Annotated in this window: 59 protein-coding genes and 1 tRNA gene (1 of these 60 only partly in view); 39 read left to right on the top strand and 21 right to left on the bottom strand. The window is 70.5% G+C overall.

Going from position 1 to position 48367, the window contains the following annotated elements:
- Positions 1 to 256: 256 nt before the first annotated feature.
- The 9 genes from AB0H84_RS07540 to AB0H84_RS07500 all read left to right on the top strand — a co-directional run bounded on the left by AB0H84_RS07540 (position 257) and on the right by AB0H84_RS07500 (position 5962).
- On the top strand, positions 257 to 460 hold the full coding sequence (locus tag AB0H84_RS07540; RefSeq protein ID WP_357599601.1) for a hypothetical protein: 204 nt from the start codon (positions 257 to 259) through the stop codon (positions 458 to 460).
- Positions 461 to 498: 38 nt separating this feature from the next.
- On the top strand, positions 499 to 678 hold the full coding sequence (locus AB0H84_RS07535; RefSeq protein ID WP_357599598.1) for a hypothetical protein: 180 nt from the start codon (positions 499 to 501) through the stop codon (positions 676 to 678).
- On the top strand, positions 675 to 800 hold the full coding sequence (locus AB0H84_RS07530; protein WP_357599596.1) for a hypothetical protein: 126 nt from the start codon (positions 675 to 677) through the stop codon (positions 798 to 800). Before AB0H84_RS07535 ends, AB0H84_RS07530 begins: the two co-directional genes overlap by 4 nt.
- A 97-nt stretch (positions 801 to 897) precedes the next feature.
- The gene (locus AB0H84_RS07525) at positions 898 to 1074 is read left to right on the top strand and encodes a hypothetical protein (protein ID WP_357599593.1); all 177 of its coding nucleotides are present in this window, start codon (positions 898 to 900) and stop codon (positions 1072 to 1074) included.
- 81 nt (positions 1075 to 1155) lie between these two features.
- Complete coding sequence (locus AB0H84_RS07520; RefSeq protein ID WP_357599590.1) at positions 1156 to 1485, top strand: WhiB family transcriptional regulator; 330 nt, start codon at positions 1156 to 1158, stop codon at positions 1483 to 1485.
- 117 nt (positions 1486 to 1602) lie between these two features.
- Positions 1603 to 1992 carry an RRQRL motif-containing zinc-binding protein gene (locus AB0H84_RS07515; RefSeq protein WP_357599587.1) on the top strand — a complete coding sequence of 130 codons (390 nt, stop codon included), beginning with the start codon at positions 1603 to 1605 and terminating at the stop codon, positions 1990 to 1992.
- A gap of 66 nt (positions 1993 to 2058) precedes the next feature.
- Entirely contained in the window at positions 2059 to 3072 is a 1014-nt protein-coding gene (locus AB0H84_RS07510) for a hypothetical protein (protein ID WP_357599584.1), read from the top strand.
- Between the two features lie 114 nt (positions 3073 to 3186).
- Entirely contained in the window at positions 3187 to 5463 is a 2277-nt protein-coding gene (locus AB0H84_RS07505; protein ID WP_357599581.1) for a hypothetical protein, read from the top strand.
- 187 nt (positions 5464 to 5650) lie between these two features.
- Entirely contained in the window at positions 5651 to 5962 is a 312-nt protein-coding gene (locus AB0H84_RS07500) for a hypothetical protein (RefSeq protein WP_357599578.1), read from the top strand.
- Between the two features lie 18 nt (positions 5963 to 5980).
- Here the strand turns inward: AB0H84_RS07500 and AB0H84_RS07495 are convergent, their stop codons facing one another.
- Positions 5981 to 6247 carry a hypothetical protein gene (locus AB0H84_RS07495; RefSeq protein ID WP_357599575.1) on the bottom strand — a complete coding sequence of 89 codons (267 nt, stop codon included), beginning with the start codon at positions 6245 to 6247 and terminating at the stop codon, positions 5981 to 5983.
- A 109-nt stretch (positions 6248 to 6356) separates the two neighbouring features.
- Between AB0H84_RS07495 and AB0H84_RS07490 the strand changes: the two genes are divergently transcribed.
- From AB0H84_RS07490 to AB0H84_RS07470, 5 genes are all read left to right on the top strand, one after another.
- Positions 6357 to 6509: a hypothetical protein gene (locus tag AB0H84_RS07490; protein WP_357599572.1), complete on the top strand. Its 153-nt coding sequence runs from the start codon at positions 6357 to 6359 to the stop codon at positions 6507 to 6509.
- A gap of 45 nt (positions 6510 to 6554) precedes the next feature.
- Complete coding sequence (locus tag AB0H84_RS07485) at positions 6555 to 6917, top strand: MazG-like family protein (RefSeq protein WP_357599570.1); 363 nt, start codon at positions 6555 to 6557, stop codon at positions 6915 to 6917.
- A 16-nt stretch (positions 6918 to 6933) separates the two neighbouring features.
- The gene (locus AB0H84_RS07480; RefSeq protein ID WP_357599567.1) at positions 6934 to 7209 is read left to right on the top strand and encodes a hypothetical protein; all 276 of its coding nucleotides are present in this window, start codon (positions 6934 to 6936) and stop codon (positions 7207 to 7209) included.
- Positions 7210 to 7257: 48 nt separating this feature from the next.
- Positions 7258 to 7728, top strand: a complete 471-nt coding sequence (locus AB0H84_RS07475) for a single-stranded DNA-binding protein (RefSeq protein ID WP_357599564.1) — start codon at positions 7258 to 7260, stop codon at positions 7726 to 7728.
- A gap of 166 nt (positions 7729 to 7894) precedes the next feature.
- Entirely contained in the window at positions 7895 to 8458 is a 564-nt protein-coding gene (locus AB0H84_RS07470) for a hypothetical protein (protein ID WP_357599561.1), read from the top strand.
- On the opposite strand, the gene AB0H84_RS07465 is transcribed toward AB0H84_RS07470, so the two are convergent.
- The gene (locus AB0H84_RS07465; RefSeq protein WP_357599558.1) at positions 8424 to 9497 is read right to left on the bottom strand and encodes a hypothetical protein; all 1074 of its coding nucleotides are present in this window, start codon (positions 9495 to 9497) and stop codon (positions 8424 to 8426) included. The two genes, AB0H84_RS07470 and AB0H84_RS07465, sit on opposite strands and share 35 nt — an antisense overlap.
- Positions 9498 to 9922: 425 nt before the next feature.
- Here AB0H84_RS07465 and AB0H84_RS07460 point away from each other — a divergent pair, with 425 nt between their 5' ends.
- From AB0H84_RS07460 to AB0H84_RS07440, 5 genes are all read left to right on the top strand, one after another.
- Positions 9923 to 11407, top strand: a complete 1485-nt coding sequence (locus AB0H84_RS07460) for a DNA cytosine methyltransferase (RefSeq protein ID WP_357599555.1) — start codon at positions 9923 to 9925, stop codon at positions 11405 to 11407.
- A 206-nt stretch (positions 11408 to 11613) separates the two neighbouring features.
- The gene (locus AB0H84_RS07455; RefSeq protein WP_357599552.1) at positions 11614 to 12531 is read left to right on the top strand and encodes a bifunctional DNA primase/polymerase; all 918 of its coding nucleotides are present in this window, start codon (positions 11614 to 11616) and stop codon (positions 12529 to 12531) included.
- Between the two features lie 39 nt (positions 12532 to 12570).
- Positions 12571 to 13791 carry a DUF3631 domain-containing protein gene (locus AB0H84_RS07450; RefSeq protein ID WP_357599549.1) on the top strand — a complete coding sequence of 407 codons (1221 nt, stop codon included), beginning with the start codon at positions 12571 to 12573 and terminating at the stop codon, positions 13789 to 13791.
- 182 nt (positions 13792 to 13973) lie between these two features.
- The gene (locus AB0H84_RS07445) at positions 13974 to 14177 is read left to right on the top strand and encodes a helix-turn-helix domain-containing protein (RefSeq protein ID WP_357599546.1); all 204 of its coding nucleotides are present in this window, start codon (positions 13974 to 13976) and stop codon (positions 14175 to 14177) included.
- Positions 14177 to 15601 (top strand): integrase, encoded by a 1425-nt coding sequence (locus AB0H84_RS07440; RefSeq protein ID WP_357599543.1) that lies wholly within the window; start codon positions 14177 to 14179, stop codon positions 15599 to 15601. Before AB0H84_RS07445 ends, AB0H84_RS07440 begins: the two co-directional genes overlap by 1 nt.
- Before the next feature lie 146 nt (positions 15602 to 15747).
- Here AB0H84_RS07440 and AB0H84_RS07435 read toward each other — a convergent pair.
- Positions 15748 to 15821 (bottom strand) — tRNA-Ile (locus tag AB0H84_RS07435).
- Between the two features lie 204 nt (positions 15822 to 16025).
- On the opposite strand from AB0H84_RS07435, the gene AB0H84_RS07430 reads away from it, so the two are divergent.
- A complete protein-coding gene (locus AB0H84_RS07430) occupies positions 16026 to 16556 on the top strand; it encodes a histidine phosphatase family protein (RefSeq protein WP_357599540.1) in 531 nt (176 codons plus the stop codon).
- An 88-nt stretch (positions 16557 to 16644) separates the two neighbouring features.
- On the opposite strand, the gene AB0H84_RS07425 is transcribed toward AB0H84_RS07430, so the two are convergent.
- Positions 16645 to 17580 (bottom strand): LysR family transcriptional regulator, encoded by a 936-nt coding sequence (locus AB0H84_RS07425; protein WP_357599537.1) that lies wholly within the window; start codon positions 17578 to 17580, stop codon positions 16645 to 16647.
- A gap of 94 nt (positions 17581 to 17674) precedes the next feature.
- Between AB0H84_RS07425 and AB0H84_RS07420 the strand changes: the two genes are divergently transcribed.
- Positions 17675 to 17902 carry a DUF6158 family protein gene (locus AB0H84_RS07420; protein WP_357599533.1) on the top strand — a complete coding sequence of 76 codons (228 nt, stop codon included), beginning with the start codon at positions 17675 to 17677 and terminating at the stop codon, positions 17900 to 17902.
- Entirely contained in the window at positions 17899 to 18129 is a 231-nt protein-coding gene (locus tag AB0H84_RS07415) for a hypothetical protein (protein WP_357599530.1), read from the top strand. The genes AB0H84_RS07420 and AB0H84_RS07415 overlap by 4 nt, the downstream gene beginning before the upstream one ends.
- Positions 18130 to 18150: 21 nt before the next feature.
- On the opposite strand, the gene AB0H84_RS07410 is transcribed toward AB0H84_RS07415, so the two are convergent.
- Positions 18151 to 19035 (bottom strand): NADP-dependent oxidoreductase, encoded by an 885-nt coding sequence (locus tag AB0H84_RS07410; protein ID WP_357599527.1) that lies wholly within the window; start codon positions 19033 to 19035, stop codon positions 18151 to 18153.
- Positions 19036 to 19076: 41 nt separating this feature from the next.
- Between AB0H84_RS07410 and AB0H84_RS07405 the strand changes: the two genes are divergently transcribed.
- Positions 19077 to 19403 carry a helix-turn-helix domain-containing protein gene (locus AB0H84_RS07405; protein ID WP_357599524.1) on the top strand — a complete coding sequence of 109 codons (327 nt, stop codon included), beginning with the start codon at positions 19077 to 19079 and terminating at the stop codon, positions 19401 to 19403.
- Here AB0H84_RS07405 and AB0H84_RS07400 read toward each other — a convergent pair.
- Together AB0H84_RS07400 and AB0H84_RS07395 are read right to left on the bottom strand one after the other, a co-directional pair.
- On the bottom strand, positions 19390 to 19551 hold the full coding sequence (locus AB0H84_RS07400) for a hypothetical protein (protein ID WP_357599521.1): 162 nt from the start codon (positions 19549 to 19551) through the stop codon (positions 19390 to 19392). The genes AB0H84_RS07405 and AB0H84_RS07400 overlap by 14 nt on opposite strands.
- The gene (locus tag AB0H84_RS07395) at positions 19548 to 21179 is read right to left on the bottom strand and encodes a sodium:solute symporter family protein (protein ID WP_357599518.1); all 1632 of its coding nucleotides are present in this window, start codon (positions 21177 to 21179) and stop codon (positions 19548 to 19550) included. Before AB0H84_RS07395 ends, AB0H84_RS07400 begins: the two co-directional genes overlap by 4 nt.
- A gap of 125 nt (positions 21180 to 21304) precedes the next feature.
- Between AB0H84_RS07395 and AB0H84_RS07390 the strand changes: the two genes are divergently transcribed.
- Both AB0H84_RS07390 and secY read left to right on the top strand, forming a co-directional pair.
- Complete coding sequence (locus AB0H84_RS07390) at positions 21305 to 22081, top strand: putative hydro-lyase (protein WP_357599515.1); 777 nt, start codon at positions 21305 to 21307, stop codon at positions 22079 to 22081.
- A gap of 90 nt (positions 22082 to 22171) precedes the next feature.
- A complete protein-coding gene (gene secY, locus AB0H84_RS07385; RefSeq protein WP_357599512.1) occupies positions 22172 to 23467 on the top strand; it encodes a preprotein translocase subunit SecY in 1296 nt (431 codons plus the stop codon).
- A 1-nt stretch (position 23468) separates the two neighbouring features.
- On the opposite strand, the gene AB0H84_RS07380 is transcribed toward secY, so the two are convergent.
- From AB0H84_RS07380 to AB0H84_RS07365, 4 genes are all read right to left on the bottom strand, one after another.
- A complete protein-coding gene (locus AB0H84_RS07380) occupies positions 23469 to 24119 on the bottom strand; it encodes a response regulator transcription factor (protein WP_357599686.1) in 651 nt (216 codons plus the stop codon).
- A 203-nt stretch (positions 24120 to 24322) separates the two neighbouring features.
- Positions 24323 to 25579, bottom strand: coding sequence for a histidine kinase (locus AB0H84_RS07375; RefSeq protein WP_357599683.1), 1257 nt, complete (start codon positions 25577 to 25579; stop codon positions 24323 to 24325).
- Positions 25580 to 25623: 44 nt separating this feature from the next.
- Entirely contained in the window at positions 25624 to 26013 is a 390-nt protein-coding gene (locus AB0H84_RS07370; RefSeq protein ID WP_357599509.1) for a PPOX class F420-dependent oxidoreductase, read from the bottom strand.
- Between the two features lie 34 nt (positions 26014 to 26047).
- The gene (locus AB0H84_RS07365; protein WP_357599506.1) at positions 26048 to 26956 is read right to left on the bottom strand and encodes an aryldialkylphosphatase; all 909 of its coding nucleotides are present in this window, start codon (positions 26954 to 26956) and stop codon (positions 26048 to 26050) included.
- 149 nt (positions 26957 to 27105) lie between these two features.
- Between AB0H84_RS07365 and AB0H84_RS07360 the strand changes: the two genes are divergently transcribed.
- Positions 27106 to 27561, top strand: a complete 456-nt coding sequence (locus AB0H84_RS07360) for a TIGR02611 family protein (protein WP_357599503.1) — start codon at positions 27106 to 27108, stop codon at positions 27559 to 27561.
- Between the two features lie 53 nt (positions 27562 to 27614).
- Positions 27615 to 28562, top strand: a complete 948-nt coding sequence (locus AB0H84_RS07355; protein WP_357599501.1) for a hypothetical protein — start codon at positions 27615 to 27617, stop codon at positions 28560 to 28562.
- Here AB0H84_RS07355 and AB0H84_RS07350 read toward each other — a convergent pair.
- Both AB0H84_RS07350 and AB0H84_RS07345 read right to left on the bottom strand, forming a co-directional pair.
- Positions 28557 to 28877 carry a co-chaperone GroES gene (locus tag AB0H84_RS07350; RefSeq protein WP_357599498.1) on the bottom strand — a complete coding sequence of 107 codons (321 nt, stop codon included), beginning with the start codon at positions 28875 to 28877 and terminating at the stop codon, positions 28557 to 28559. The two genes, AB0H84_RS07355 and AB0H84_RS07350, sit on opposite strands and share 6 nt — an antisense overlap.
- A 48-nt stretch (positions 28878 to 28925) precedes the next feature.
- Positions 28926 to 29846 carry an endonuclease/exonuclease/phosphatase family protein gene (locus AB0H84_RS07345; RefSeq protein ID WP_357599495.1) on the bottom strand — a complete coding sequence of 307 codons (921 nt, stop codon included), beginning with the start codon at positions 29844 to 29846 and terminating at the stop codon, positions 28926 to 28928.
- Between the two features lie 62 nt (positions 29847 to 29908).
- Here AB0H84_RS07345 and AB0H84_RS07340 point away from each other — a divergent pair, with 62 nt between their 5' ends.
- Entirely contained in the window at positions 29909 to 31162 is a 1254-nt protein-coding gene (locus AB0H84_RS07340) for an ArgE/DapE family deacylase (RefSeq protein ID WP_357599491.1), read from the top strand.
- 45 nt (positions 31163 to 31207) lie between these two features.
- Positions 31208 to 31807, top strand: a complete 600-nt coding sequence (locus AB0H84_RS07335; RefSeq protein ID WP_357599488.1) for a helix-turn-helix domain-containing protein — start codon at positions 31208 to 31210, stop codon at positions 31805 to 31807.
- A 12-nt stretch (positions 31808 to 31819) separates the two neighbouring features.
- Here the strand turns inward: AB0H84_RS07335 and AB0H84_RS07330 are convergent, their stop codons facing one another.
- Genes AB0H84_RS07330 through AB0H84_RS07320 form a run of 3 tightly spaced genes read right to left on the bottom strand, consistent with a single transcriptional unit; the run spans position 31820 to position 34729 of the window.
- Positions 31820 to 32626 (bottom strand): ABC transporter ATP-binding protein, encoded by an 807-nt coding sequence (locus AB0H84_RS07330; protein ID WP_357599485.1) that lies wholly within the window; start codon positions 32624 to 32626, stop codon positions 31820 to 31822.
- A gap of 19 nt (positions 32627 to 32645) precedes the next feature.
- A complete protein-coding gene (locus AB0H84_RS07325) occupies positions 32646 to 33653 on the bottom strand; it encodes an iron chelate uptake ABC transporter family permease subunit (protein ID WP_357599483.1) in 1008 nt (335 codons plus the stop codon).
- A complete protein-coding gene (locus AB0H84_RS07320) occupies positions 33650 to 34729 on the bottom strand; it encodes an iron chelate uptake ABC transporter family permease subunit (RefSeq protein ID WP_357599480.1) in 1080 nt (359 codons plus the stop codon). The genes AB0H84_RS07325 and AB0H84_RS07320 overlap by 4 nt, the downstream gene beginning before the upstream one ends.
- An 87-nt stretch (positions 34730 to 34816) precedes the next feature.
- On the opposite strand from AB0H84_RS07320, the gene AB0H84_RS07315 reads away from it, so the two are divergent.
- Positions 34817 to 35827 carry an ABC transporter substrate-binding protein gene (locus AB0H84_RS07315; protein WP_357599477.1) on the top strand — a complete coding sequence of 337 codons (1011 nt, stop codon included), beginning with the start codon at positions 34817 to 34819 and terminating at the stop codon, positions 35825 to 35827.
- On the opposite strand, the gene AB0H84_RS07310 is transcribed toward AB0H84_RS07315, so the two are convergent.
- Together AB0H84_RS07310 and AB0H84_RS07305 are read right to left on the bottom strand one after the other, a co-directional pair.
- Positions 35811 to 38231 (bottom strand): helicase-associated domain-containing protein, encoded by a 2421-nt coding sequence (locus AB0H84_RS07310; protein ID WP_357599474.1) that lies wholly within the window; start codon positions 38229 to 38231, stop codon positions 35811 to 35813. The two genes, AB0H84_RS07315 and AB0H84_RS07310, sit on opposite strands and share 17 nt — an antisense overlap.
- Positions 38232 to 38309: 78 nt before the next feature.
- On the bottom strand, positions 38310 to 38813 hold the full coding sequence (locus AB0H84_RS07305; protein WP_357599471.1) for an ATP-binding protein: 504 nt from the start codon (positions 38811 to 38813) through the stop codon (positions 38310 to 38312).
- Positions 38814 to 39035: 222 nt separating this feature from the next.
- On the opposite strand from AB0H84_RS07305, the gene AB0H84_RS07300 reads away from it, so the two are divergent.
- The 7 genes from AB0H84_RS07300 to AB0H84_RS07270 all read left to right on the top strand — a co-directional run bounded on the left by AB0H84_RS07300 (position 39036) and on the right by AB0H84_RS07270 (position 44529).
- Positions 39036 to 39857, top strand: coding sequence for a helix-turn-helix transcriptional regulator (locus AB0H84_RS07300; RefSeq protein WP_357599680.1), 822 nt, complete (start codon positions 39036 to 39038; stop codon positions 39855 to 39857).
- The gene (locus tag AB0H84_RS07295; RefSeq protein ID WP_344985568.1) at positions 39858 to 40094 is read left to right on the top strand and encodes a DUF397 domain-containing protein; all 237 of its coding nucleotides are present in this window, start codon (positions 39858 to 39860) and stop codon (positions 40092 to 40094) included.
- An 87-nt stretch (positions 40095 to 40181) separates the two neighbouring features.
- Positions 40182 to 40439 (top strand): hypothetical protein, encoded by a 258-nt coding sequence (locus AB0H84_RS07290; protein ID WP_357599468.1) that lies wholly within the window; start codon positions 40182 to 40184, stop codon positions 40437 to 40439.
- Positions 40440 to 40482: 43 nt separating this feature from the next.
- Complete coding sequence (locus AB0H84_RS07285) at positions 40483 to 41229, top strand: hypothetical protein (protein WP_357599466.1); 747 nt, start codon at positions 40483 to 40485, stop codon at positions 41227 to 41229.
- 368 nt (positions 41230 to 41597) lie between these two features.
- Positions 41598 to 43214 carry an IS200/IS605 family accessory protein TnpB-related protein gene (locus AB0H84_RS07280; protein ID WP_357599463.1) on the top strand — a complete coding sequence of 539 codons (1617 nt, stop codon included), beginning with the start codon at positions 41598 to 41600 and terminating at the stop codon, positions 43212 to 43214.
- 128 nt (positions 43215 to 43342) lie between these two features.
- A complete protein-coding gene (locus tag AB0H84_RS07275) occupies positions 43343 to 44266 on the top strand; it encodes a maleylpyruvate isomerase family mycothiol-dependent enzyme (protein WP_357599460.1) in 924 nt (307 codons plus the stop codon).
- A complete protein-coding gene (locus AB0H84_RS07270; RefSeq protein ID WP_357599457.1) occupies positions 44266 to 44529 on the top strand; it encodes a sigma factor in 264 nt (87 codons plus the stop codon). Before AB0H84_RS07275 ends, AB0H84_RS07270 begins: the two co-directional genes overlap by 1 nt.
- A 60-nt stretch (positions 44530 to 44589) precedes the next feature.
- On the opposite strand, the gene AB0H84_RS07265 is transcribed toward AB0H84_RS07270, so the two are convergent.
- The gene (locus AB0H84_RS07265; RefSeq protein ID WP_357599454.1) at positions 44590 to 45174 is read right to left on the bottom strand and encodes an XRE family transcriptional regulator; all 585 of its coding nucleotides are present in this window, start codon (positions 45172 to 45174) and stop codon (positions 44590 to 44592) included.
- A gap of 47 nt (positions 45175 to 45221) precedes the next feature.
- Here AB0H84_RS07265 and AB0H84_RS07260 point away from each other — a divergent pair, with 47 nt between their 5' ends.
- Together AB0H84_RS07260 and AB0H84_RS07255 are read left to right on the top strand one after the other, a co-directional pair.
- The gene (locus AB0H84_RS07260) at positions 45222 to 45746 is read left to right on the top strand and encodes an N-acetyltransferase family protein (RefSeq protein ID WP_357599451.1); all 525 of its coding nucleotides are present in this window, start codon (positions 45222 to 45224) and stop codon (positions 45744 to 45746) included.
- A 162-nt stretch (positions 45747 to 45908) separates the two neighbouring features.
- Positions 45909 to 47048 carry an NAD(P)/FAD-dependent oxidoreductase gene (locus tag AB0H84_RS07255; protein ID WP_357599448.1) on the top strand — a complete coding sequence of 380 codons (1140 nt, stop codon included), beginning with the start codon at positions 45909 to 45911 and terminating at the stop codon, positions 47046 to 47048.
- 73 nt (positions 47049 to 47121) lie between these two features.
- Here the strand turns inward: AB0H84_RS07255 and AB0H84_RS07250 are convergent, their stop codons facing one another.
- Together AB0H84_RS07250 and AB0H84_RS07245 are read right to left on the bottom strand one after the other, a co-directional pair.
- Positions 47122 to 48183 carry a hypothetical protein gene (locus tag AB0H84_RS07250; RefSeq protein ID WP_357599445.1) on the bottom strand — a complete coding sequence of 354 codons (1062 nt, stop codon included), beginning with the start codon at positions 48181 to 48183 and terminating at the stop codon, positions 47122 to 47124.
- Between the two features lie 75 nt (positions 48184 to 48258).
- On the bottom strand, positions 48259 to 48367 hold the 3' portion of the coding sequence (locus AB0H84_RS07245) for an alpha/beta hydrolase (protein WP_357599442.1). It continues 572 nt past the right edge of the window; the window shows 109 of its 681 coding nt (coding positions 573-681); its start codon lies beyond the right edge, outside the window; it ends in the stop codon at positions 48259 to 48261.

Below are 48367 nucleotides of genomic sequence, written 5' to 3'. Positions count from 1 at the left end.
TGAAGCCCGGACAGCTGTTGCTCAGCCTTGCTTCGAGTGTGAACCCCCCCCCCCCCCGATGAGCAGCCGGGCTTTTGGCTCTGCTTCGGCTGCCGAGAGAGGGGCCAGGGGGACAAGAGCGAGGCCAACAGCCACGCCAGGACGTGTCACGCCCGCTGATGACCGCTGTCGTTGCGGCTCCCCGTCCAGCCGCTTCCCCTGGGGCTGGACGGGGAGCCGGAGCAGCCAGCTCCATCCAGCGAAAGGAACGAGCGGCATGAGGTACGCCGGACACATCAACTACAAGATCGGCCCGAACCCGAACGGTCACGGATGGCTGGCCCAGTTCAAGTGTCCGGCCGCAGGGTGCGGCGCGGACGGGACGTTGGCGGGCGACAACGAGCTCGGCCCGTTCGACGGGTCGTGCAGTCGTGGCCACGAGGTCTACGTCCCTTACGTGGTCAAGACCTCCAACAACTAGCCCCCACCCTTCAACGACTCACCTGAGAGGAAACCCCCGTGAAGGACGAGATCAAGTACAAGACCGCTGGCGGCAACACCCTCACCTGGAAACGGGACCCGTACGGCGACCGCAGGGACGACCCCTGGGGAAGCTACGAATGCGGCGGATGCGGCAGGACCCACAACACCTATCTCTCGCTCGCCGATAAGCACGCCCGAGAGTGTCGGGCGCTGTGAACCGCGAGAACCACGCCCGCCAGCCGCTCGACGTCCTCAATGAGCATGCCGACAACGACCCGTTCATGGACAAGGCCGCATACCTCGCCCGCGAGGCCAAGATCGTCGCGAAGTACCGCTGACGTTGCGGGTGCCCGCCCGGCCCGATGGTCGGGCGGGTGCCCGGAGCATCAGCTCCCCGGCGTACGGCCGGTCACCTACCCCAAGGGAGTCCCCGCCGTGATGCAGCCCGTCAAGAGCGTTGGCCGCTTCCTGCCGACGCTGATCCTCATCGTCATCGTCTTCTACATCTTCACCGACCCGCAGGGCGCCGCCGTGGCACTCAAGGCGGCCATTTCGGCGGCCATGACGGGCGCGCAGCAGATGGCGGAGTTCCTGCGCGCCGCGAGCAAGTGAAACCCCGCACCGTCCGAGGGGCGGCCTGATCCACCGCGACATCAGCCGCCCCTTCTCTCTTCTCGAAGGAGTGCCACCCTCATGGTTCATCGCCGACACCCCGCCCATCCCGCGCTGCTGCCGCCTGACCGGCTGGCCGCGGCATGGGGCACCTCACCGGAGGTGCTGCCGCCTGTCGAGTGCGCCTACGACCCCGAGCTGCACACCGGCCCGCGCGACGTTATCGAGTCCGTTGAGCAGCGCGCCGCCCGTGAGGACGTGGCGCGTGAGGTCTGCGCCGCCTGCCCGGCCCGCGCCTGGTGCGGCCAGTACGCCGCCACGATGCGCCCGACGTTCGGTGTCTGGGCCGGTCGCACCGCTCGCGAGATCGCCCTCGACACCCGCACCCACGCCGTGACCATCGCTTCCTGACTCAAGGAGGCGAACAGATCAGGAGGTTCCCATGGTGAACACCGTTCTTCTCCTGCTGTGGCCGTGGCTGGCGTTCGCGGCGGCCATCGCGCTCGGCTCGTTGTGGTGGCGGCGCTGATGTCCCGCATCCGCGCTGCCTTCTGGGATCCGGCCGGCGACCGATACGGCATCCCTACCTACCCGTGGCGGATGGCTCCCTCCCACCTGCTCACCTTGCGCCAGCTCACCACCGCGGGATTGCGGCCCGGCGGGCAGGGCGTGCAGGCGCAAGTGCTGTGGCGCTCGCGCCGCTACCGCGCCCGCGGCGGAGTGCGCGCCGCCTACCTGTACGACGTGCGTTTCGCCCTCCCGAAGCGCGCCCCGACCGCCGCTCAGCGTGCCGCGCTGGCCAAGGCTAACGCCGCCCGCCGCACGTGCCCGGTGTGCGAGCGCGATGTCGGCTACGTGCTGCCGCGCCACCTCGGAACCTGCCTCGACTGCGCCACGAAGGTAGCCGACGCAGCCTGATCAACCCCCGTTTGGGCGGCCATCCCCTGATCCGCCCTGCCCACCATCATCGTTTGGAGACAAGCTATGACCACCGCCATTCCGACCCCCGCGCCGGGAGGGGACGACGACATTTCCCGCGTCCTGGCCGAGATCGAACAGCACCTGTTGGAGCCGACGCCGCCGCACCCGCCGCCCGCCACCCTCGACACCACCGACGACGACACCGAGGGCGACACCGCGCAGGAGGCGGTGGGGCTGGGCGAGACCAAGCGTGTGCGGCGGTTGCGCGCCGAGGTTGCCGAGGCCCGCGCCCTGGCAGCGCTCCAGGACGACGACACGCCGATGCTGCTGGACACCCCAAGGGTGCGCCAGCGCCGCAAGAAGGCCCACGAGGCCGCCCGGCTGCACTTGCTGGGACAGGACCCTGCCATGCGCGCCTGGCAGGCCGCCCGGATGCGGCGCCTGCTGGTCGGCGCCGCGATGCTGGCCCTGACGCTGGCGCTGGCCTGGTCCACCGCTGGCGTGCAGCACTTCGCCGCCGAAGGCGCCGAAGCGTGGTCGCCTGGCTGGATCTTCGCGTGGCTGGTCGAGCCGTTCATGTCGATCGCTCTGCTGGTCGTCGTCGGCGCCCGCGCCTACCTCGGCACCCGCGGACAGCCGCTCAACGATCGCAAGCTGATCCGGATCGAGTACCTGTTCCTCGGGCTGACGCTCGGCATGAACGCCTGGCCGTACCTGCCGTGGGCTCTGCCGGACGGTACCGACTTCCCGCTGTCGCGGCTGGTGCTGCACGTGCTGGGGCCGATCGTGGCCGTGGCCGTCGTCACCGCCCTGCCGATCATCCTGGCCGCCTTCTCCCAACTGGACCACACCGGATCCGGCGGAGGGCTTACCGGCCTTACGTACAGCGCCAACGCCGGTGATCGGGTAAGGCGAACCGCCGCCGAGGTGGCCCCGCTGATCGAACGCGCGCAACTGCTCATCGCCGCCGGCACCCTGCCCGCCGCCCCGAGCGCCTACAAGATTCAGCGCGCGCTGCGGTGCGGCATGGACGACGCCCGCGCCGTCCGTGACGCCCTCGCCGAGGAGGCCGCGTGATGACCCGCCGGCCTACCTTCACCGCGCACATGCGCAGGGTGCGACCTCATCCGCCAAGAGTCCGGTCGCACCCTGCCACCCCGCCCGCTGCAACGCACACGAGGTGATCTCATCATGACCTATGACCCGTTCAACCCCGCCAACCAGCCCGACCCGCCGCCCGCCGACCCCAGCGGGGAAGGAGCGGGCGCGGACATCGTCCACCTGGACGCCGCCCGCGCCGGCCGCCACCCGACCGCGCCCGCGCAGCGCCCGGACGACGACCCCGACCCGACCAGCCCGGCCCCCGCCGCCACGGGTCTCGACCCGCGACCGGCCGCCTATGACACCTCCTACGAGGTCGAACTAGACGAGCCGCCGGACGACGACGCCGACGCCGAAGCGCCGCCGGTGGACCTGCCGGAACCCGCCCTGCTGGAATCACCGGAGGGCGACAAGCGCCGCCCGATCATCCCGACCAGCCTGCGGCGGCACAACCTGACCGCCACCGCCCGTAGGACGGCAGGTCAGGTGGCGTACGTGGCCGGCTTCCACGCCGTGCGCGCCCCCTGGTATGCCGCTCAAGCGCTGTGGTGGGCGCCTGTCGGCCTGCTCCGACTGGCCGGCCGTCAACTGCGCTGGTGGTGGGTCAACGAGCAATACACGCTGTTGCAGCAAGCCGCCAGCGACAACGACCCGGCGATGTGGCTCAAGCTGCACAAGGAGGGCAAGGCCACCCGCCGCTGGCGCGGCCTGGCCCTGTTCTTCCAAGTCATCGCCCTGATCGTCGCCATCCTCGTGGCCGTGGGCGCCGACTTGGCGCCGCTCTGGTGGGCCGGTATCGCCGCGATGCTGGTGCCGGTGCTGGCCCGCTACGGTCGCCCGGTTGGACGGCAGATCATCCCGACCGCCGTCGTGGCCCGCCGCTACCGGCTGCTCAACAGCGATGTCGTGCTGCGCGCCTACTATGCCGCCGGGCTGGGGCACCCCGACAAGCCGAATCAGCAGGTCAAGTTCGGCTCCCGGATGTCGCGTGACGCCGCGGGGACCGGCAGCGAGGTGGTGGTGGACTTGCCGTACGGCAAGACGTTCGAGGATGCGGTCAAGGCGCGCGGCGCCATCGCCTCCGGCCTGGACGTCACCGTGCAGCAGGTCTACCTGACCCGCGACCACACCTCCAACCGGCGTCATCTGCTGTTCGTGGCCGACCGCGACCCGCTCGCGATCCCGGCCGGCAAGACGCCGCTGCTGGACGGCAAGCCGCGCAACATCTGGCAGCCCGCACCGTTCGGGCTGGACGAACGTGGCCGCAAGGTCACGCTGCTGCTGCTGTGGATCTCGATCCTGGTCGGCGCGCAGCCGCGCAAGGGCAAGACGTTCGCCGCCCGGCTGCTGGCCCTGTACGCGGCCATGGACCCGTACGTAAGGCTTACCGTGGTGGACGGCAAGGACAGCCCGGACTGGCGCAAGTTCGCCCTGGTGGCGCACCGCATCATCTTCGGCACCATGCCCAACCGCGACGGCGACCCGGTAGAGATGCTGCTGGACGCCCTGCGTGAGATCAAGGCCCACATTCAGCAGGTCAACCAGTTCCTGTCCACCCTGCCCGTCTCGGAGTGCCCGGACGGCAAGCTGACGGAGGAACTGTCGCGCAAGTACCCCAACCTGCGCGTGTGGGTGCTGGTGATGGAGGAGTTCCAGGTCTACTACGAGCTGGACGACCAGGAGAAGAACAAGGAGATCGCCTCCCTGCTCAGCTTCATCATGGCGGTTGGCCCGTCCGCCGGGGTCATCATCATCTCCAGCAGTCAGAAGCCGTCCGGCGTGGGTGCCGGTGACGTGCAGCGGCTGTTCAGCCGCTACCGCGACAACCACGCCGTACGGTTCGCGCTCAAGTGCGGCAACCGCCCGGTCTCCGAGGCCATTCTCGGCGGGGACGCCTACGCCGAAGGGTTCGACGCCTCCTCGCTGCCGGTCGGCAAGCAGTACCGGGGCGTCGGCTACCTGTACGGGGCCTCGGACGATACCCCGACCGTGCGCACCTACCTGGCCGATGCCGAAGACGCCGAGAAGATCCTGACCACCGCCCGCACGTTGCGCGAGCGCGCGGGGACGCTGACTGGCTACGCCGCTGGTCAGACCATGGTCCGCGACGTGCGGGACGTGCTGGCCGACGCGCTGACGGTTTTCGAGGGCAGCGAGACCGGCCTGCCGTGGACGTTCCTCGCGTCCCGGCTGGCCGAGCGCATCCCCGAGCACTACGCCGACCTGACCGCCGATGCCATCTCCGCGCAGCTGCGCGCGCTCGCTGTGCCGAGCGTCGACATCAAGCGGGACGGCAAGGCGCTCAAGGGAGCCAAGAAGGCCGCCATCGCCGCCGCCATCAAACGGCGGGAGAGCAGCGCCGGATAGCCCGGCCACGGCCCCGGCGAACCCGCCCCGGAGGGGGTTCGCCGGGTCGCGGAACCCGCGCGACCGGTCGCGGCTGCGCGACCCGCCCCGCGACCCGCCAAATACCGCCTGACCAGCCCGAATATCCGCAGGTCGCGGGTAGCGGGCTCACCTTTCCACGCCCGAAAACCGGTCCGGGAGGCATTCCATGACCCACCTGGCCGCGACCGCGACCACCACCACCGCGACCCTGACCGCCACCATACCGACGCCACCCACACTGCCCGGCTTGCTGATCGCCACGGGCCTGCCCATGCTGTGGCTGCTGGGCTACGCCGCCGCTTGCGCCGCCACCCCCTTCGCCCGCTGCCCCCGCTGCAAAGGACACGGCAAGACCCTCAAGCCCAACGGCCACGTCAAGCGCTGGTGCCGCCACTGCGACGGCACCGGGCTACGCCTGCGCCTGGGCCGACGCCTCTTCAACTACCTGCGCCGGCTCTACCGCGACAGCACTCGCTGATCTCGGGGAGCGCGCCTCTCACTCCTCCAGCATCCCGAGCCCGGACACCTGCCCGTCCCGGACATCGGCCAGCGCCTGCACGTACCCGGTCTCGACCGCGCGCTGCACGATGTTGGCGATCGGCTCGGGCATGTCCATCCAGCCGCCCCACGCCGAGCACAGATTCGCGGTCGCCTCCCGAGCCTGCCGCGCGTCGCTCGCGTCGTCCCGCGGACCACCGCGCAGCACGTTCACGGACCACTCCCACGCTGCCAGGTCATCGCTGGTGTAGCTCTCCTCCGCCATACCCGCGACAGTACGCGCCGCCTCCCCGGTCGTCACCGTCTCACCGCACCAGGCATGCGCACACCCGACACGCCCCGGCCCCCACCGACCCACAGAGGAGGCCCATCGCATGAACCCCTGGACCATCCACCCCGCCACCTGCGAAAGCTGCGGCACCCCCGGCGGCGAACTCCTCGACCGCCACGCCCACCCCGACCTGAACGTCATCGCCGAGACCTACCAGTGCCGCGAGTGCGGCGACCGCTGGAACGTCTGGCAGTAGCACCCGACACCCACAGCACAACCCACGCCGGAGGAGACACCTGTCATGACCGCCACACCAAGCCTGGCTCACCACGTCGCCGTACTGATCGCCTGGCTGGATGCCCACAACCCCCGCACCGACCACGAGATCGCCACGCGAATCATGAAGATCGGCGAGGAGTTCGGCGAGGTGGTGTCCGCCTACATCGGCATGACCGGCCAGAACCCGCGCAAGGGCATCACCGCCACCCGCGATGACCTCACCTCCGAACTGTGTGACGTCATCGTCACCGCCGCCGTCGCCCTGGCCAGCGTCGCCGGCGACGCCGAGCAAGCCGAACAGCTCATCAACGCCCACCTGTCCGCGCGCTTCGCCCGCCTGCTCACCCGCATCCACCACACCCCGCACGCCCAGCTCACGGCCTAAGCGAGGCAGACCCGCCATGACCGACCACATGCCCGAAGAACCCGAGGAGGAAGGCCCGGACATGATCGAGCCACGCAAGAACAAGCCCGTCCCCGCTCACCGCAAGTCCTGGAAGAGCTTCGTGGAGGGCTACGACGTCTACTGCGCCAGCTCCTGGCGCAAGGTCGGCTCCCTGGGCGAGTGGGTGTGCGGCTACTGCCAGCAGAAGACCACCGACCCGCTGTCGCCCCGCCAGCACGAGACCCTCGCCGACTGCACCAAGTGTGGCCGGACCAACCGCATCAGCCTCTAACCCTCCGCCACCAGGCACCACACCATGTTCTGAAGGGAAAGACCTGTCATGTCCGGTGAGACCACGATCACCATCATCGGCAACCTGACCGCCGACCCCGAACTGCGCTACACCCAGACCGGCGCCGCCGTGGCTGGCTTCACCATCGCCTCCAGCCCGCGCGTCTACAACAAGAGCATCGAACAGTGGGAGGACGGCGAGCCGCTGTTCATGCGCTGCTCAGCCTGGCGCGACCTCGGCGAACACGTCACCGAATCCCTCATCCGCGGCACCCGCGTCATCGCCACCGGCAGGTTGCGGCAGCGCACCTACGAGACCAGCGACGGCGACAAGCGCACGGTCATGGAGCTGACCGTGGATGAGATCGGCCCCTCGCTGCGGTTCGCCACCGCCAAGCCCAACAAGGCATCCCGCGGCGCGCACAACGGCCACGATGGCGCGCCCGCCGACCCCTGGGCCAGCACCGCCAACGCCGGCGCATCCAGCCAGTGGGCGGACAGCGACGAACCGCCGTTCTAAGCCAAGCCTGACAGCCTCGGCGCGCACCACCGCGGCGCCGAGGCTGGCACCCCCGCACGCCAGCGAACCGCACCATCCCATCTTTCGACAGAGGATCACGCATGCAAGATGACGATTGGGCAACGCCCGGTGCGTCACCGTGGAGGAGTCGGCAGGGTGGTGCGCCATGACGACCCAACCTGCTCCTGATTTGCGCAGCCTCGCGCCGGGCGTCCTGGCCGCGCTGGGGTGGCAGGGCTGCCAGGTGGTCACGGCGCGGGCGCTCAGCACGCCGCGCGTGGTGCTGTGCGAGCTGGACGAGCGCGAGCACGCCAGACGGCAGGAATCCGGATTGCCGCCCACAGCCGACGCCCTGTTGCTGCGGTGTCGGGTAGCCGTCGATCCTGCCTTTCTGGAACGACCATCACCAGTACGTATTCGCGGCGCTGTCGCTGCACGAGCCTCCTGGCGGTCCGCGCGGGCGAACCTGGCGGAGTTCGGCGCTTTCGGCGCCCGCGTCGCGGTCTTGCCCGCTAGGGTCGCACGCCAGGATGCGGTGCGTGCCGAGGCCATATATCACGGGTTTGGCCTGGTGACCGTTGAAAAGCCCCATGAGGTGATCCAGTCGCCTGACACATACGTCAGTACCAAGCGGACATGGGTCCACCGGCTTGTAGAGGAAATCGTCTACGACGCCGTGCTGTCCCGAAAGCCGCTCAGCGCTGGGACCTGGGCAGCCATGCGTTCATGAACCGGGGTGGCTCCCAAATGAGGTGATACTCATCCTCGATCCACTGGTACCAGCCCAGCGCGCCATCGATCGCGCTTGCCCACGAGGCCGGAGAGGTGACCTGCTGCTGTAAGTCGTCCAAGACGCTCGCGTTGTGCGCGGCCAGGCTGACGTCGGCACAGGTAGCGAACCGGTCCATAGTGCGATTCCCGCACTCGGCACAGGCGCACCGCCACAGATCTTCGACCAAGTCGTCATGCTGCTGGGTGTGCGCCCAGCCTTCCAGGATGCGTTCGACTCTCATGAAGCTCAACAGCCGGGGCACGATCGCGTACTTGGTGGGCAGTGTCCCGTAGGGAGGCCCTGGACGGTCGGCGGGGTACAGGTGCCGCAGCGAGGAAGTAACACCGACCGCGACCCAGGCGGCACCGTGAGCGAGCGCGCCGATCCCGGACAGGTCCGTACACAGCAAGCTCACCGCCGGGCGTGCCTGCTCCAGCAGGTGTTTCAATCCGCGCACCGCCCACTGGGTGGCGAGCGGGTCAGCGGTGTGCTCCAAGACCAGCGCGACCGGCACCCGATGCTGGTTGATCTCGCCGATCAGATGCTTGACCTCATCGTCGGCCAGCCAGGAGGCACTTAACGGCAGCACAGCAGTCACCTCGGTGCCAGCACGCACCGTCTGTTCCAGAATGGCCACCAGCGCGGAACGATCCGCCCGGCCCACATAGCCGGAGTCGGTCAGCACCACCGGCAGCCTCATCTGCCGCTGCGTCTGAATCCAGGACTGGGTGAACAACGTCGTGCCTGAGGGACGCTTCGCCCCGGCGTAGCGGCGGCGATCGACCATGACCGGTCGCTGCGCAAGCTCCTCTTTGTGGAGCGAGACGGCGCTCAGCGCTTGCCCGCCGCTGACCACGATACCGGCGCCGTAGTCAGCGCCGAGGTACCAGAACTCCTCAGCACGGTTCGCCGGAATCTGCACCAGCAGCCGATTGGCCAGTGGAGACCGGTCGGGATCACCGCTTTCGGAACGTTCGCTGGCCTGGATGGCATCCATCGCGCTCTGGCCCCTCCACCCTCGCCGAAGAAGGGAAACAGCTCGATCTCTTTCGACGGTGACCGCCACCCGCCCGCCCGTCAAGTAGCCCTCCGATTACAGGAGAAGCCCCATGCTCGAACCCAGCGGGTCCAAGCCGATCCCCCTCTGATCGTCCAGGAGACAGTGATGCGGTGCTTGGACCTCACCGAGTGTCACGTCCTGGAAAAGCCGTGCGCGCGGTGTGGTCACCAATGCGCCGTCCACACCGGAGGGGCCAAACCCGGCGGCTGGGCCATCTATGAGCCCACCTGGGCCAACGCCCTCGGATGGTGCATGACTCCCGGCTGCACCTGCCCCCGGCGCCGAGGACAGCTCGGCGTGCCATGGCTCGACCAGCTCACGGCAATCGACAACCCCACCTACCCGATGACAAGGAGCATTCCATGCTGACCTTGATGGACTGGTTCTGCGGAGCCGGTGGTTCGTCGCAGGGCGCCCACGCCGTTCCCGGCGTGCAGGTCACCCGGGCGGCCAACCACTGGGAGATGGCCATTGCCTCACACTCCGCGAACTTCCCCTCGACCGACCACTACCAGGGCGACATCCGGACCGCACCCGTGGAGCGCTGGCCGGTGGCGGACCTGTTCTGGGCCTCCCCGGAATGCCCGAAGTGGAGCCGCGCCCGCGGCAAACGCCGCGACTTCCACAACACCCGCCAGGGCGAGCTGTTCGATCTGGAGGGGACCGGCCGCTCGGAGGAAGACGAGCGCTCCCGCGCCCTGATGGAAGAGGTTCCGCTCTACCTGGAAGGCGTAGCCGCACGGGGCGGGCGGGTGCTGGCCGGTGTGGTCGAGAACGTCATCGACTGCCGCGCATGGGACCAGTGGGACGCCTGGCTGAACCGCCTGCATCTCCTGGGCTACCGCACGCGCGTGATCGCGCTGAACTCCATGCACGCCCGGCCGGTCCGCACCATCGCCGCGCCGCAATCGCGGGATCGGCTGTATGTGGCCTACTGGCACAGCTGCCTTGGCCGCGCCCCGGACTTCGACAAGTGGCTTCGCCCCACCGCCTGGTGCCGGACCTGCGAGCGGCAGGTCAGCGCGATGCAGGTGTTCAAGCGTCCCGGCGCGGACATGGGCCGCTACCGCCAGCAATACCTCTACCGCTGCCCCCGCTCGACCTGCCGCAACCAGGTCGTGGAACCCAGCGTGCTCCCTGCGGCGGCGGCGATCGACTGGAGCGTTCCCGGCAAGCGCATCGGTGAGCGTGCCGAACCGCTGGCCGAGGCGACCATGGAACGCATTGCCGCCGGGATCTCCCGCTACTGGGCACCGATTCTCGCGCCCGCCGGCGGCACCTGGCGCAACGACGCCAGCCCCGTCACCGAGCCGATGCCGACACGAACGACAAGGGAGAACGACGGCATAGCCGTGCCGCCCCTGCTGATCCCCGTGGAGGGGCGCGACGGCAAGAGCGCCGCCCGAGCCAGCGAGCCCATGCGCACCCAGACCGCCCGCAACGAAACCGGCCTGGCCTTCCCGCCCTTCATCGCCGAACTTCGCGGCGGAGGCTCGGAAGCCCGACCGGTGAGCGACGCACTGGCCACCGTCACCGCTTCGGGCAACCATCACGGCCTGGTCACCGCCCCACCGGGCACGGGCACACTGCTGGTGCCCTACTACGGCAACGGCGCGGCCCGGCCCGCCGACCAGCCGGTGGGCGCCCTGTCCACCCGGGACCGCTACGCCATCGCCTCCGCTTCTGAAGAGCGCGCGCCGGTGGATATAGCCGACGTGCTGTTCCGCATGCTCGAACCCGCCGAGATCGGCCGCGCCATGGCCTTCAACACGGGCTACACCGTGCTCGGGAACAAGCGCCAGCGCGTACGCCAGTACGGCAACGCCGTCACACCCCCCGTCGCCTAAGTCATCATCTCCTCTTTGGTCGAGTGCATCACCGGCGCGGAGCTGGAACGCGCGGCATAACCATCATCGACCTCCGGGACGCGCCGCGAACGACTCACCACCTGACCCCCCAACTGGTGGCTCTACCGGCCACCGACCAGGCCACCAGTTGGGGGACGATCCCGCCCGATCAAGCCCGTGACCCGCGCGAACGAAAGGCGCGATCAATGAACGACCTGCTCACCGCCGCCATCGGCGCCGCCCGGCGTGGCTGGCACGTCTTCCCGCTCACTCCCGGCGGGAAATACCCTGCCCGAGGCTTCACCCGCTGGGAGCGCAACGCCACCACCGACCCCGACCGGCTGGCGGCTTGGTGGCACCGTGCGCCCTTCAACGTCGGCATCGCTTGCGGCCCCTCCAACCTGCTGGTCATCGACCTGGACCTCCCCAAAGCGGGCGAGCAACCGCCTACCGCATGCGTGGCACGTGGCCTGGCCACCGGAGAGCACGTTTTCCGCCATCTGTGCGCCGAACACAGCCAGCCCTACCCCGACGACACCTTCACCGTGCGCACCCGCTGCGGCGGCACCCACCTGTACTTCACCGCCCCGCCTGGCCTGGACTTGGGCAACACCACCGGCCGGCGCGGCAAGGGCCTGGGCTGGCTCATCGACACCCGCGCCCGCGGCGGCTACGTCGTCGCACCCGGCAGCCACGTGGCCGCCCGCGACGGCACCGGCCCCTACACCGTCACCCGCGACCGGCCGCCCGCCCCGCTGCCCGACTGGCTGACCGCCGCACTCAACCCACCGCCACCGCCGCCGCCCGCCGCAACAACGTCGGTCGCAGAGGTGCTGGCCGACCTGCCCGCCCGTCGCCTGTCGGCCTACGGCCACGCGGCCCTGACCGGCGAAGTCGAGCGGGTGGCCACAGCCCCGGACGGAGGCCGCAACCGCGCCCTGAACCTGGCCGCCTGGAAACTCGGCAAGCTCATCGCCCGCGGCGCGCTACCGCGCGACCTGGTCGAACACGCCCTGCAAGCCGCCGCCGAGACCGCCAACCGCCACAGCCGCGACCCCCGACCGCCCCACACGCTGGCCGCCGTCATCGGCTACGGCATCGACGCCGGCATACGCGCCGCATGAAACCCGTCACACCGTCTCGACCCAACCAGGGAGACACCCATGAGCCAACGTCACCCACCCGCCGGCGCCGCCCTACTCGACCAACTCCGCGCCGCCCTGACCCGGTACGTCATCCTGCCCAGCGCCGAGGCCGCCGACGCGGTCACGCTGTGGATCGCCGCCACCCACGCACAACCCGCCTGGCCCCACGCCCCGCGCCTGGTCATCCGCGGCCCCGAAAAGCGGTGCGGCAAGTCCCGACTCCTCGACATCGTGGAGGCCACCTGCCATGAGCCGTTCATCACCGTCAACTCCACACCCGCCGCCGTCTACCGCTCCATCACCGCCGACCCGCCGACCCTGCTGGTCGATGAGGCCGACACCATCTTCGGCCCCAAAGCAGACGGCAACGAAGACCTGCGTGGCCTGCTCAATGCCGGACACCAGCGCAACCGGCCAGCCAAACGCTACGACGCCAACGCCAACCGCGTGGAATCCATCCCCACCTTCGCCATGGCCGCTCTCGCCGGAATCGGCGCCATGCCCGACACGATCGAAGACCGCGCCGTGGTCATCCGCATGCGCCGCCGCGGCCCCGGCGAGAAAGCCGCACCCTACCGGCATCGCCGCGACCGCGAGCCGCTACGCGCCAAGCTCGCCACAGCACTCAGCACGTGGCTCCGCGCCGACCTGAACATTCTGGAGGAGGCCGAACCTGCCATGCCGGTGGAAGACCGCGCCGCCGACACCTGGGAACCTCTGGTCATCGTCGCCGACCACGCCGGCGACTCCTGGCCCGACCGCGCCCGCGCCGCCGCGGTCACGCTCACCGCGCAGGCCGACGACAACGGCCGGCCCTCCCCGGGACTGCGCCTGCTCACCGACTGCCGCACCGCGTTCGGCACCGACACCGCCATCCCGACCGCCGTCTTGCTGGAACGGCTCAAGGCTAACCCGGAAGGAGGCTGGAACGAGCACGGCCCAACCGGGCTGACCGCGATGAAGCTCGGCACCATGCTGCGCGAGTACGACATCCGATCCGACACCATCCGCTTCCCCAAACCGGTTGGACAGGTCAAGGGCTACCACCGAGCGGATTTCGCCGATGCGTGGGCGCGCTACTGCCCCGCTGGCGAGCCCTCACAGGGCGGCGACGATCAAGCGCGCGAGACCGTCGAAAACGGCGATGTCGTGCCCTTTGCCAGGGGGAGCCGTACCAGCCGTACCAGCCTCGATTCCGCAGGTCAAAGCGGTACGGCTTACAACCCTGGTACGGCTTAAGCCGTACCACCAAAAAAGCCGTACCGGCCCTGACCAGCAAAAACGAGCCTGGTACGGCTGGTACGGCTACCCCCCTCAAAACCGGCCCTTGCGCCCTCCAAACCGCCCTCGGCGACCGCCACCAACACGACGCCGAGGCCACCCGCTCCGCTCCGACCACACGCCCGGAAGGAACGCGCCCGATGGCCACTGCCACCATCACCCGCCTACCCGCGATGCTCACCGTCCCCGAGATCTGCACCGAACTCCAGATCTCCCGATCCACCTTCTACGACTGGCGACAGAAGGGCAGCGCCCCGCGCTGCATCCACCTGCCCAACGGCTCGCTGCGTGTTCGCCGCGCCGACCTGGAAAGTTGGCTCAACGCCCGAGAGGACGCCGCTTGATGAAGAACACCACCTACAAGGTGCGCGTCTACAAGACCGAGATCCGCAAGAACGCCACTGGCAAGGTCACCTCGTACCGAGTCGAATGGGTTACTGCTGGTAAACGCTGGAAGAAGACATTCCAAAGGAGCGCGCAGGCGGACAGTTACCGAAGCAACCTCCTCACCGCAGCCCGCGAGGGTGAGCCCTTCAGTCTGATCACCGGCGAGCCCGTGACGTGGAGCCGCACCGAACGCCCCGACATGACCTGGTACGAGTTCGCTTGCAAGTTCGCCGACTTCAAATGGAAAGCCGCCTCGGCGAAATACCGGCAAGACATCGCCCGCGCCCTCACATCAGCGACACCCGCCATGCTCACAAGTGGCACGGGCAAGCCCGCCGACCTCGACCTACGTACGGCCATGCGCCGATGGGCGTTCAACAGCAAGCAGAGAGACGAGGCACCGGAGGAAATGGCGGAGGTGCTGGCGTGGCTGGCCAAGCACACCAGGCCGGTCTCCGATCTCGCCGAGGCTGTCACCATCCGCGCCGTGCTCGACACGGCAACCTCGCGCCTGAACGGCAAGCCCGCCGCCACGAGCACGATTCGCCGCCACAAGACCATCCTTCAGAACGCGCTGGATTACGCCGTAGAGCTGAAGCTCTTGGACGCCAATCCGATCAAGTCGCTCAAATGGAAGCCACCCAAAGTCACCTACGAAGTGGACAGACGCAGCGTGGTCAACCCCACGCAGGCGCGCCGCCTACTCGCCGAGGTGGAAGCACAGAAACCCAGCGGAAAACGGCTCGTGGCCTTCTTCGGCGCGATGTACTACGCCGCCCTCCGGCCAGAGGAAGCTGTCAACCTCAGAGAGGAGAACATCATCATTCCCGAGCTGGTCAAGAACGCCGAGACGGGACAGATGGAAGAACCCGCCAACGACTGGGGAGAACTGCACTTCGCGAGCGCGGCGCCGTTCGCCGGCCGCGAATGGACCGACGACGGCAACCTGCGCGAGGAACGCGCCCTCAAGCACCGCAGCGAGGGAGTGATACGCATTGTCCCCTGCCCGCCACCGCTCACCAAGCTGTTCCGCGCCCACTTCGCCGAGTTCGCCCCCGGCCCCGGGGAACGCCTCTTTACCGGCATACGCGCCAGCGAATTGCCCTACATCACCTACCGGCGCGTGTGGATCAAAGCGCGCGAGAACGCTCTCACCGACAAGGAGGTACGGTCCCCATTGGCCAAACGGCCCTACGACCTGCGCCACGCCTGCGTCTCGACATGGCTCAACGCCGGCGTACCCGCCACGCAGGTAGCGGAGTGGGCAGGTCACAGCGTGGATGTCCTCCTCAGGATCTACGCCAAGTGCATCGTTGGCCAGGATGAGGCCGCCAAGCGCCGCATCGCCGACGCGCTCAACGAGCACGACGACGGCTCATGATCCGGAACACTCCCGGAACCGTGGGGAGACATTGGGGAGAGACACCCGCAATCGATCGGCGAGAGCCGTAGACAGCCGGACATGAAGAACCCCCGCCCCCGCGCAACGGTGCAGGTCAGGCGGGGGTTCGGGCTGGTCGAAGAGAGTAGGGCGGGTGGGACTTGAACCCACGACCCACGGATTATGAGTCCGATGCTCTGACCGGCTGAGCTACCGCCCCTGGATTCAGTTGTGTGCCGTGCGGCGGGACGTCCGAAGGATCGTGCCGTGCCCCCGCGCATGCTAAGGCTAGAGCATCGGATCCGGTCGCCGTCCCCGCCGACATCATTCCATGCTCCGCAACCTTGTTGGAGCCTGACTCGATCATATTCGCAGCGAGACTTGCCGCGGCGCGGGTGAGGAGGGTCCGGGGTAGCGTCTGGGCGTGGCCGTGAAGCTGGTGTACGAGACGCATTCGATCACCGTGGACAACGAGACGGGCATCGCCACCGGGTGGTTGCCTGGTGAGCTGTCCGCGCGCGGGCGGGCCGAGGCGGCGAAGCTGGGGGCGCGGCGGCAGGAGGTGGATGTCGTGTACGCCTCCGACTTGCGGCGGGCCGTGGAGACGGCGGAGATCGCCTTCGCGGGGAGCGGCAAGGAGATCAGGCTCGATCGGCGGCTCAGGGAATGCGACTACGGGATCTACAACGGGCGGCCGGTCAGCGAGGTGGCGGCGCTGCGGAGCAGGCACATCGATACGCCGTGGCCGGGCGGGCAGAGCTATCGGCAGGTCGTGGCGGAGATGGCGGGGTTTCTGCGCGATGTGATGGAGGAGTGGCAGGGGCGGGAGGTGCTGCTGGTGTCGCACTCCGCCAATCGGTGGGCGCTGCAGCATCTGCTGGACGGGGCTGCCCTGGAGGAGCTGGTTGACGCGCCGTTCGACTGGCGGCCGGGGTGGGAGTACACCCTGGCGTGAGGAGAGGCGAGGGGGTCGGGGAGGTGCGCCTCCCCGGAGCCGGGTGGAGCCGGTGGCGGGGGTGGTCGGATGGTGGGGGTGGTGAGGGTCAGGGGGCGGTGCCATGGCCCGGGTTCCGTACCAGCCAGTCCGAGTAGATCGGGCTCCGGCGTACCGCGTCCCTGTGGACCTGTTTAGCCTGGGCCACCACCCAGGCGGCGTCGGGTGCGGTGGGGTGGCGGCCGAGGAGCTGGCGCCAGTGCAGCGGCGCCCCCGCGAGCGGCACCATGACGAGGCCGGGGGCGGGCTGGTGGGTGGCCTGGCAGAGCACCACCGCGCGGCCGACCTGGGCGAGGTGCGTGCAGGTGGGTACGTCGGTCTCGTAGATCGTGCCGGGTGTGAAGCCGGCACGCGCGCACGCCGTCGCGAAGCAGTCGGCGAAGCAGCCGTCGCCCGGTGTCACCGCCCAGTGCTCGCCGGCGAGGCTGGCCAGCTCCACCTCCTTCTCCTGCGCGGCCGGATGGTCCGCGCCGACCAGGCAGAAGACGGGGTCGAGGGCGATCGACTCCCATACGAGGGCGCCGGCGGGGGTGCCGGAGTCGCCGCAGGCGCCGGTCAGCACGTAGTCGAGGCGGCCGAGCTCGACCATGCCGGTCAGCTCGTGCGTGGACCAGGAGGTGTACGTGCTGACCGCGCGTTCCCTGGCCAGCCGGTCGACCAGGCCGCCCAGGATGGGGCCGTTGGTCGCGCCGATGCGGTAGCCGGGTGAGGAGGGGGAGGCGGCGAAACGTACGGCTTCCTCCTGTAGCTCCTGGGCCGCGGGGAGCAGCACTCGTGCCCTGGAAAGCACGAGTTCGCCCAGCCTGGTGGGTCTCGCGCCGTGCCGGTCGCGCTCGAAAAGGGTGCCGCCGAGTCCCCTCTCGATGCGCTTGAGCTGGGCGGTCAGGGCCGGCTGCGCCAGCCCGAGCAGGGACGCGGCCTTGCTCACACTTCCCGCGTCCGCGACCGCGCGGACGATCCTGAGGTGCCTGAGCTCGAGGTCCATAAGGGGACCGTAAGGCGGCGATCTCTTCCAAACAATGCCCATATGTCAGGAAATGTGACAGATATTGTCGAGGGCGCAGGGGTAGGGGAAGCCCATGACGACGATGGGAATAGACGCCGCCCAGCTCAGCGACGAGGATCTGCTCCGCGAGCTGCGGCAACTGCACACCACCCGGAGCGACACGTTCTTCCACGGATCGGACGACGCTCTGGCGGTCCACACGTCACGCATGAACGAGCTGGAGGCGGAGTACCTCCGTCGCTACCCGGATCGCGAGGTCGATCCGGGCCGGTTGAGAGAGGGGGCGAGGCAGCGCTCATGACTCACGATGTGCAGGCTCTGTCCGATGTCGACATCCACGTGTACGAGGCGGTGGCGTCCCAGGCGGTCGAGCACGGAGAGGCCAGCCTGGCAGGGCTCGTACGGGCGTCCGGGCTGACCGAGGAACAGGTGCGCGAGTGCATCGCGCACCTGATCGAGCACGGGTACGTGCTGCCCAGGGGAGACGGGTACGCCCTGGGGGCCCACACGTTCGAGGTGGAGTACTGAACGTGCTGAGGGTACGGAGGGCTAGCCCGCGACCGACAGGACGAGCTTGCCGGTGAAGTCGCCGCCCTCCATGACCGCGTGCGCCTTGGCGGCGTCGGCCAGCGGGAACACCTGGTCCACGTGCGCGACCAGCCGGCCGTCCGCCGCCAGCGCGGCGATCTTCGCCAGCGCCGTGTGATCCGGCTCCACGCTGAACAGCCCGTATCGCCTCCCGGCCCGGTCATACGCGGCCCGGTCCTCGGGTGAGATGCCCGAGCCGGCGATGTACGTGCCGCCGGGGCGCAGCACGCGCAGCGAGCGGAGCGGGTAGTTCTGTCCCTTGCCCATCAGGCCGACCATGTCCAGCACGATGTCGATCTCCGAGAGGACCTCGCTGAAGTCAGTGCTCGTGTGGTCGATCACCTCGTCGGCCCCCAGCCCGCGGACGAAGTCGCGCTTCGAGGCCCGCGTGGTGCCAATCACGTACGCGCCGCGCGACTTGGCGAGCTGCACGGCCAGGTGCCCGACGCCGCCGGCGGCCGCGTGGACGAGCACCCGCTGCCCCGGCGAGATCTCGACAATGTCCGAGAACGCCTGCCACGCGGTCAAAGCCGGCATGGGCAGCGCGGCGGCCTGGACATGATCGATCCCGGCGGGCTTGCGCGCGAGGTGCCGCGGTCTGGCCACCACGTACTCGGCGTACGCGGCGGCGTAGTAGGGGAAGTTCACCATCCCGAAGACCTCGTCGCCCGGCTTGAAGCGGGCGACGTACTCGCCGGCCTCCTCCACGATCCCCGACACGTCCCAGCCGGGGATCAGCGGGAGATCGACGTAGTGCGGCGGGAACGGCGCGCGCCGCACCTTCCAGTCCGGCGGGTTGACGCCCGCGGCGCGCACCCTGATCAGCACCTCGTGCCGCTCCAGCACCGGCCGCGGCACCGTGTCGAGCGCCCCGCACCGTGATCGACATGTTCAGCAACAAGTGGACCGGGCTGGCCATGGGTGCGCTGCTCGACGGGCCCAGGCGCTTCAACGAGCTGCGCCGGATGCTCGACGGCATCACGCAGAAGATGCTGTCGCAGACCCTGCGCGCCCTCGAGCGCGATGGGCTGGCCACCCGCACGGTCTACCCGACGATCCCGCCTAAGGTCGAGTACGAGCTCACCGACCTGGGCCGCAGCGCCATCGACATCCTGCGGGCCATCGGCGACTGGGCGCGCGAGCACGCCGACGACGTGACCGCCGCCCGGGAGACCTACGACCGGCGGGCCAAGGAGCCCGTCAGAGCCGTCTGAGGCGGGCCCAGGCCACGAACGTGCCGCCGAAGACGGCCATGGCGAGGCCGGTCCACAGGTTGACCGCGCTCCCGAGCGCCCCGGCGACGACGAGGATCACGCCGTACACCAGGAACAGCCCGCCGATCACCATGCGAATGTCACTCATATGATCACCCCGTACATCGCTGCGGCGAGGACGAGGGCGCCTGTGCCGAGCAGCACCGGCGAGCGGTACCACCGTGTGTCACCCGCCAGCGCGTCGTCCTCCAGATTGACGGCGCTGAGCCCGTACACGAGCCCGCGCAGCTCCTCGACCGGCTTCGCCGTGGTGACCAGCGTGACCGCGACGGACACGACCACGTCCACGGCGAACGCCAGGCCCGCGCCCCAGAAGCTGGCGTTCAGCTCGGTGCCGAAGTCCACGATCCCGGCCTTGTACGCGATGTAGGACGCGAAGGCCGCCAACGTGCCGGCGAGCAGCCCCCAGAACCCGGCCCACGGCGTCATCCGCCGCCAGAAGAGGCCGAGGATGAAGGTGGCGAAGAGCGGCGCGTTGAAGAACGAGAAGAGCGCCTGCAGGTAGTTCATGATGTTGGAGTAGCCGGCCGCGATGAACGCCGTGCCGACGCCCAGCGCCACGCCCACCACCGTCGCGATCCGGCCCACCCGCAGGTAGTGGCTGTCGTCGCGGTCGGGACGCAGGTGCGACTGCCAGATGTCGTTGGTGAACACCGTGTTGAAGCCGCTGATGTTCGCCGCCATCCCCGCCATGAACGAGGCCAGCAGCCCGGTCACCGCGACCCCCAGCACGCCGTTCGGCAGCAGGTCCCGCATGAGCAGCGGGATCGCGCTGTTGTAGTCCTGGCCCTTGCCCCAGCCGTTGAACAGCACGAGCGCGATCATCCCCGGCAGCACTGTCACCAGCGGGATGAAGAGCTTCGGGTACGAGGCGATGATCGGCGTGAGCCTGGCCGCGTTCGTGTTCCTGGCCGACAGGGCCCGCTGCACCTCGGCGAAGTTCGTGGTCCAGTAGCCGAACGAGAGCACGAACCCGAGCCCGAACACGATGCCGATCCAGTGGGCGTGCATCGGGTTCTCGCCCGCCGTGTCCGCCCAGGTGTGCAGGCCGCCCTCGCCGAGCGCGCTCTGCCGTACCTTCTCCGCCAGCCCCGAGAAGCCGCCCACCTTGATCAGCCCCAGCACGGTCAGCGGGATCAGCCCGGCCAGGATCACGAAGAACTGCAGCACCTCGTTGTAGATGGCCGAGGAGAGCCCGCCCAGCGTGATGTACGACAGCACGATCACCGCCGAGACCACCACGGAGACCGGCAGCGGCCAGCCCAGCAGCGCCTCCATGACCAGGGCCAGCGCGTAGAGGTTCACGCCCGCGATGAGGATCTGCGCCACCGCGAACGTGATCGCGTTCAGCAGCTGCGTCGCGCCGTTGAAGCGTTTGCGCAGGAACTCGGGCACGCTGCGGACCTTCGAGCGGTAGTAGAAGGGCATCATCACGAGGCCGAGGAAGACCATCGCGGGGACCGCGCCGATCCAGTAGTAGTGCACGGTCATGGCGCCGTACTGCACGCCGTTGGCCGCCATGCCGAGGATCTCGATCGCGCCGAGGTTGGCGGAGACGAACGCGAGCCCCGTGATCCAGGCCGGCAGGCCGCGGCCGGCCAGGAAGAAGTCGAGGCTCGAGCTGATCCGCCTGCGCGCGGCGACACCGATGGCGAGGACGGTGGCGAAGTAGATCGCGATGAGGGCGTAGTCGAGGAGGTTCACGTCGAGGCGCACGGCGCTTCGGCTACCCCGGAAAGTCCCAATATCACCGGCTTCGCCGCTTGATGTGAGTGCCCCTCAGGTAAGGGGCCGGCGAGGCTTGGTGGACCGTCGAACGCGGCCCGCCATACTGTCGGAGGGTGAACGTCGCCGACCTCAGCCCGGCGCAGGCCCGGGAGCGCTTCCGCGCCGGCGAGCGCGTGCCCACGGCGGGCTGGTGCCGGGGCTGGACGCAGGCCAACCTGATCGCCGTGCCCAGGCGGCTCCGGTACGACCTGCTGCTGTTCGCCCACCAGAACCCGCAGGCGTGCCCCGTGCTCGACGTGGGGGAGCCGGGCGCCTGGTCCACGCCGCTGTTCCCCGGCGACCTCCGTACCGACCTGCCCGGATATCGGCTCTACCGCGACGGCGAGCCGGTCGCCGACCCCGGCGACGTGGTGGCGGAGTGGCGGGACGACCTGGTGCCGTTCCTCATCGGATGCAGCTTCACCTTCGAGGCCGCGCTGCTCGCGGCCGGGGTGCCGGTGCGGCACCTGGAACTGGGGACGAACGTGCCGATGTACGTCACCGACGTCCCCTGCGAGGCGGCGGGCAGCCTGTCGGGGCCGCTGGTCGTGTCGATGCGGCCGGTGCCGGAGGCGCTGGTGGCGACCGCGGTCGAGGTGACCGGGCGCTACCCGCTGGTGCACGGGGCGCCGGTGCACGTCGGCGACCCCGCGGCGATCGGGATCCGCGACCTGGCCCGGCCCGACTTCGGCGACCCGGTGGAGGTGCGGGCGGGGGAGGTGCCGCTGTTCTGGGCGTGCGGGGTGACGCCGCAGGCGGCGGTCATGGCCAGCGGCGTCGAGTACGCCATCGGCCACCTGCCGGGGCACATGGCCATCCTGGACGCGCGCGACGACGACTACCGCGTCTGACGCGGCGCCTGCGCGTACGCGGATTTGCGTACGCGGGTGCCTCGTCTCGGCGGACGACCCGGCGGGCCGCCCCGGTCAGACTCCTTGACCATGCTGACCGTTCTGACCAGGACATTGACGGGTGCCTTCCGAGTACCTGAGCTGCGCAGGAAGCTGCTGTTCACGCTGGGACTGATCGTGCTGTTCCGCCTCGGGCAGCTCATGCCCGCGCCGGGGGTGGACGTGGTCACCGTGCGGGAGTGCGTGGGGGCGGCCAAGGGCGGGCTCTTCGACATGGTGCAGATGCTGAGCGGGGGCGCGATGCTGCAGCTGTCGGTGTTCGCGCTGGGCGTCATGCCGTACATCACGGCCAGCATCGTCATGCAGCTCTTCGCCGTGCTCGTACCCCGGCTGGACGCGCTCAGGAAGGAGGGGCAGCGCGGGCAGGCCAAGATCACGCAGTACACCCGCTACCTGACGGTCGGGCTCGCCGTGCTGAACGCCGGGACGGTCGTCGCGCTGGCCCGCGCCCGGCAGCTCCTGCCCGGCTGCACGCGGCCGCTGCTGCGGGACGAGGGCCTGCTCGCGGTGATCGTGATCGTGCTGACCATGGTGGCGGGGGCCTGCGTGGTCATGTGGCTCGGCGAGCTGATCACGGACCGCGGGATCGGGAACGGGATGTCGCTCCTGATGTTCTCGCAGGTCGTGGCGGTCTTCCCGGCGTACATGGCGAAGATCTTCGTGATGAGCCCGATGAGTTTCGCGGTGATGACCGCGGCGGGGCTCTGCCTGGTGGCGGCCGTGGTCTTCGTGGAGCAGGCGCAGCGGCGGATCCCGGTGCAGTACGCCAAGCGGATGGTGGGGCGGCGGATGTACGGGGGGAGCAGCACGTACATCCCGTTGAAGGTGAACCAGGCGGGGATCGTGCCGGTGATCTTCACCTCGTCGCTGCTGTACCTGCCCACGCTGGCGGCGCCGCTGCTCGGCCAGGCGGGACAGGCGTGGGTGGAGCGCAACCTGACCACGGGTCCGCTCTACATGAGCGTGTACGTCCTGCTGATCGTGGGATTCGCCTACTTCTACGTGTCGATCACCTTCAATCCCGTGGAGGTGGCGGAGAACATGCGGCGGTACGGGGGGTTCGTTCCCGGGATCCGGCCCGGGGGTCCGACGGCGCGGTACCTGGCGTACGTGCTGGGGCGGCTGACCGCGCCCGGGGCGGTCTATCTGGGGGCACTGGCGCTGCTGCCGCTGGTGGCCTTCGCGGTCCTCAAGGATCCGGGTACGCGGCAGAACTTCCCGTTCGGCGGGACCAGCGTGCTGATCATGGTCGGGGTCGGGCTGGACACCGTGAAGCAGATCGAGGCCCAGCTGCAGCAGCGCAACTACGAGGGCTTCCTGCGGTAGCTCAGGCGGGGATGCTCAGCCCGGCTCGCATGGCGAACACCACGAGCTGGGCGCGGTCCCTCGCGCGCAGCTTGACCATGGCCCGGCTGACGTGGGTGCGGACCGTGTCGGGGCTGATCACCAGCTCCTCGGCGATCTCCTCGTTGGACCTGCCGGTGGCCACCCAGGCCACCAGCTCCCGTTCCCGGGGCGTCAGCGTCTCCAGCCCTTCGACCGGACCGGCGCCGTGCCGCCCGAACATGCCGATGACCTTCTTGGTGATCGCCGGTGACAGCAGCGCCTCGCCCGCGGCCACCACGCGCACGGCGTTGACCAGCTCCTCCGGGGCGCTGTCCTTGAGCACGAAGCCGCTGGCCCCGGCCTGGAGCGCGGCGAAGACGTACTCGTCCACGGCGAAGGTCGTCACCACGACGATCCTGGTGCCGCGGAGTCCGGGGTCCTCGGCGATGGCGCGGAGCGTGGCGAGGCCGTCCATGCCGGGCATGCGGATGTCGAGCAGCAGCACGTCGGGGCGGACGCGGCGGAGCAGCGCCAGCGCGGCGCTCCCGTCGGCGGCCTCGCCCACGCACTGCATGCCGGGCTCCCGCTCCAGCAGGGCCCGCAGCCCCATCCGCACGACCGCCTGATCGTCTGCGACGGCCACCCTGATCACGCCCTCGGCGCTCGGCAGGCTCGCCGGCCCCTGGACGGTCTCGTCGTGAGGGGTGGTGGCCGCGGGTTGGGAGACGGTCTCGTCGTACGGGGCGGTCGCCGGTTGCGGGGTGGACACAGGGGCCGGTGCGGTCGGCGGTTGCGGGGTGGGCATGTGGTCCGGTGAGGTGGGCGGTTGCGGGGTGGGCACGTGGTCCGGTGCGGTCATGCCGAGACCCGGGGGAAGCGGGCGATCACCTGGAAGCCGCCGCCGTCGCGCGGCCCGGCGGCGAAGTGGCCGCCCGCCTCCGCGACCCGGGCGCGCATCCCGGCCAGCCCCCGCCCTTCGCGAGCGCCCGTCCAGCCCGCACCCCGGTCGGCCACCTCCAGCACGAACTCGTCCGGATCCCCGCCCACGCGCACGAGCGCCCTGGTGGGGCCCGCGTGGCGCAGCACGTTGGTCAGCGACTCGCGTACCACCCGGTAGACGGGGCTCTGGAGGTGAGCGGGCACGGTGAAGTCGACGGGCTCGACGTCCACCGGCAGGCCCGCCGCCCGGACGCCCTCGATGAGCCGGGCGAGGTCACCCCCGGGCGGGTCGATGCCGTCGAGCGCCGCGCGCAGCTGGGTGAGTGCCGTCGTGCTGGTCTCCCTGATCGCCTGCAGTGACGCCCTGGCCTGCTCGGGGTCGTCGTCGAGTGCGACGAGCGCCAGCCCGGCCTGCATGGCGATGGCCGCGAGGCCGTGCCCGGCCGCGTCGTGCACCTCCCCGGCGATCCTGGCCCGCTCCACCGCCACCACGTCCGCCGCTGCCACCACGTCCGCCGCCGCCACCGCGTCTGGCGCTGCCACCGCGTCGGGTGCCGCCACCGCGTCCGGCGCGGTCCGAACGGCCCCACCGACGCCAGTACGGCCGTCCCGAGCCACTTCGCCGAGGCCGGGCGCGCCCGGAGCCGCCTCGCCGTGGTGCGGCGCCGTCCCGGCCGAGGCCGGTGCCGCTGGACCGGGCCACGCCGAGCCTGGCCACGCCGAGCCTGGCCACGCCGAGCCGGGCGTCATCGAGATGGGTGCCGCCGAGCCGGGCGTCGTCGAGACCGGTGCCGCTGGGCCGGGCCAGGCTGAGCCGGGCGTCGTCGAGACCGGTGCCGCCGAGCCGGGTCCCGTTGAGGTCGGCGCGGTGTCATCCCCGTCCGTCGCACCAGCACGGCGGACGGTCTTGAGGTGGCGGGGCTGGGCGGCGGGGATGGCCCACGGGCGTACAGCCGCGGGGGAGAGGTCGACCTGCGGCGGCTCGGCCTCAGCGGCGGCAGCGGCCGCGGCGGCGCGGGCCTGGGCGAGGCCGCCGAGCGACCATGGGACGGCCAGCCAGCCCGCCCACGCCAGCACGACCACGACCGGGATGTCGCCGAGCCGGGTCAGGCGCGACAGAGCGGCCAGTGGCCGGCGCAGGCGGCCGCTCCTGTGCGTGTGCTCCGTCACCATCCCCACCCGGCCAAGCCTCGTGTAGCCCCGATCCTAGCGAGCTTTTACACGTCCCTGGTCTCGCGCGGACCCGCCAGCCCCCACGAAGTGATCTTCCTAGGTGTGATCTTGATGATCTCCCTGGAGAAGAACGGCACGGGCGGATCGACGTCCGTCAGCGCCTCAGCCGTGCCCCTGATCTCGATGCCGCGCACCACCCACGGATCGACCGAGGCCAGGTCGTCCACGACGAGCGCGACAGTGCTGCCCTTCTGGACGTTCCTGAACTTCTTGGACGCGCCCATGGCGTGCCCGCCGATGGTGATGATGCCGGTCTCGGCGTCGACGAAGAAGCCGACCGGGTTGTTCTGCACCTGGCCGTCAGGTGACACGCTGGCCAGGCGGCCGAGGTGCTGCGACGACAGGTACTCTAGTTCCGCTGCGGTGAAGGTCATGCGGTCGAGTCTGCAACCTTGACATTGGTTGAGGTCAAGTCAGCCCGTCGGTGAGCCAGCGCAGCGGGTTCTGGTGGGTGATGAGGCCGATCGTCTCGTCGCCGACGCCCGACTCGCGCAGGCGCGGCAGCAGGGCGTCGAACAGGTGGGCGTAGCCGGGCCCGTCATACTTGCGCAGCTGCGCCACCCGGCTCAGTCCCGAGCTGATCAGCAGGCGGTCCGCGTGGCCGTCCTCGATGAGGCCGAGCGCGATCCTGGCCGCCTGGTCCGGGCCGAGGCCGAGCAGGCCCAGGCTCACGTACGCGCCGGCTTCGGCGATCTTCCTGGCCGCCCCGAGATCGGCGCCCGCGTAGCCGACGGCCACCCGCGAGCCCGGCAGGCCCTGCCCGAGCAGGATCTCCAGCAGCGCCGGGGCGTTCGCCCCGTGCGTCGCGACGGGGAGGCGCGACTTCAGGGAGGCGCGGGCGGCGGCGATCAGGCAGCGCTCCTCGCGCGGCGTGGGCTCGGCGCCCCAGGAGCCGACCTCGCCGATCACGCCGGGGAAGACGCCCATGTCGTCCGCGCCGCTGACGATCTCGTCCATCAGCCGGCTGGTGAGCGAGTCCACGTCCGCGTCCCCGACGTCCGTGAACGGCTCCGCGAACAGCCCGGTCGAGGCGATCACCGGCACCCGGCTGCCCGCCGCCATGCGGGCCAAGGCGGCGGCGTCGCGACCCATGCCCATGCAGGTCAGATCGACCACCAGGCCGAGCCCGCCGGACTGGCGCAGCTCGCGGAGCTCGGCGGTGACGGCGTGCTCCTCGTCGAGCCAGCGGTACGGGTCGGAGTCGATGCCGACCGCCCAGCGCATGTCGGTACGCAGGTGCTCATGGGGGAGCACGGCACCGGTGATGGCGGCCGCGCGTACAGGGCCGGTGACGGTACGGAGCAAGACCTCGGGCATATCAGACATTAACCGATGTTTGCCGGACGACGTTCCGGTCAGGTGGAAAATTTACCGTCTGGCGGGTTTGCTGCTCTGCTAGTCGCTTGCAAGTGGCCACCCGGTGGCGCGCCGTATCCTGGGTGGCATACCGACTGCCGGGGGGAATTGTGCAGATTCAGGACTCCGACACCGGCGACGCCGACATGATCAAGGGTGAGGCCGCCGACCGCTCCAGCATGCCCGGGCGCCGTACGGGCCTCCAGGGGTGGCTCGACGGGATCAGGTCCACGCGCACGGGGGCGCTCACGCTGAAGATCGTGTTCGGCGTGATCGGGACCCTCATGGTGGTGGCGGGGCTGATCATGGTGCCGTTCCCCGGGCCGGGGTGGGCGGTCGTGTTCGCGGGGCTCGCGGTGCTGGCCGTGGAGTTCCACTGGGCGCGCCGGTTGCTCGACTTCGGCAAGCGCACGCTGCACGCCTGGATGGAGTGGTACAAGCGGCAGGGCTGGCTCGTGCGCGTCGTCGTGCTCATCGTGACGGTGGCCGTCGCCGGGGTGATCGTCTACTTCGGCCTGCGTACGCTCGGCATCGACCTGATCGAGATCGCCCGGCGTTACATCTAGACCCGGTCGGCATAGCGCCCGAAATTTCGTACGTTCCTGTCTAATCTGCGGGCGTGATCGCCAAAATCGCCATCGCGCTGTCCATGACGCTCCCCGGGGGTTACGCGGGGCCGGCGACGCTCTCGGTCGCGGCCCGGGCCGACCTCGCGCTCCCCGCCACCGCTGGCATGAAATATCAGGAAAAAACGGGCGATCCCGTACGTCTCGCCGCCTACGGCCTCGGCACCAAGCGCACCTACCTCAGAGCCGCGACCGGCGACGCCTTCGCCTGGGAGCAGTCCCTCTCCGAAGTGTCCGTCTCGCCCGGCGGCCGCCTCACGGCAGGCGTGCCCCGCTCGTACCGGTCGGGCTACGACTCCCTGATCGTCACCGACCGCACCACCGGCGCCTCTTCCCGGATCCGCACGGTCAAGAGGCCGATGACCGCCTCCTACGCCTCGTGGTCGCGCGACGGCAAGCGCGTCGCGCTCACCGTCGAGCAGAAGGAGAGCGGCAGGTGGCGCGTGCTCGGCTTCACGGTCGTGGACGTGGCCGCCAAGAGCGCGCGCACGGTGCGGGTCACCGGGCTGAGCCGGAACGCGGGCTTCTGGTGGAGCCCCGACGGCAACCTGATCTCCATGTACGGCACCGGCCTGCGCGTCTACCGGGCCTCCGACGGCGCGGTCATGCGCACCTACGTGGGCGTCGGCCTGCCGACCGGCCCCGAGGACTCGTTCTCGCCGTCGGGCAGGCGGCTGACCACGTGGTGCCCGTCACGCGTCAAGGAGCAGGTCTGCCTGGTGGACCCGGTCACCGGCAGGATCGCCCAGCGCGTCAACGCGCGGCCCGAGGCGCTCTTCGGCTGGTGGGACGAGAGCCACGTCATCGCCGTCCTGGCGCGCGGCACGGCCTACCGGCTGGCGGTGCTCGACCTGAACGGCAAGGTGACGCGCGTGCTGGCGGACGTGCCGCGCACCGCGTGGGCCTCGGACCTCTGGCTCTCGTTCATCCGGGTGTCATAGGTAGAGACCGGTGCCGTGGTCGGTCTCCTGGGTGGCCACCGCGTGCAGGTCGCGCTCGCGCATCACGAGATAGATCTGCGCGTGCACCTCGACCTCGAACTGGTCCTCCGGGTTGAACAGCACCTTGTCGCCCACCTTGACCGAGCGCACGTTCGTGCCGACGCCGCAGACCTCGCCCCAGGCCAGCCGGTTGGCCATCTTGACCGTCGCCGGAATGACGATGCCGGAGCCGCTGCGCCGCTCCTCGGCCTCCGGCTCCAGCTTGATCATGACCCGGTCGTGCAGCATCTGAATCTCGAACTTGGGCTCTACCACGCCCACAAGTTTACGAGTCGCGACGCGCGCGGCACTCCGCGAGCGCGATCACGGCAGCCTGATCTCGGCGAACACGGGCCGGTGGTCGGTGTGCCCCAGCGACAGCACCTCGAAGTCCCGCACCGCCATCCGCCGATCCGCCAGCACGTGGTCGATCGGCACGCCGGGGACGTTCGCGTCCGAGCCCTCCTGCGGCCAGGTCGGCACGAACCCCCGCCCCATGACGTCCGCCGCGTCCCGGTAGCCGCTCGCCAGCAGCTCGCGGACGGCCAGGTGGTCCAGCGTGGCGTTGAAGTCGCCGGCCAGTACCCGCAGCTCCTTGCCCGCGCGCGGCAGCGCCGCCAGGCCCGCCTGCCAGCACGGCTGCCGCCCGATCCGCTTGGGCGCGCACGGATGCACGGAGACGATCTCCACCCGTTCCCCGCCGGGGTGCGTGAGCCAGGCCCTGGCCTGCCCGAAACCGCCGTACTTGATCGTCTCACCGGCCTTCAGCGGGTGCCGGGCGTACACGGCCGACCCGCCGGCCCCTGGCAGCGGGCGGGTGACGGCGTACGGCAGCACCTTGCGCACTCCCGCCTCGTCCAGCCGCCGCATGGCCTCCGGCGTGAACTCCTGCAACGTCAGCACGTCCGGCCGCAGGCCGGTGACCAGCGCCATCAGCTGCTCGGTGTCCGCCCGCCCCACCAGCAGGTTCGCCGAGAGCACCCGCAGCGCCGGCCCGCCGGCCTCGGGGTTGCCGTCGGCCAGCGCGCGGGGGAGCAGGACCGGCATCAGCGCCAGCGCCGAGACGAGCGCGACCGTTCCGGCCGCCCACCGCCGGAGCAGGCAGGCCAGCACCAGGATCAGCACCGTCGCCAGAGCCGCGTACGGCGTGTACGCCACCATCGGCACCCACGGCCAGTCCGGCTCGAACCCGCTCAGCCGCACCACCGCCCACGCCGCGAACGGCGCCACCAGAATCCAGCTCACCCATGTCCGCACACCCTGTATCGCCGCGAAGCCCGGTTCGAGTTCATGAGAGGCTGTCCGCCATGCGCGACGTGGAAGCCAGGGTCCTGAACGCCATCGACGAGGCCGAGACCGTGAGCATGCTGGCCGAGACCGTCCGGGTCCCCAGCGTCACGGGCACCGACGCCGAGTCCGACCTGCAGCACCGCTTCGCCCGCCTGCTCACCGAGGCGGGCATGGACGTGGACGTCTGGAAGCTCGACCTCGCCGACCTGACCGGCCGTCCCGGCTTCCCCGGGACGGAGGCGCCCAGGAGCGAGGGGTACGGCGTCGTGGCCGTCACCGGGGGCGAAGGGCCGCCCGCGCTCGCGCTCCAGGGTCACGTGGACGTCGTTCCCACCGGTGACCTGGCCAAATGGGAGGGCAGCGACCCGTTCGCCGCCCGGATCAGCGGCGACGTGCTGCACGGCAGGGGGGCCTGCGACATGAAGGCGGGCCTGGTCGCCAACCTGGCCGTGGCGCGGGCGATCAGGAAGGCCGGGATCAGGCTGGCCAGGCCGCTGGCCGTGCACTGCGTGATCAGCGAGGAGGACGGCGGGCTCGGCGCGTTCGCCACCCTGGACCGGGGGCACACGGCGGAGGCCGCGGTCATCACCGAGCCGACCAGCGGGGCCGTCATCACGGCCAACGCGGGCGCGCTGACGTTCCGGCTGGAGATCGCCGGACGGGCGGCGCACGGGGCCACGCGGTACGAGGGCGTCAACGCGGTCGAGGTGTTCTGGCCGGTCTTCGAGGCCGTCAGGCGGCTGGAGGCCGAGCGCAACCGCGACGTCCCCGGCCTCTTCCAGGGCAACGAGCTGCCGTACCCGATCGAGATCGGCACCGTGCGCGCCGGTGACTGGGCCAGCACGGTGCCCGACCTGCTGATCGCCGAGGGGCGGCTCGGGGTGCGGCTGGACGAGGAGCCGGCGGCGGCGCGGGCCGCGTTCGAGGAGGCGGTCGCGGCCGTCGCGCACCCCTGGCTGCGCGCCAACCCACCGGTGGTGACCTGGCCCGGCGGCCAGTTCGCCAGCGGCCGGCTGCCGGCCGGCCACGTGCTGCTGGAGGAGGTCGGGCAGGCGGTCGCCGACGTCACGGGCGCGCGGCCGGCAGAGTCGGCGGCGCCGTACGGGAGCGACCTGCGGCTGTACGCGGCCGGCGGGATCCCGACGCTGCACTACGGGCCCGGCGACGTGCGGTTCGCGCACGCCCCCAGGGAGCAGGTCGAGCTGAGGGAGCTGCGCGAGGTCACGCGGGCCCTGGCACTGCTCGCCGTGCGCCGCTGCGGAGCACATTGAGCTCACCTGTGCTCGTGGGCGCTGAACTGGACTATAGTCCGAATCATGTCTGAGTCGCTGGAGCTTCTGGTGGGCCGCCCGGTGAAGGAGCGGGCGGACGCGGCACGCAACCGGGAGAAGGTGCTGGCCGCGGCCGCCCGGCTGTTCGCGGAGAACGGGGTGGAGGCGGTCTCGATGGACGCCGTGGCGGCGGAGGCCGGCGTGGGCAAGGGCACGCTCTTCCGCCGCTTCGGCGACAAGTCGGGCCTCGCGGTGGCGCTCCTCGACTCCCGCGAACGCGACCTCCAGCAGCGCATCCTCTCCGGCCCGCCGCCCCTGGGCCCCGGCGCTCCGGCCGCCGAACGCCTCACCGCGTTCGTGGCCGCCTACCTGGAGTACCTCTTCGCCCACCTGGACCTGGTGCGGATGTCGGAGACCGCCAGCCCGGGGGCGCGCTACCGGATCGGGGCCTACCGCTTCTGGCACCGGCACGTCGCGCTCCTGCTGGCCGAGGCCCGCCACCGCTGCGACGCCGACGCGCTGTCCCACACGCTCCTGGCCGCGATGGGCGCGGAGGCCGCCGGCGTCCTGAAGGACACCTGCGGTCAGGCCCGGGCCGTCGCCGCCGTCACCACGCTCGCCACCGCGCTCACCACCGGCCTCTGAGGGGCACCGGGGTCAGGTGGTGGTGGGCACGCGGCGGCGCGCCTCCGGGACGATGAGCGGGGTGCCGGTCTGCGGGTCGGAAATGATCTCGCAGCGCAGGTCGAAGACGCGGCGCACCAGCTCCGGCGTGACGATCTCCGTCGGGTCCCCCTCCGCGACGATCTCGCCGGCCCGCATCACGATCAGGTGGGTCGCGTACCGGCAGGCCTGGTTGAGGTCGTGCAGGACGGCCACCATCGTGCGGCCGGTCTCGTGCAGGTCGGCGCAGAGGTCCAGCACCTCGATCTGGTGGGAGATGTCGAGGAACGTCGTCGGCTCGTCCAGGAGGAGGATCGGCGTCTCCTGGGCCAGCGCCATGGCCAGCCACACGCGCTGCCGCTGCCCGCCCGACAGCTCGTCCACGATGCGCTCCGCGAGCTCCGCCACGTCGGTGGCGCGCATGGCCTCGGCCACCGCCGCCTCGTCGGCGCGCGACCACTGCCGCATGAGCCGCTGGTGCGGGTAGCGGCCCCGGGCCACCAGGTCGGCCACGGTGATCCCGTCCGGCACGATCGAGCTCTGCGGGAGCAGGCCGAGCCGCCGCGCCACCTCCTTAGAGGGCAGCGACGTGATCACGCTGCCGTCCAGGTGCACCGCGCCGGCCTTCGGCTTGAGCATCCGGGCCAGGGCGCGCAGCAGGGTGGACTTGCCGCAGGCGTTCGGGCCGATGATCACGGTGAAGGACTCGTCGGGGATCGTCACGCTCAGGCCGGTGGCCACGACCCGCTGGTCGTAGGCGAGGGTGAGGCCGGTGCCTGACAGCCGGGCGGCGGTGGCCATCAGCACGTGTCCTTGGTCATCAGTGGCGGTCCTTTCGCAGGAGCAGGGCGAGGTACGTGCCGCCGATCGCGGCGGTCAGCACGCCGACGGGCAGCTGGGTGGGGGCGAGCACACGCTGCGCGGCCAGGTCGGCGGCGGTGAGCAGGACGGCCCCCATCAGCGCCGAGGCCCCCATCGTCACCCCGGCCGAGCGGGTGAGCCGCCGGGCGAGCTGGGGTGCGGCGAGCGCGACGAAGACGACGGGCCCGGCGGCGGCCGTGGCCACCCCGGACAGCAGCACGCCGGCCGTGATCGCCGCGGCGCGCACGACCTCGACCCTGATCCCCATGGCCTTGGCCGCGTCGTCGCCCATCTCGATCATGCGCATCGGCCGCGCCACGAACGCGCACACCGGCAGCAGCACGGCCAGCGCCAGCGCCACGGGGATCGCGTGGTCCCACCCGCGCCCGCTCAGGCTGCCGGTGAGCCAGGCGCCCGCGGTGGCCGCGTCGTTGATGTCGGCCCTGGTCAGCAGGTACGAGTTGACCGCCAGCAGCAGCGCGTTCGCCCCGATGCCGACCAGGACCAGCCGGTAGCCCTGCACGCCGCCGCGGAAGGCCATCGCGTACACCAGCGCGGCCGTCACCACGCACCCGGCCAGCGCGCCGCCGGCGATCGTCATGGCCGAGCCGCCCGCGACCACGGCGAGGATGCCGCCCGTCGAGGCGCCCGCGGTGAGGCCGATGAAGTCGGGGCTGCCCAGGGGGTTCCTGGTGAGGCTCTGGAAGATCGCGCCGCTCACCCCGAACGCCGCCCCGACCAGCAGCCCCGTCACCACGCGAGGGGCGCGGAGCTTGCCGACGATCAGCTCGGCGACCGGCGTGCCCTGACCGAAGAGCGCGGAGACGATGTCGGGCACGGGAACCGTGAACTCGCCCGTCGAGACGGCCGCCACGGTCACCGCGCAGGCGATCACGACGAGGGCCGCGCTGACGGCGAGGGCGCGGGGCGCGAGCCGTACGGACCAGGGGCCGACGCGGACGGTCACAGCGCCGCCACCCGCTTCCGCCTGGCGAGCACGATGAAGATCGGCGCACCGATCACCGCCCACACGATCCCCACCTGCACCTCTCCGGGCCGGGCGATGACCCGGCCCACCACGTCGGCCCCCAGCAGCAGCACCGGCGCGGCCAGCGTCGAGTACGGCAGCACCCACCGCTGGTCGGGCCCCACCACCGCGCGGACGGCGTGCGGCACGATCAGCCCCACGAACCAGAGCGGCCCCGCAGCCGCGGTGGCGGCGCCGCACAGCAGCGTGACGGCCACCCCGGTGAGGATCCGCGTACGGTTCACGGCCACGCCCAGCGCCTTGCCCGCGTCGTCGCCGAGGGCCAGCATGTTGAGCGGACGGGCCAGCAGCAGGCCGAGCGCCAGCCCCGCCACCATGAACGGCGCCAGCCGCACCAGCGTGTCGGCCGTCTGCCCGGCCAGCGACCCGGTCAGCCAGAACCGCATCCGGTCGAACGTCCGCGTGTCCATGCGCAGGATGGCCGAGGCCACCGCCGTGCAGACCATGCCGAGGGCGACGCCGGCGAGCGCGAGACGTACGGGGCTGGAGCCCGAGCGGCCCGCTGAGGCCAGGGCGTAGACGACGACGGAGGCCAGCGCGGCCCCGCCGAACGCGAACCACACGTAGACCGCCGGGTCGGAGAGCCCGAACAGGCCGAGCGCCAGCGTGACGCCCAGCGCCGCGCCCTGGTTGATGCCCAGCAGGCCGGGGTCGGCCATGGGGTTGCGGGTGAGGCTCTGCATGAGCGCGCCCGCCAGCCCCAGCGTGGCGCCCACGCCGAGGCCGAGGAACGTGCGCGGGACGCGGAGCTCGCGGATGACCGTGTGGTCGCCGGAGCCGTCCGGGGCGAGGAAGGCGTCGATCACCGTCGAGAACGCCATGGACCGCGCCCCGAGCGCCACGCTCGCCATCGCCACCAGCGCGAGCACCGCCACGGCGACCACGAGCCCGCCCGCCAGCGCGGCGGTCCGCCCCCGCGCCGCGCGCCCGCCGCCCTCGACGGCGAAGGGCGGCTCGGCTTCCCCGACACCGGCGCTCTGCTCAGCCGGGCGCACCCGACTCCCCCTCTCGTAGCGGTCAAACTTAGGCAAGGCTAATCTAATGACCCGATAGCAAGGCAAGCCTAACCTTAGGAGATGAACATGTCGGGACCGGTACTGGCTCGCAGGGGCTTCCTGGCGTCCGCCGCAGGCCTCGCGGCGGCCCTGACGCTGACGGCGTGCGGCGGTGCGTCGACCACCACGGGAACGGCCGCCCCCACCGCATCGGGCTCCGCGGCTCAGGCCTGGACGTTCATCGACGACCGCGGCAAGAAGATCGACCAGCCCAAGGCGCCCTCCAGGATCGTCGCCCAGGTCGGCGCCGCGGCCGCCCTGTGGGACTTCGGCGTGCGCCCCGTCGCCGTCTTCGGCCCGCACAAGCTCAAGGACGGCGCGAAGGACCCCCAGGTCGGCAACGTGGACATCACCAAGGTCGAGGGCCTGGGCAACGTCTGGGACGAGTTCAACGTCGAGAAGTACATCTCGCTCCAGCCCGACCTCCTGGTCAGCAGCATGTACATCAAGGGCACCCTCTGGTACGTGCCGGAGAAGTCGAAGGAGACCATCGAGCAGGTCGCCCCGACCGCGGGCATCATGCTCACCGGCCGCAGCGCGACCGAGGTGATCGGCAAGTACGAGGAGCTGGCCAGATCACTGGGCGCGAGCATGGAGGGCGTGGACGAGGCCAAGGCCCGCATGGAGGCCGCCACCAAGGAGCTCGCCCGGTTCAAGAACCTCAAGATCCTCATGATGTCCGGCGGCCCGGACGCGATGTGGGTGGTCAACCCGCCGGAGTACCCGGACATCGTGCACCTCATGAACGCGGGCCTGGACGTGGTCAAGCCCGCCAAGGTGGACGAGGGCGGCTTCTTCCAGACGCTGAGCTGGGAGAACGCCGACGAGTACGACGCCGACGTGATCCTGTACGACACCCGCACCCAGTCGCTCAAGCCCGAGGAGATGCTGAAGAAGCCCACCTTCGCCAAGCTCCCCGCGGTCAAGGCCGGCCAGCTCTACCCGTGGAACGCCGAGGCGCCCTACAGCTATCAGGGCTACGCGGCCTTCCTCGAGGGCCTGGTGGCCAACCTGAAGAAGGCTAAAGAGCTCCCCTGACCTCGACGATCTCGGCGAGGGGGAACTCCAGGTAGTCGCCTGCCTCCTCGCACCAGGCGTCCAGCGCGCCGCCCTTGAGCTCGCCGTGGCTGATCGTGGCGGTCAGCCCGTCGGTCAGCGTGATGCCGGCGCGCACGCCCCGGTCGACCACGAAGCCGAGCAGCGACTGCTGCGCCGTCGGCAGCCTGGTGGCCATCCTGCCGATGATCGCCCACGTGCGGCCGCTCGTCTCGTCGTCGGAGCGGCCGGCCTCGATCAGGCGGCGGGCATGCTCGTACGGGTCGGGCGTCGGCTCGGCGAGCAGGTAGGGGAGCGGGTCCATCTCCGTGATGCCGGGGAACTCCGACAGCTCGGCCACCCGGCCCCCGGGCAGCAGGATGAGCTTGCCGCCCTGCGGCTCCTCGTGCCTGGCCCGGTGGACGGTGATCTCGCCGGTGTCGGAGACGGGCACGGGAGAGTAGCCGACCTCCCGCAGCGCGGCCAGCGTGCGCTCGGCCGGCGCCGCGCTCACCAGCACCGTGGGCGCCAGCAGCCGGATGCCGAGCCGGCCCAGCCGCCGGTGCGCCGCGATCTCGGCCAGCAGCGCGGGGTCGCCGGCCTGGATGACGCATCCGACAGTGGTGACCGTGACCTCGCCGTGCCTGCGCGCGGTGTCGCGTACGAGATACTCCAGCGGCTGCGGGATCGTGCCGACCGCGGCCAGCTCGTCGAGCAGGTCGTCGGCGTCGTAGCCGTGGTCGAGAGCCCGGCGCACGCTCTCGGTCGTGAAGCGCCACACCGAGGCCGCGCCGCGCGACTCGCGTTCGGCGGCCCGGTCGAGCAGCGCCGCCAGCTCCGCCGACGGCGGCCCGGTCACGACCGCGGTCAGGTCGGGCCCGAACAGCGCGCTCCTGCGCACGCTCGCCAGCGCCCTGGTGGCCACCTCGGCCAGCACGGGGTCGTGCTCGACCATGGGGACGGCGTCGTCGTTCTCGTCGCCCGGTTTCGCGGTGAGCCCGGCCAGCGCCCGGCCCAGGTCGGTGATCGCGTTGTTGGCCAGCAGCCCCAGCAGCGTGGCCTCGTCGAGCACCGCCGGCGCGCACGCCACCAGCAGCTCCAGGTCGAGCAGCGGCGTGTGCCAGTGGACGTTGGCCACGAGGCTGTCGCGGTCGGCGAACGCGGTGCCCGCCGGCAGGTCGGCCAGGGCCGACAGCACGGCCCTGCGGATCCGGGCCACCGCACTGCCCGAGGGGTCGTCGCGGAGCACGGTGCCGTACTTGCCGTCGATCTTGCGGAGCGACGAGCGCTCCATGCGCCACCACGCCGCCAGCAGCACCCGCAGCCGCGCCGAACCCTCGTCGAGCCGCCACCGGTCGAACCGGTCGGTGGGGATCATGCCGCCCGACGGCTCGTCCCAGGCCAGCAGCCGGGCCACCGCGCAGACCTCCAGCAGCAGCCGCGTCTCGTCCTCGTCGCAGCCGGTCTCCTTGGCGATCCTGCGTACCTCGCGCACGCCCACGCCGCCCGTCTTGAGCAGCGGCAGCGGCGTCTTGGCGGTGTTGTCGAGCAGGGCCGCGCACCGCTCGACGACGTGGGGCGCGGCCAGGGTCATCAGGTGGTCGACCTCTTCGGGGTCGACGGGGATCGTCGCCACCTCGGGCGGCTCGGGCCGGTAGGCCGGGTGGTAGCCGGGGCCGCGCAGGCAGATGGCCACCTCGCGGGGTATCTCCGCGACGTGCCAGCTCGGGCGGAAGAGCAGGCCGTGGTCGGCGCACCACTTCTCCGGCGTGCCGGGCGTGACGAACCGGCCGCCGTCGACGTTCAGCGCGGGGCCCTGCCAGGCGAACCGGTCGAGCAGGGGGACCGTGCCGTCAGGCGCGCCGCGCACCAGCGCGCTGACGCGGGCGCGGTCGCCGAGCGCCTGGGTGACGCGGGCGATGACGCGGCGCTTGTTGCCCTCGGTGGACAGGCCGAGATTGCGCGCGAGCGCGTGCAGCGCGTCGTTGCCGATCGACCAGGAGTTGAGGTAGTGGTCGAGCGGCTCGCCCAGACTGAGCGGGGCGGACCACCAGCGGGCGACGCCCTCCGTGAGGTGGATGACGCCGTCGTCGTCCGGCCAGGCCAGCGCGTGGTCGTACAGGTATTCGAGCCAGGGGGTCACCTCTTCGAGCGGCGCGTCGACGAACTGCGCCAGCCGCTCGGGCGTGGGGCGGGTCATGGCCAGGGCCGCCTCGGCCAGCTGCAGGCAGGGCAGCGGCAGGCAGCGCAGGGTCTCCATCACGGCGAAGCCGTTGCCCAGGCGCTGGGCCAGGGTGTCGAGCCGCCGCGGCCAGGGCGCGGCGATGGCGTCGGGCCGGTTGGCCAGGACGCGGCCAAGTCTGTCTTCGTCGAGTGTTCGCAGCCAGCCGAGCAGGTGATCTTTCATCTGTCAGCACTCTCATGGGGTCGCGCGTGGGACTCACCGTGAGCCATGAGCATCCACGGTAATGCAGACCACCCCCGGTCAGGAGAGGACTGCCCAGACGATCTTCCCGTGAGGTGCAAGTGCGGACCAGCCCCAGCGGTGGCTGAGGGATTCGACGATGTGGAGTCCGAGGCCGCCGGTGTCGAGGGGGCCAGGGTATCGCAGCACCGGCACCGACGCGCCTGGATCGGTGAAGGCGCAGGTGACGAGGGGGCCCCTGCGCACCAGGGACATGTGGACGGGGCAGGTGCGGTGGGCCTCTTCGAGGCGCAGGCCGTGGCGCAGGGCGTTGGTGGCGAGCTCGGAGACCACCAGTTCCATGTTCTCGATCAGCTCGCCGAGGCCCCATCCCGACAACGCGCCCGTGGTGAAGCTGCGGGCCGAATGGACCGAGGCCGGGCTGGGCGGGAGCACGAACGTGGCGCTCGCGGAGGGGCCGGGGACCAGCAGATCGCGAGCCGCCTCCGGCCACCAGCCGACCGGAGGCCACCAATCGAACGTGGTCCACTGGCCGGGCGCCGTGGTGGATTGCACGGTGATCATTCTGCGACAAATCCTCGTGCAGGTGCAAGAGCGAATGCACGTGCAGACACCCCGTGCACACGCTACGGTTGGCCTCAAATGGTCAATATGGGGGAAAGGGGATCTTGTCCGCGGCCCATGATCTTTCGGCCGTGAAGTGACAGACTGAGTCGCAAGGAAACGAACAAGGAGCAGCACGTGTCCATTGATCCGCCCGGTTCCGGCTCGACCGTTCGGCGCATCATGCTGGGTGCGAGTCTCAGGCGCCTGCGTGAGGCGAGCGGTCTCGACCGGGCCCAGGCCGGATTCCATATCCGGGCGTCCGAATCCAAGATCAGTCGCATGGAGCTCGGGCGCGTCGGCTTCAAGACACGTGACGTGGAAGACCTGCTCACCCTGTACGGCGTCGTCGACGATGCCGAGCGCCGTGCCCTGCTGGAGATGGTTCGTGAGGCCAACACCCCCGGGTGGTGGCACAAGTACTCGGCCGAGCTGCCTGCCTGGTTCACCACGTACGTGGGCCTGGAGGAGGCCGCCGAGCTGATCCGTACCTACGAGGTCCAGTTCGTGCCAGGATTATTGCAGACGGCCTCGTATGCGCGATCGGTATTCCAGCTTGGCAACCCCGGTCTGAGTCCGGACAAAATCGAACGCCGCGTGCATATGCGCATGCAGCGTCAAGAGCGCTTCACCCAGAAGGACGGGCCCCGGCTGTGGGCCGTCATCGACGAGGCGGCGCTCAAACGGACCATCGGCGGGCGGGAGGTCATGTCCGAGCAGCTCCAGCATCTGCTGGAAGTCGCTGCCCTTCCCAACATCACTCTTCAGGTGATGCCCTTCAGGTTCGGCAAGCATGCCGCTGAAGGGGGCGCGTTCAGCATCTTGCGGTTTCCCGAGTCCGACTTGTCGGACGTTGTCTACGTTGAGCAGCTCTGGGGTGCCCTGTACCTGGACAAGCGTGAGGACATCGATCCGTACCTCACGGCCATGGAGCAGCTGTGCGTGGAGAGCACCACGCCAGGGGGCACCGTCGAGCTCATCGGCGGTCTTCTCAGAAAGATGTAGATGAACCAGACCTACAACGGCATGCCCGCGGCCGACCTGACGCAGGTCGCGTGGCGCAAGAGCCGCTACAGCAACTCGCAGGGCAACTGCGTGGAGCTCGCGGAGCTTCCCGACGGGGGCATCGCGGTGCGCAACTCACGCTTCCCCGAGGGCCCCGCCCTCATCTATACCCGCGACGAGATCCGGGCCCTGGTGCTCGGGGTGAAGGACGGAGAGTTCGACGGCCTGCTCGTTTAACAGCCTTGTAACCTCCGGCGCGCCCGCTTAACGGAGGCGCGCCGGAGCCGTAACCGCCCGGCCTCGTCCTGTCGGCAGGATCAGGTCATGCTCGACGAGATGACCCTGTATCCGATCGCCGACGACGTGCTGTTCGCGCCGGGCGGCAAGGTCGTGATCCGCACATACGGCGTGGCGCCCGCCACCACGGGAGGCTCCGTCTCCTACCGCACCTGGGTGACCGGCATCCGGGACCAGCCGCGCTACTGGCACTGGGGTCATTTCGAGGACGCCGCCTCGGGGCACCGCAAGGTCCTGGAGTGGCTCACGGGCCGCGGCCCGCAACCTTCCCAAGCGGTGGCCTGATCGATATCCTCATGCCAAGCAACCGCTTGGTAGAGGAGGCGTGGTGCGGCGCGCGATCCACCTGCTCGAAGAGGTCGACTTCCGGCCGATGAACTCCAGGCGGCCGCTGGAGTACCTCACCTGGCTGACCCGCTACAAGCGCGAGGACGAGTCCCGCACCGCGCCCTCGCTCACCTCCGGCATGTCGATCAGGTCCCGCGAGATCGACCTCGTGGGCGCCTTCTATGCGGTCGGCATCACCGGCCACCCGCAGTTCAAGGCCGTCACGCTCTGGGACTGCCACGGCGGGTGGGACGGCGGCTGGCGCCAGATGATGGAGATCTATCAGGGCGTCGACGAGCGCCTGTTCCTGTCCGACATCGACGACCTGCGCTTCTCGGCGTTCTCCCGGCCGCTCGGGGCCGCGCCCGGCTGCCCGCCGCTCTCCGAGGCGCCCGCCGCCGAGCTCTATCTCTTCGAGAGCGCCCGCGTACGCCCGGGAGCCGCGCTCGACTACCTCCACGCGGTCCGCACCGAGCGCGCGCCGCTGCTCGCCGAGCACGGCCACACCCTGGTCGGCCTGTACGAGGTGCTGTTCTGCGACACCGAGGCGGTCACTGTATGGGCCGTCTCGCTCGACGACCACCTGGCCACCCAGCGCGCCCGCGACGCCGCACTGGGCCTCGACGACGAGGTGGAGCCCGACTCCCGGCTGCTGGACTGGGGCAAGCGGGCTCGCGACTACCTCGAGGGCCCCTGGCGTGAGACGCTGCTGGCGCCGTTCCCCGGTTGCCGCCTGGCGCCAGGTTGACGCGTTTATCGCGCGAATGCCGCGCCGTTACACGCTGGCGTGGCAATCGGCGTTTGCCGGGCGGGCGGGGGGACCTCTCGGCTGAGTCATCTGGATGCTGTGGTCCGGTGTCGTGGGGGTCCGCGACTGCGCCGGGCTCGGTGGGTTGTACGGCCGGGGTGTCATCGCGTCGGCAGTGGGTCGAAGGGGACTTGAAGCTCAGCTCGTCCACGTACGAGATTGCGCCGGTCAGGGTCGGGCGGGAATCGTCATTTCGAAAACAGTGTGGAAAGCTCCCGTTGCGCTCGGTAATAATTACAGGGCGCTTCGCTTCGGCTACAGGAAGCGAGCGAGGGGTCCATGGCGGCAAAGTGTCAGGAGGTTGGCAGGTGGGCAAGCGCCAGCAGAACAAGCATCGGCTGCGTCCCCTGACCGCTCCCTTCACCGTCGCCGCTCCCTCAGGTGCTCGCATCAGGGACCGCCTTCGTCTCACCGAAGCCGACGCCAAGGTGCTGACCGCTGTTGGCGCGCATAACGGACACCTTCAGCGAGCCGATCTGGCCACGCGTATCCGCATCGGTGAAGTCACGGTCAAGGAGAACCGGCGGGCGGACCGGAAGAGGAAGCTCACCGCACTGTCTTCCTCTCGCTGGGCAGGGGCCATCACCCGGACGTCGGAGAATCAGTATCAGATATCGCTGCGCTGCCTGTACGACGAACGCTCCTGCTTGCGCCGGGCCATCGCCGCGATCAGCAAGCGCCTGGTTGTCGAGTGCGGGCAGCGCGAGGGCCGGGTGCGCGGCTACGTTGACCGGGACGAACGCTGGCACAAACAGCGCCGGCTGCAGGCTCTCACGGCCCGTCTGGCCCGCGTTGAGCAGCGTATCCAGGCGGGGCGGCCGGCGATCGTGGTCGGCGGTCGGCGGCTGGTCAAGGTCCGCCACCGCCTGGAGGATGCCCACCTCACCTCAGTCGAATGGCGCCGCCGGTGGGACGCGGCTCGGCTGTTTCTGACCGCCGACGGCGAATCCGGTGCGCCATGGGGGAACTACACCATCACGGTCACCCCAGGCGACGGCTCGGTGTCGATCGTGCTGCCACAGCCTTTGGGGCATCTGGCCAACGCCCCTCGTGGACGGTATGAGTTGGGCTGCACCGTCACCTTCCACCACCGCTGCGCCGAATGGCTGGATCGCATCGAAGCTCACCGCGCCGTTCGCTACGACATCATCTACGACCCCGTCCGCGACCGCTGGTACCTGGACGCCTCATGGGCGGCCGACAAGGCGCAACTGCCGTCACCGGATGAGTTGGCAACCTTGGATACCAGGATGCTAGGCGTGGACCTCAACGCCGACCACCTGGCCGCCTGCGTCCTGGACGCCCACGGCAACCCGATCGGCGAGCCGCACACCATTCCTACTCATCTGTCCGGCCCGGCCAGCCTGCGCGACGGCCGCCTGCGCGCTGCCATCACCCAACTGCTCGATCTGGCCGAACGGCACGGCTGCACCGGGATCGCGATCGAGAACCTCGGTTTCGTCGACGCCCGCGCCACCGGCCGGGAGACCATGGGCCACGGCTGGCGCGGCAAGAGATTCCGCCGCACCGTGGCCGGTCTGCCCACTGCCAGGTTTCGCGAACGGCTGCGCGGCATGGCCTACCACCGTGGCCTGCTCGTGGTCGCGGTCGATCCGGCCTACACCAGCAAGTGGGGTGGCCGGTACTGGCAACGCCCCCTACAGCAGCAGTCCACCGCCCAAGCCACCCGGCACCACGCCGCCGCAGTGGCGATCGCACGACGCGCTCTCGGGCACGGGATACGGCGTCGGCCAGGTGTGACCCCCCGCCACCAGAGGATGGCGGCGCGGAGAGCTACCGGCTTGGCCGCATCCTCCGGGCCACTCAGCCCGGCCTCGGTGCCGAGAGCGTGCGGGACCGCGAGCCCGCCCAGGACCACAGGCACGCCCACCCCCGGGCGGCAAGACCTGCTGGGGCCGAGGTGACCAAGCTCGCGCTGTTCCAGGTTCCCAAGACCGTTCGGGGAACCACCGGACCCAATCCGGTTCATGACGATCCGGCCAACCCTGGTCAACGTCACTAGGAACGGTTAGCGTCGGCTGCGGAGGTGGCCATGACGGACGCGTACCTCTCCAACGGGCAGAGCCCCGACGACCACATCGCCTCATGTCCTGACTGCTCCGCGGCCATCGCGCTGCTCGACGAGCCCGGCGCCGCCGCCGAGCCGCCGCCCACGCTGCGCGAGGCGGTGCTGTCCATGGCGCGCCGCCGCCGCAGCCCGGCCGTCATGGGGATGGCCTCCGTCACGGTCCCGTACGCCGAGCAGGTGGCGCTCATGGAGGACCTGCTCGCGGAGCTGAGCGCGCCGCAGTGGGAGGCTCCGATCGCCAGGCACGGCACCGTGCGGGCACTGGTGGAGCACCTGGCCGCCAACGACGCCACCGTGGCGAGCTTCATGGGCGTGCCGGGCGGGAGCGGGACGCCCATGACGAGCTTCATGAGCGTGCCGGGCGGGAGCGGGACGCCGGCGCACCGGCGCTGGCGCGACCAGGCTGGGTCCCTGCTCGAGCGCCTCTCCGCCGGCAGCGAGGTGCTGCTGGGGGTCGAGGTGGCGCTGGCGGGGGCGCGCCCGGCCCGCGCGCCGCTGCGCCAGGCGCTGATCCAGCGCACGTTCGAGACGTGGACGCACGCCGACGACATCAGGGCGGCCACCGACCGCTCCCGGACGCCGCCGCGCCCGGAGCACGTGCACATGATCGCCGAGTTCGGCCTCGCGCTGCTGCCGCGGGCCCTGAAGGAGCCGCGCCGCGGCGTCTTCGCCACCGTCATGCTGACCGGTCCGGGCGGCGGCACCTGGACGGTCCCGCTGTCGCGCGCCTCCGGCCACGTCGCCGTGCTGCTCTCGGCCGACGCCGTGGGCTTCTGCCGGCTGCTGGCCGGCCGATGGCCTCCCGACTCCTTCCCGTACGCCGCCGAGGGCGACGCCGCCCTCGCCCGCGACCTGATCAGCGCCGCCGCCACGCTGGGATGCGACTGATGACGGACCTGGAGCTGTGCACGCGACTGACGGCCGGTGACCTCGACGCCCTGGCCTGCGCCTACGACCAGCACGGCCCGTACGTGTACGGGGTGGCGATCGAGGTCACCGGCAGCCGGGCGCAGGCCGAGGAGATCACCCAGGACGTGTTCGCCGCCCTGTGGCAGGAGCCGCGCTCCTACGACCCGGCCCTCGGGTCGTTACGCGGCTGGCTGGCCGGCAGGGCACTGCACGAGTCGGCCCTGCGCTCGAAGGTCGGCTGACAGTGCCGACTCCCTGGCCGTCATCAGCCCCGAGGGGCTCGGGATCGGATGCGTCGATCATCAGGAGCGGGTGCGTGGTTGGGCTGTGCGGGGACGCATGATCAGCGCGGCCACGTAGTACGTGCACGTCCCGGAGCCCGCGTTGGCGTAGGCATGGGTGACGTCGGCAGCGAAGTAGGCCGAGTCTCCCGCGTTCAGGTCGACGGACGCGTCGGCGACGGTCAGTCGCAGGGTGCCGGATTCGACGACGATGTACTCGTGGGAGCCCGGGGCGTAGGCCGGGAACCGTCCCGCGTCACACGCCGGCGGCAGGGTCGTGCGGATCCATTCGAAGTTCACGCCGGGGACGACCGGCGTGAGGACCGTCCGTCGCCACCCTCCGGGCTCGTCGACGGTGTCCTGGCCGGCGGCACGGCGCACGATGACCCGACCGCCGCCCGGCGGGGCGACGACATCGGCGAGTGGCACGCCGAGGCCGTCCGCGATGCGGGCGAGAACCACGATGGTGGGTGCCTTCTGCCCACGCTCCACCGAGGACAGCATGCTCAGGCTCACGTCGGCTGCTTCGGCCAGCTGCTGCAGGGTCAGGCCCCGATCGTGCCGTAGCGCCTGGATGTGTCCGCCCAATACCGCCAGATCCACCATTCCTCTATAATACCAATAAGCTTCACTATAGAGAAATGAGTTTGCGCATGACAGTACCCGAAGTCGTCATTCGCACCGCCGTTCCTGCGGACCTGGAGGTCGTGGCCGAGATCTTCGCGCACTACGTCTCGAACACCGTGATCACCTTCGAACAGACCCCACCGACGGTCGCCGAGTGGCAACGACGCCTCGACGATCTGACCGGGCAGGGCCTGCCCTTCCTGGTCGCCGACCTCAACGGTGACGTGGCCGGGTACGCCTACGCCGGACCATGGCGTCCCAAGCCGGCCTATCGGCACACCGTCGAGAACTCGATCTATCTCGCCCCGGACCAGACAGGCCGAGGTCTGGGCGGCGCGCTGCTCGACGCGTTGTTGACTCGGTGCGCGCAGGCGGGCATGCGTCAGATGATCGCCATCATCGCGGACACCGGGAGCGTCGCCTCCACCGCTCTGCACAAGCGTTTCGGCTTCGCACCCGCCGGCCGGCTGAACAGCGTCGGGTACAAGCACGGCCGCTGGATCGACACCGCGCTCATGCAGCGGGCCCTGACCACAGACCACGACGGGTGACTCCACTGAACTTGCCTTCTCCCGCTGCTGCCGTTCGCTGATCTTCAGGGCGTCGGCGGCGGAGCAAGTCACGGCCGCGAGTGTGGTGACGGTGTAGAGGTAGTGGTCGGGTCGCGTGCAGACGGCCCCGCGGGCCGGGCATTGCTCCTAGCGTCGCCAGATATGCGGACAGTGGATGTGCTCGTCGTGGGTGCGGGACTGGCCGGCCTGTGTACGGCTCGCCTGCTCGCTCTGCGGGGCCTGGATGTGATGGTGGTCGACCGCCGCAGGTCGCTGTCGGCGGGCATCCGCACGACCGGAATCTTCGTGCGGCGCACCCTTGACGACTTCGACCTGCCGGGCCATCTGCTCGGGCCTGGTGTGCGGGACGTCCTGCTGTATCCGCCGTCGCGGCGGGCGCCGATCCGGCTGACCAGTGAGCGGGACGAGTATCGCGTGGCCGATATGGCGGGCGTCTACCAGCATGCGCGGCGGGCGGCGGAGTCGGCCGGGGCGCGGGTGCTCCTGGGCGTACGGTATGCCGGCGCGTCGATGGGTTCTGTGCGGTTCGCGGGAGCGGAACCGGTGACGGCGCGGTTCGTCGTGGGCGCGGACGGCGCTCGCTCCCGGGTGGCGCGTGATCTCGGCCTCGACGTGAACCGGCGCTTTCTTATCGGTGCCGAGATCGTCCATCCGGTCGCGCCGGGTACGACCACCCCGGCGTTCCACTGCGTGCTGGACCCTCGGATCGCTCCGGGGTACCTGGGGTGGGTCATCGACGACGGCAGGCACGCGCACGTAGGCGTCGCGGGCTATCCGGGGGCGATGCGCACCGGCCTCCGCCACCTGCTGGACGCTTTCGCCGCGGACGCGCCCGGCCGAACACCGCCGGCCGGTCCGGTCGAGCGCCGAGGCGGTCCGATCCCGGTCGGCGGCGTGCTGCGACGGCTGGCGTGCCCCGCCGGGCTGCTCGTCGGGGACGCGGCGGGCGCGGTGTCGCCGCTGACGGCCGGTGGGCTGGACCCGTGCTTACGCATGTCCGAGCTGGCCGCGGCGGTCGTCGCCGGGTACCTGCGTACCGGTGACCAGCGCATGCTGCGTCTGTACGACGGGGGCGCGCTGCGGAGCCGGTTCCGAGGGCGGCTGTGGTTGCGCCGCCTGTTCGCCGGCATCCGCTCCCCCGCCGCGGCGGAGGCGGCGGTCGCCGTGCTGCGCGGTCGTGCCGGCCGGGCCCTGGCGGCGGGGATCCTGTTCGGTGACGGTTCGTTCCCGGCGGTCGACGCGCAGCTTGTGGACGCGGCGATCGATCGCCCGCGCCGGTGACTTCACCACGAAGCCGCCGCGCGGGGCCGTCCGAGCTGTGGCCCGTGCCGACGACGGCCTGCGGGCCACATGGTCATCTGAGGGCGCCGAAGTGCGGGTAGATCTCGGAGTTCCTGCCGAGCTTGAGCAGCGTCTCGGTGACGCGGCCCCGCAGGTCCATGATCCCGATGCCGGCCGCGGTCGAGATGAGCAGGTGCTTCTCGTCGTACCAGCCGAGGGTGGTGGGACGCGCGCCCGCGACGACGGGAAGTCTCGTGACGGCCTTGCCGGTCGCCGCGTCCCACACGCAGGCGGCCTTCTCCAGCGGCAGGCAGGCGGTGACGAACCGCTTGCCGGAGGGCGAGAAGACGCCGCGCCCGTCACCGCCCGGCCTTCCGCGCACCTGGTACTCCCTGGTGGCCTTGCCCTGGAGGTCGTAGAGGCGGACGGTCGTGGTGCCGAGCCTGCCGTGCCTGACCAGGAAGCGGGTGCCGTCCTGGTTCCACTCGAAACCGCCGACGGTGACCAGCGCCTTGTGGATCTTGATGAAGCGGGGCGTGAAGTCGGGCAGATCGAGGATCAGAACTCCTGCCGAGCGGTCGTCCTGGCGGGCCAGAGCGACGGTGAACAGCAGCTTCTTGCCGTCCGGCGACCATCGGGGCCAGCGCATCCGGGGATATTGGGTGCCGCCGTTGTCGGTGCTGACGGGACTGTACTCGGCGAGCCCGATCTCGATGTCCCGGCTCTTGCCGGTCTTCCGGTCGGTGATCCGCAGGCGGTCCTTGCCCGGCTCTCCTGGGAGGTTCCGGTGCGCGACCGTCCAGCGTCCGTCGGGGGAGACCGCGATCTCCCCGTCGTCGGTCTTGACGAACCGCCGCCGGTCCGGCTGCCATGCCCACAGCGTGAACGGGTTCCGCTCGGCCTGGAAGCCGGTGGTGGTGTAGGACGTGAGCTGGACGGGGCGGCCGTTCAGATCGGCGACGACCGCGGCCTGGCCCTTTGCGACCGTGCCGTCTCCCGTTCGTACCGTCACGCCAGGTAACGTGCCCTTCGTCGGCTGGGGCGGGGGCGCGGCAGCCGAGGCCCCGGCTGTGGGGATGGCGGTGGCGGCGAGTACGAGCGCGCTCACCAGGCCGGACGTGAAACGGCCGAGCATGTGATCTCTCCTGGCTGTCGGAACGGGGGGCTTACCGCTGATCATGGTAGGACCGCCCCGGGCCCCCAGTGGCGGTTACCGGACGATCTCGTCGATGAGGGCGGCCAGTCGGCGTGGCTGCGACAGAAATGGAGAATGACCGCCGGGGATCCGGCGGATCTCGGCAGCTTGGGCCGCCATCTGC

It is taken from the genome of Nonomuraea sp. NPDC050786, assembly GCF_040654115.1.
GTDB lineage: Bacteria > Actinomycetota > Actinomycetes > Streptosporangiales > Streptosporangiaceae > Nonomuraea.
The sequence above is the reverse complement of the archived record's forward strand: the minus strand, read 5'-3'. Positions and strand labels throughout refer to the sequence as shown.

Bases quoted from the DNA above. Each gene is read 5' to 3' on its own strand.
- AB0H84_RS07470 (WP_357599561.1), top strand. From the start codon at position 7,895: ATGACGACCCAACCTGCTCCTGATTTGCGCAGCCTCGCGCCGGGCGTC.
- AB0H84_RS07440 (WP_357599543.1), top strand. From the start codon at position 14,177: ATGAAGAACACCACCTACAAGGTGCGCGTCTACAAGACCGAGATCCGC.
- AB0H84_RS07315 (WP_357599477.1), top strand. From the start codon at position 34,817: ATGTCGGGACCGGTACTGGCTCGCAGGGGCTTCCTGGCGTCCGCCGCA.
- AB0H84_RS07490 (WP_357599572.1), top strand. From the start codon at position 6,357: ATGAACCCCTGGACCATCCACCCCGCCACCTGCGAAAGCTGCGGCACC.
- AB0H84_RS07330 (WP_357599485.1), bottom strand. From the start codon at position 32,626: ATGGCCACCGCCGCCCGGCTGTCAGGCACCGGCCTCACCCTCGCCTAC.
- AB0H84_RS07540 (WP_357599601.1), top strand. From the start codon at position 257: ATGAGGTACGCCGGACACATCAACTACAAGATCGGCCCGAACCCGAAC.
- AB0H84_RS07305 (WP_357599471.1), bottom strand. From the start codon at position 38,813: ATGATCACCGTGCAATCCACCACGGCGCCCGGCCAGTGGACCACGTTC.
- AB0H84_RS07290 (WP_357599468.1), top strand. From the start codon at position 40,182: ATGCTCGACGAGATGACCCTGTATCCGATCGCCGACGACGTGCTGTTC.
- AB0H84_RS07375 (WP_357599683.1), bottom strand. From the start codon at position 25,579: ATGGTGACGGAGCACACGCACAGGAGCGGCCGCCTGCGCCGGCCACTG.
- AB0H84_RS07455 (WP_357599552.1), top strand. From the start codon at position 11,614: ATGAACGACCTGCTCACCGCCGCCATCGGCGCCGCCCGGCGTGGCTGG.
- AB0H84_RS07275 (WP_357599460.1), top strand. From the start codon at position 43,343: ATGACGGACGCGTACCTCTCCAACGGGCAGAGCCCCGACGACCACATC.
- AB0H84_RS07415 (WP_357599530.1), top strand. From the start codon at position 17,899: ATGACTCACGATGTGCAGGCTCTGTCCGATGTCGACATCCACGTGTAC.
- AB0H84_RS07400 (WP_357599521.1), bottom strand. From the start codon at position 19,551: ATGAGTGACATTCGCATGGTGATCGGCGGGCTGTTCCTGGTGTACGGC.
- AB0H84_RS07450 (WP_357599549.1), top strand. From the start codon at position 12,571: ATGAGCCAACGTCACCCACCCGCCGGCGCCGCCCTACTCGACCAACTC.
- AB0H84_RS07425 (WP_357599537.1), bottom strand. From the start codon at position 17,580: ATGGACCTCGAGCTCAGGCACCTCAGGATCGTCCGCGCGGTCGCGGAC.
- AB0H84_RS07255 (WP_357599448.1), top strand. From the start codon at position 45,909: ATGCGGACAGTGGATGTGCTCGTCGTGGGTGCGGGACTGGCCGGCCTG.
- AB0H84_RS07460 (WP_357599555.1), top strand. From the start codon at position 9,923: ATGCTGACCTTGATGGACTGGTTCTGCGGAGCCGGTGGTTCGTCGCAG.
- AB0H84_RS07370 (WP_357599509.1), bottom strand. From the start codon at position 26,013: ATGACCTTCACCGCAGCGGAACTAGAGTACCTGTCGTCGCAGCACCTC.
- AB0H84_RS07420 (WP_357599533.1), top strand. From the start codon at position 17,675: ATGACGACGATGGGAATAGACGCCGCCCAGCTCAGCGACGAGGATCTG.
- AB0H84_RS07500 (WP_357599578.1), top strand. From the start codon at position 5,651: ATGACCCACCTGGCCGCGACCGCGACCACCACCACCGCGACCCTGACC.
- AB0H84_RS07310 (WP_357599474.1), bottom strand. From the start codon at position 38,231: ATGAAAGATCACCTGCTCGGCTGGCTGCGAACACTCGACGAAGACAGA.
- AB0H84_RS07365 (WP_357599506.1), bottom strand. From the start codon at position 26,956: ATGCCCGAGGTCTTGCTCCGTACCGTCACCGGCCCTGTACGCGCGGCC.
- AB0H84_RS07510 (WP_357599584.1), top strand. From the start codon at position 2,059: ATGACCACCGCCATTCCGACCCCCGCGCCGGGAGGGGACGACGACATT.
- AB0H84_RS07520 (WP_357599590.1), top strand. From the start codon at position 1,156: ATGGTTCATCGCCGACACCCCGCCCATCCCGCGCTGCTGCCGCCTGAC.
- AB0H84_RS07340 (WP_357599491.1), top strand. From the start codon at position 29,909: ATGCGCGACGTGGAAGCCAGGGTCCTGAACGCCATCGACGAGGCCGAG.
- AB0H84_RS07505 (WP_357599581.1), top strand. From the start codon at position 3,187: ATGACCTATGACCCGTTCAACCCCGCCAACCAGCCCGACCCGCCGCCC.
- AB0H84_RS07485 (WP_357599570.1), top strand. From the start codon at position 6,555: ATGACCGCCACACCAAGCCTGGCTCACCACGTCGCCGTACTGATCGCC.
- AB0H84_RS07335 (WP_357599488.1), top strand. From the start codon at position 31,208: ATGTCTGAGTCGCTGGAGCTTCTGGTGGGCCGCCCGGTGAAGGAGCGG.
- AB0H84_RS07270 (WP_357599457.1), top strand. From the start codon at position 44,266: ATGACGGACCTGGAGCTGTGCACGCGACTGACGGCCGGTGACCTCGAC.
- AB0H84_RS07405 (WP_357599524.1), top strand. From the start codon at position 19,077: ATGTTCAGCAACAAGTGGACCGGGCTGGCCATGGGTGCGCTGCTCGAC.
- AB0H84_RS07260 (WP_357599451.1), top strand. From the start codon at position 45,222: ATGACAGTACCCGAAGTCGTCATTCGCACCGCCGTTCCTGCGGACCTG.
- AB0H84_RS07300 (WP_357599680.1), top strand. From the start codon at position 39,036: ATGCTGGGTGCGAGTCTCAGGCGCCTGCGTGAGGCGAGCGGTCTCGAC.
- AB0H84_RS07495 (WP_357599575.1), bottom strand. From the start codon at position 6,247: ATGGCGGAGGAGAGCTACACCAGCGATGACCTGGCAGCGTGGGAGTGG.
- secY (WP_357599512.1), top strand. From the start codon at position 22,172: ATGCTGACCGTTCTGACCAGGACATTGACGGGTGCCTTCCGAGTACCT.
- AB0H84_RS07480 (WP_357599567.1), top strand. From the start codon at position 6,934: ATGACCGACCACATGCCCGAAGAACCCGAGGAGGAAGGCCCGGACATG.
- AB0H84_RS07515 (WP_357599587.1), top strand. From the start codon at position 1,603: ATGTCCCGCATCCGCGCTGCCTTCTGGGATCCGGCCGGCGACCGATAC.
- AB0H84_RS07265 (WP_357599454.1), bottom strand. From the start codon at position 45,174: ATGGTGGATCTGGCGGTATTGGGCGGACACATCCAGGCGCTACGGCAC.
- AB0H84_RS07475 (WP_357599564.1), top strand. From the start codon at position 7,258: ATGTCCGGTGAGACCACGATCACCATCATCGGCAACCTGACCGCCGAC.
- AB0H84_RS07445 (WP_357599546.1), top strand. From the start codon at position 13,974: ATGGCCACTGCCACCATCACCCGCCTACCCGCGATGCTCACCGTCCCC.
- AB0H84_RS07250 (WP_357599445.1), bottom strand. From the start codon at position 48,183: ATGCTCGGCCGTTTCACGTCCGGCCTGGTGAGCGCGCTCGTACTCGCC.
- AB0H84_RS07465 (WP_357599558.1), bottom strand. From the start codon at position 9,497: ATGGATGCCATCCAGGCCAGCGAACGTTCCGAAAGCGGTGATCCCGAC.
- AB0H84_RS07295 (WP_344985568.1), top strand. From the start codon at position 39,858: ATGAACCAGACCTACAACGGCATGCCCGCGGCCGACCTGACGCAGGTC.